Origin of the sequence: Coleofasciculus sp. E2-BRE-01 (assembly GCF_040221695.1) — a bacterium.
In the GTDB taxonomy this organism is placed as follows: domain Bacteria; phylum Cyanobacteriota; class Cyanobacteriia; order Cyanobacteriales; family Coleofasciculaceae; genus Coleofasciculus.
Map to the genome: position 1 here is coordinate 1 of NZ_JAVKEA010000151.1, position 51,353 is coordinate 51,353.

A 51,353-nucleotide genomic window follows, 5' to 3' on the forward strand; every position below is an offset into this window, starting at 1 on the left:
TGGCGGTGTGGCAACTCGCAGTGACCGCACCCAATTTATCAAACGAATGGTTGAACTTTCCCAAGAGATTGATGTAAAAATTCGCCTGATTTACTATCCTCCCTACCACAGCAAGTACAATCCGATAGAACGCTGTTGGGCTGTCCTAGAAAACTATTGGAATGGTGCAATTTTAGACACAGTGGAAACTGCCATACAATGGGCTGCTAATATGACTTGGAAGGGTATTGCTCCAATTGTGCATCACGTCGAAACCACCTATGAAAAAGGCATCAAAGTCCTGCCCACAGAGTTAGAAGAATACTATCCCTTCTGGCAGCGTTCTGAAACATTACCTAAATGGGATATCACAATTGTCCCTAGTTAACTCTCTCCTTAAGTAGGTGGACACAATTAAAGTTAACGGTCGAGATTAGGGAACAGGGAACACCTCGACTTCGCTCGGTGTGTCACAGGGAACAGGGAACAGTAAGGGTTTGAGGGCGATTTACTTGCACTTAATACAGTACCGTTTTCTTTTGTCCGACTCCTTACAAGGAGAGAGAAAAACTAAAATGAGTTTGCTTATATTATACGCAAATATAGAACATCTATTAGGACAAAGCCACCTACAACTTGCTGATTGTGGCTCACCTATCCATCTCGAGCCAGCCCTGAACTACCTTGTGACAAATTTTATTTTAACTGTTAACGGGTTGATGGGAGCGATCGCGCCCCGGTTTGTTTGTTACTTGGTAGGGTGAGCTGCTCAAGGATTTCTGCCGCGCTGCACTAGACTATACCTGAATGGCATCGCCAGAATGTAGCTAGTGCGGACTAGGTTATAACAAAGGTAGCTAACCCGAATTTTGTATAAGCTTTGGGCAAGAATGCGCGAGTCCCTACACTTATGATTATTAAACCGCCCGACTAGAAATTTTAGAATAAATCCGATTAAATCTTTCATTTGGAACCAGACCGAGGGGATCGGTTGCCAATTCAGCTTTGAGTCGTTTAACCTGATACATATCAATTTCGCCTTTATTTTTAGCCGCAATTTTACCCCGATACTCACACTCGAAAAAATCCTTAACTTGATCAAACGTCGCTTGGGAAATATTAATCGTTCCCGGAATCGCCGATGATTCCATCCGGGATGCTATATTCACCGTATCCCCCCATACATCATAAGTAAACTTCTTCCGCCCAATCACACCCGCAAGTAAGGAACCTGAGTGAATACCAATCCGAATCTGCCAATAGGGTTCATTCCTCTGCCTCTTTTCAATTTGTCGCCAGTGAATAAAAGTCTGGATTTGTAAAGCCGCTAGAACTGTGTCAATAGCATGAGTTGATTTGGCGACGGGAATACCAGAGACTGCCATATAACTATCGCCAATTGTTTTTAATTTTTCCAGGTTATACACTTCACTGACTAAATCAAAAAATGAAAAACAATAATCTAATTCCTGAACTAGCGCTTCAGGTGAGAGTTGTTCAGCAATTTGAGTGAAGTCTTTAAAATCAGTAAATAAAACCGTGGCACAGTCATAATGAACAGGTTTTACTTTTCCCGTTTCCTTTAACTCATGGGCAATCGGTTCAGGAAGAATATTTAATAATAGTTGATCAGATTTACGTCGTTCTCGTTCCAGATTCGAGTAAAGCAGATTCATTTCTGCAAACAGCTTGTTCATTTCCTGAAAACATCTGGCATTGCGAATTGCACTGGCTAATTGCACCGCTAGTAAATAACCAATGCGTAAATCTTCTTGGGAATAGCCAGAGGGATGGCTGGTGGCAAAATTTAGCGAACCGATAACTTGATCATCTCTAGCTAGGGGCAGAATAATTTTAGAGGAGTAGGCAGATAAAAAGGTATCGCTGGAATCCTGGGGATTAAGTTGAGATTGTCCAGTTTTGAGAGCGCGACTAATCGGATTATTCCCGGCGATGGGGCAAGTCTGGCAGGAACTTGGCGAACCAAACAAGGTGACTAAGCGAAACGAGCCATCGTTGTTTTTGAGACAAATGCTGCAATGCTGAAAGTCTAATAACCATTTGGCTTGTTTACTGACAATTTGTAAAATTTCTTCTAAATTTAAGGAACGGTTAATCGCATTGGAAATTTCATTAACGGCGGCAATCCGGGAGGAAAGCGCCTGAATTTGAGTCAGTAATTGTCGGGTGGTTTGCAGAAGTTGTTCCCGATCCTGAGCTTCGATTTGATGATTACTACTGGTAAATAAAGAAAAACTCATCTGACTCATCCCTCATCTGATCATGGGGGAAGCCTCTACTTGTCTACATGTCTTACTTCTCCATTATTATTCATAATCGAGAATTGGGGGAGTTGAAGGATCATCTGTCGATAATTCTTGATGAAGCGTCCCCTACCCTAAGCCAAGTCTGGGTGGAAGTCAGATATTTATAGGGTATCAATTTCCAGAGCGATCGCGTCGGTATATTGATTAATAGCGGTAAATACGTTAGCCGTGGCAATCAGTTCAAAGATTTCTGATTGATCCAATCCCAACTCATGCAGATGTTTATAGTCAGTATCACTGAGTTGCTGGGGTTTCGTCGCGGCTAGCAAGCCAAAGCGAATCACGGCTTTTTCACGTTCCGGTAAGGGACAGTTATCGAAGTCGCTGACTAGCATTTGCAGTACCTGTTCGCTAATTCCCAATGCGGATAAGCTGTGCAGATGAACCTTTAGCGCATAATCGCTACCGTTCGCCTGGGAGATCGCCACACCAATCATTTCCTTAATCGTGCGAGGAATCGTTCCTTTTAAAATAGTGCAGCGAAATTGATGCCAGGTGGCGGCTAAAAATTCGGGGCGAATCGCCATGGATTTAAATAAATTGGGAACCATCCCAAATCCCAATTCGGTGCTAATTTCATCGTAAATATCTTGGACGAGGGGCTGGGTGATCTGATGGGTGTCTTGCAGGGGAAACTGTGCCATAATTGCCTCGAAAATGATTGCGTTTTGGTAATACGATGTATTACGATAGATTGAGTTCTCCTTGCACCGACTTTTAAGTTGGCGAGAGAGGAGATACGCCGGGATAAAATCCAAGCAGCAGAGTTCATGGCGATAACCAATTAACCCTGAACGATGAACAATAACGTCTAGTAGAATGCCCCCAAAGTGGTCGTCAAATTCCAGCGGTTCTCTCGTGCATTGCCGGAATTGACTAAAGTAAGAATAATAAAACCCTAACCATACATATCAGTTCTGGGGTTAATTGTCTACCCAAAAGCTAGCATTGTATAATGATGATTTCACAAACCGAGTATCGCCAACGCCGCGAACAGTTGATGAGTCAGATTGGTCAGGGGACGGCTATCTTCCGCAGCGCCCCGGTTGCGGTGATGCATAATGATGTGGAATATAATTTTCGTCAGGATAGTGATTTCTTTTATCTGACGGGGTTTAATGAAGCTGAAGCCGTGGCGGTGTTAGCGCCGCACCATGCTGAACATCGCTTTGTCCTGTTTGTCCAACCCAAAGATCCAGAGAAGGAAGTTTGGACAGGGTATCGGACGGGGGTTGATGGGGCGAAAGAACGCTACGGTGCGGATGAAGCGTATCCGATTACGGAACTGGATGAGAAGTTACCTCAGTATTTAGAGAAGGCAGATCGGATTTATTATCAATTAGGGCGCGATCGCGACTTTAATCAAACCGTTCTCACCCATTGGCAAAGGTTGATGCGGACGTATCCTAAGCGGGGAACGGGTCCGATGGCGATTGAGTCCACAAATCCGCTTCTCCAGAAAATGCGCTTGGTGAAGAGTTCAACGGAATTGGAGATGATGCGCCAAGCGGCGGCGATTTCCGTAGACGCCCATAATCACGCCCGCAAATTTGCCCAACCGGGATGTTATGAGTACCAAATTCAGGCGGAAATCGAACATATTTTTCGCCAACGGGGGGCGTTGGGTCCAGCCTATCCGTCAATTGTGGCGTCGGGGGTGAATAGTTGTATTTTGCATTATGTGGAAAATACCCGCCAGATGGAAACTGGGGATTTGCTGTTAATTGATGCGGGCTGTGCTTATGAGTATTACAATGCCGATATTACCCGCACGTTTCCGATTGGGGGTAAATTTAGCGGAGATCAACGGATCATCTATGAGTTGGTATTGAAGGCGCAGCAAGACGCGATCGCACAGGTACAATCGGGAAAGCCGTATAATCTATTTCACGATACCGCCGTGCGGGTGTTGGTGGAAGGATTAATGGATTTGGGTTTACTGGCGGGAGATATCGAGGAAATTATTAAGGAGGAGAAATATAAGCCCTTCTATATGCATCGGACTGGACATTGGTTAGGGTTAGATGTGCATGATTCTGGGGTATATAAGAATGGGGAAGAATCTTGGCAAACCTTTGAACCGGGTCAAGTGGTGACGGTGGAACCGGGGTTGTATATTGGCTTAGATATTAAACCGGTGGAAGGTCAACCTGAGATTCCCGATCGCTGGCGCGGGATTGGTGTCAGGATTGAGGATGATGTTTTGGTTACCGAGTCGGGGAATGAGGTGTTAACCGATGGGGTGCCCAAGTTGGCGGAGGAGATGGAAAGCTAGAAGGGTAATTATTTCACCCAAATCCGGGGTGTAGGGGCGGGTTTAGGGGCTTCGATCGCGGTGTTACCAATAACGTTTGTTGCAAAACCCGCCCTTTTCTAAAATCAAAGCAATCAATTCCAAAGTAGCCCTGAACTAAAGTACTCTAAGAGAAGCCGCTCCGCGTCTATGGGCTAAAAGCTTAAACCCGTTAAAACGGGTTCAAAGACTTAGCTAGTAAGCTAAAGCTTACTTGAGCTTTAAGTTCCGGAAATTTATTTCCTGGCTTTCAAGTTGGCAACATGCTATTATTAGGTAGGATTTGGTCGTTTCAATCCCCTTGCGGGGATTTAGTCGGTGGAAGCGTCGGGATTCAGTGAAGCTGATAGGGTCGATATTTTTGGTTTCAGTCCCCTTGCGGGGATTTAGTTGATAGAGCGATCGCAGTGTCTTGGCGAGGTTTATTTTGATCCCCATTGCGGTTACTCGCTCACGTTTTCTGGGCGCACGTCGGTGCGCCCCTACGATTTTAATCCATAAAGTTCCCCTTGCGGGGAAGATGTGAAAGACGACTCAACTGTTGCGAGTCAGCTTACATGAGGCGTGTTTCCATCCCCTTGCGGGGTAAGTTTATCAAGCGATTACCGCTTGCGGAAACTTAACTCCTCTAGCCAAATCAAAGATAACCTTACTGGTTCTAAATGTCAAGTTGGTATCAACTCAAAAAAGCAGTATGAATTCGGGGAGAGTTGTAGATATAACGACTCTCCCCAGTGAGGTAGGATGCTTACCCTGATATCATTCAGATAGGTCTAGTCGTTTTTGTCAGACTCCGGCTTAACTTGCTCCACATCGAAATTGTTGACCAACAAGCCAAGGCGGTTACTCATATCCAAGTTCTGCCAAAGTTGGACACCGTTATTAGCGCCAACGATGAACGCTGAGACAATTGCCGCCAGTATCTGAAATTTCCGCAAATGCTTCCAAGAACAAAAGGATTTTTTAGGTTGGAAATTTGCGGGGTTTTGCGTCTGCTTCGAGTATTTCAGGTTTTCTTCGAACTTATCCGTCAAAACCAACGGGTGTAGATTATTGTCCGGTACGTCATCTTGGAGCGTAAAGTCATGACCATCCGGTGATGGGTGTGCAGATAAATCTAATTCGGCTAAACCTGCTACAGGGTCAGCCACCAATGACTTCGAGTCTTTTTGCATTGTTCGTTACCTATTGTTAAATACGCCAGCTATAAGTTGCTTGCAACAGTTGAGTCGATTTTGAGTGCTTATTCAGACATCTTTCCTCCCGAATATGTATCAATTTTTACCACCTCATGGTTTTGACCATGAGCTTACCTTCTATCATAATCTCAGAGCAATCTCAATGACCACCAACAAAGTTATTTCAACCGACGCATTTAACCTTTTTGAGACTTCCATCCTCCTTGAGAGACACAATCTCAACTTTGACTATTTGCCCTTCAGAGAGCGATTTCGCCTTTTTTGGCTCTTTTTCCGTTAATTTAATTGTTTCCAGAATCGTATATGTTACCTTATTTCCCTTAACGCCTGTAACCGTGGCGTCCAATATTTGACCCACTTTAAAATCATGAGTGTTAACCACCTCAGCAATTTCAGCTTGACGCGCTGACTCGACGACGGGGGCACTAATTTCGCCAACGGGTTCAGTGTTTTGGTAATAACGCATTAGCCGATAAGACCAGCCTAAAATATGTAACATGACTGGGGGATTATCTTGATAGGCTTTTAAGTATTGATTACAAGCATTGTCAATGGCTTGGTAATAGTCAGACGTTCGCTTACTATGTCCAATTTGTCTGCCATTTCTGACCAATGTTTTGAGATAATCAAACAACTTAGTTCCGTCTTGGTTGGCGTAATTGCGAAGATAGGCGATCGCTTTTCCTAGTTCATTGGCGTCTGTATCCTCTTCAACCAGAGTTTTCGCGATCGAGCGGGCAATTTCCCACTCATTTTCGGTTAATTCTTCAGTTACTACCATACAGAAGGGATTGATAAAGTTAACTTAAAAGGCTAAACTGCACTGAGGTAATAATCTGGAAAGAACCTCTCCCCCAGCCCCTCTCCTGCGAGGAGAGGGGAGTTGCATTGGGGGTTGGGGGCTTAGGTTTTCTAATACATTCCTTCCGGCGGTTCTCTATCAGTAGGATATCCCAACACGGCGACTAATTCCTGCAATGGCTGGGATTGCACCAATTCTCGATGCGCCGCCTGAATCGCCTGTTGTATCAACTGTTGCAAGGGTTTTCCAGTGAGGGGTTGGGATTGGGTTTGGTAGGATAAATAGCGATCGCGTATATTATCAACAGGTTCTAAACTCCTTACTTCAACTGTCATTGTCCCCATCCCAATCGGTTTACCGCCACCCACTTTAAGTGCAATCGCATTCAGTTTATCTTGTCCGAGTACAATCAGTAGGGTTCCCAGTTCCCCTTTGGTTAAGTTTCGATAGGGTAATGATGTGCTAAAACCAACGGTTTTCGCCGCTTGTTGTACTGATATTCCCTGCTGTTGCCCTTTATCTACAGCCCGAATTGTGTGATAATAAAACTTGCGCCCAGCGACCTTTCCCTGGTTAAAATAACCTGGGTATTCATCAGGATGAGGACGATAGAGAGATGGCATAAATCCGGGACGAAATTCAGTTGATTCGCATTCAGCATCGCTAAACTGAATTAACCCTTGCCAATTAAGCGCCCCAAATACCCGACAAGCTGGACAAAGTTTAGTTTTATCACGACATTCCTGATAACCTACGGGGATTTGATTCGATTTTGCCTTCGTTTTACACAAACAGCTACGGGTAATCGCTTCATAGGTGGAACGTACCACACCTTTGAGAGAACTACCGGGAATCATTAACTGTCCTGCGCTTCCCTGAATCATGGTTTTAATCAAGGGAATCGACTTTTGTCCCACATCCGTTCCCAGGGCGACAACTCCCGTAGAAACGTGTAATCCGGTTTGAACGGTTAATCTTAGGTGTAACGTTCCATGGACGCGATCGCGATAATATTGATCTTGCCCTTTGGGATGTTGTAATTGCGGTTTGTCTTTCGGTAAAGGAATCAGATGATAGGGTTTAGGGGCAATACTTTGGGATAGCTGAGGACGGGGACGGGGTTTATTATAACTCATCGGCTTGCTGAATAATTACTGACTTAATTAGCCCTGAATTAAAGCCCTGAACTAAAGTACTCGAAGAGAAGCCGCTTCGCGTCTACGGGCTAAAAGCTTAAACCCGTTAAAACGGGTTGACAAGAATCACTGTTTGGCATTTCCACAGTTAAGGCAACAAAATGCACCGTTGCGGTAGGTTGAGCGATAAAATAACGCTGGGCTAGTTTCGGCTGATTTTTCTGGGAGGGCTGATTATTTCTGACATCTAGACTCTTAGGATAAATTAGCGATCGCGGAAATCGGGTTTCATTTGTAGGATACCCATAAGCTGGACGTTGTTCGGTTTTCCAGTAGGATTCTTTCTCAGACTCTCTCAGATCATCTCTGTCTTTTATAATCGATTTAAAGCCGGTAACCTCACCCGTATTCGATAACACAAGTACGCTATAACGGTCATTTTGGCGTTTCCAACGTAACTCGCGATCGCAATTAAACATCTGTCCTTCAGAAGAGGGAAAATCATCCGGTAATTTTTCCACAATTCCACTCACTTGATGACTCCAGCGCAGAAAATAATAACTCGGCGCTGTGGCTTGCTGTTGCACTAATTCTATTAACTCCGTTCCGGTGAGCAAATCTTGACAAACACCAACAAAAGGACTCATGCTGCAACTCCTTCCACTCTCTGACACCAAGCCCGAACCGCCCGCATAAATAAATCCTCAACTTGTTCCTTTCCTTGCCAGTTTAACTCTACCCCAAACCCCAGCGCCATTGATTCCGCCCGCACAGGAGTATCTTGCATATCATTAGCCGGAAAACCATAACGTTCTCGTTCCGTTTCCGCCAAAAACATACCAGCCCCAAAAAGTTGATTATCTTGCCATTCACCGCCACCTCCCAGACTACGAATCCGTTGATCTTCAACAACACAACCCGGATATTGAACAACCGCCTCGTTTAATTTTACCTCCACAATTCCCAAGCCGCGAGACTTAGCAAACCCCAAACCAAACCACCCCTCATCTAAATCCCGCAACACCAAACCAATTAATCCCAATTGGGCTAATGAGAAGTTTTTCAGATGGAGTTTAGTGCGAAATTCACCAGCCGTACAAACTTGATAATTAAATGGTCCCACCGCCACCGAACCAAACACGCGGTCAATCGCCACACCATTCCGTTCTTCCAGTTTCACAGGTTGAGACTCAACCGGATAAGCATCCTCAATTCTCACCCGACTGGCAATTGACGTATTACCAAACATCTGATCGGTAAAAGAGGATAACTTATAAAGTTCAGAAGATGATTTATCTTTGAGATAATCATAGTTATCATTTAACGGGTCATTTGCCCAGAGGCTATTCGGATAATCGGAATTCCGATTATCGCGTCCCACCGTTCTAACAATTCGTTCAGCATGGGCGCGAATTGCCCCTTTTAGAGAACTTCCCGGTAAATAAACCGAACGCCCTCCCTTATGATAAGTTTCCACAAATTCCATATCCGGCTTCGTGGGATCAGCACCTTCCCGCCCTGATTTAATCAGAATCGGGCCACAGGGGATTAAACTAAAATCAATCGTACATTGATTAACCAATCGTTTGTGCATAATCTAAATTGATCTGAAACAACCTATCCTTTAAGCCGCAACTAAAGTATCGAGTTGGGCTTCACAGTGTTGAAAAATAGAGTTGACGGCTGCAAATAGGGAATCGAGTTCCTGAATACTGTAAAACGTAATATTTTTAGTAAATACATTAGCCTCTAACTTGCCAAACTGCCAGAGTTCACCATTAGACACAATCCCAAATACAGTAATCTGAGGATGTTGATTCAGACGTTGAGCCGCCACCATTTCGGCTGCACACTGACCCCACCCTTCCTTAAACTTATCTTGTTTTGCCTCAACTAGCAAAAAATAGGGTTGGTCAAAAACCACCTTTCCTAGGGGAGAGCGTTTGGCTAAAATATACTCCGGAAATCCCGAAAGGTTTTCATCGTAATTCAGGGATTCATGACTCCATAAAATAAACTTACTCGAATAACATTTCCAAATTTGTTTCAGCACCGGATAAATAAGATTCTCACAAATAGCAAACTCCGAATTATTCACCACCCCTTCCCGCATCACCATCTGGAGATCTTCCCGAAAATAGTCCGGAATATCAAAAGGAGATTCAACAATAAAATTCGCCTCAGTATAACTAATCTGAAACTCCTGGATAACATCCGCAATACTTTTGTACTTACTAAATGACATAATCACCTCACATCATTGCGTTCGTAGTTGCGCTTTAGCGCCCTAAACGTCACATCACCCACCCCAATTGTAATTCATACGTAGGGTGCGTTAGCGGAGCGTAACGCACCGTTGAACAAGGGCGGGTTTTGTTGTTCAATTATCGGTAACCAGCCAGATGGAATCCCTAAACCCGCCCCTACAATGAATTGATACATCATCACCTCGTATTCACCTCAGCATTCTGATTCTCCCGATTCTCCAAATAACCAATCAAAGATTGTACCCACTGGTCTTTATACCCTTTACCATCCTCATAAGCTGAACCCTCATTATTAACCATTTTCTTAAGATAATTCAGCAACTTATCCGCATCAACCTCATCCCGATTACTTTCATCCCTAGCATCAAACCAATCCATCCTCTCAATCTCTAATTTAACCACACCCAAACCCCGTGAACGCCCTCCCCCTAGTGGAATTTGTTCCGTCTCAAATTGATGTAAACCAATCATTAATAATCCCAACTCCCAATCCTCAGCATTTTCCACCACCGCCTTAAACGCAAAAGGAGTTCCGGCTGGAACCACTTGGAAATCATACAATTTCCCATCAGCAGCGGTTTCCGTATCCCTATCAATCGCCACCCCATCCCGTTCTTGATATTGACCAAACCAATAATTTGACAGTACCATCAAATCTCGAACTTGAAACTTACTCGCCAGCCAAGGCGAACCAAATAGGTGAGAAATTAAGTCAGTCTGGTTTAAAATAGCCTCAGTCAGCGCCGTATCTGTGGGATATTGATCTTTGAGTTGCTTCATTTCCTGAGCCGTAATCGCCCACTCCTCCTCCACCGCCGGATTAGCGACCAAAGTCCGCTCCCCGCCCAGGATACCACGCAGGAAGCTTTCCAAGCGCGATCGCAACGCCCCCTTAAAACTAGCGCCCGGTATCAACGGTTTACCCAAAGCATCTTTAATCACCGGTAAATCCGAACCAATCGGTTCCGTGGAACGCCCTGCACTAATTCGTAGTGCAGTTATCGTCATCAACTTCCCGCTAATTTCCAAACGATTCTTAAAACAATCAAACACAACATTATCTCCCAGTTTGTTCGTAGTTGCGCTGTCTTCGCCATAAACCTCCGCCTCCCCACCACCAACCCTGACTCTAACTTTTCACAGGAAATCTATAAACCAGCATCGGGGCGGGTTTAGTCACATCCGGATGCAACCGAAAAGATAATAGTGAAACCCGCCCCTACACAATCGTTGCGCCACATACCGTAAAAACTCAAACCCTGACTAACTCAGACTCAACCAACTAAACACATCTTGAACCGATAACCGTACCTCCCCCAAAGAACTAAGCACATACAAACTCTCTTGATTTTGCTTAATTTCCGGCTTAAGCTTAATAAGCTTGGTGGGCAATGCCCACCCTACTTAATCTACGAAATCCATACGCATGAAAGGAGAATAAGAACGTCGTTCAGTCTCAGGATTGACTGTAATTTTACTAGCATAATTTGCACCTTCTTGATCCTCACGGATTGCTCTCCACACCAACAGACGCCAACCTTCCACAGAGACCAAATAACGGTCGGTGGTTCTCCCAGGTTTGAGCCAGCGTAATCCATTCCCAACATTAATATGTTCTTTTTGATCAAAAGTCTCCTTAGAAGCCGCTACTCGCGACAGAAAGCGAAATGGATCACAGTTATCAAGTTGTCTAATATTCTCAAAACAATCTTTAATCGCTTTTTGAGAAAGAAAGGGAACCAAAACAGAAGGTCTACGTATCTCATCAAGGAATAAGATACCGATAGCAGACAGACTAACTTGTCCATCAATAAATTCAAAGAGCGACTTCAACCTTTCTCTTTCATCATAAGAGATATTCTTTTCCCATTCGGCTTGAGTAATAGCTGTTTTGTCTTCAATTTTTTCAAATAAACCTTTATGAGCTTCAAATGACGAACGGATGAATTCTACCGGAAGTGGCGGTAATTCTAGAAATTTAGTGGACTGCTCAAAAATGTAATCACACTTAACTCCTTTTAACATCCCGACTAAAACGGTGTAAGGAACCAGTGCTTTATATCCTCCAGTTGGATTCAGGATAATATTACTTGCCCCATAGTCATCAATTTCCTTGATAATATGTCGGACAAATTCAACAACCCCCCTTGTCCGGAATAGTTCAGCATCTAAAACTTGCAAGCCTTGAACTTGTTTTATTTGTACATCTAAATTAGTCCAGTAATGATGCAAATATTTTTTAACCGCAATCGCACAACAATACCCATCCTCTGTACTTGAAGCCAGCAGAATTATTCTATCCCTATCCGTGATACCAATCCGAACCAGAGAATGAATCTCAGCAGATAATTCATTTTTTAAACTTTCTCCCTCTGGACGGATATAGCGGAAAGTCGAAAATATGCTTTCAGCAGCATCTTCTATACTGGATTGCTGTTTAACCCAATTTGTCAAATCTCGTGGTTTAACTCCTGAAACTTTTCTTGCAGCGCTGATACCCACAGAACATATAACTGTTTTAACCATTTGTCTCAAACTATCTGATTCAATCGATGCACAACTAGAGTAGTTTGTCTTGTCTTTGAGTTACTTCCAGACTATTTACTATATAAGCATAACTGTATACCTCCTGATTATTGGTTCAGTAAAACATACTTGAAGCTGAGTGGCATCCAATTATCAATCTAAACCCTCTTTTAAATACTTGAGATGACGAGAACCATACCCCAAATAACGACGAATTAATTCTAACCAAATTTTCTTTACCTCACCTTGAGAGGCTTCAGCAATACTCTGAGCAATTTTTTTAATATTACCATCGATATCTTGAATAATTTTCTCAGCTAGCGAACCTTTCCCTCTCCCCCATTTTTTATCTCGACCGACTTGATAGCGAATAAAATTCTTGATCACTTCCGCACTATCCGTCGTATCAGCAACACGGACTAAATTACGAAATTGAGACTCTTCTAAATTGCCATACTTAGTCGTATCTAACGCCGCTTGAATCCAGAGGACTAAATCATCCTCGGCTTGGCGAATTCCTTTTTGTACCTGAAGTTCAACTTGTTGTGCTTGTAGATTCATACAGCCTCCTCCCAAACTATAGTATGAAAATCATTACAAACTTGCACTTGACCAAACCCTTCGCAGGTGCGATCGCCTACTCCTTTCAACTCTAACCTTTCTAACGCCGCCATCCAATCTTTCTCCTTCTCTTTGATTGTACTAAATAAATAAACGCTACCTTTATTCGTGATTAACTCCACATCCTTCATCAATCCCCAAGCCGAATTCCAGCCCGAACAATAGTCATAGCTGCTATAAGCAACCTGCAAATCGACTGGGCAGTCTCTTAACTGAACAAACTCTTTTAGCATATCTTCAGAAATCACCATAGTGCGTTGCCAGTTTTCGGTTAAAATCGCATCAGATTGCAAATCTAATGTAAAGTAAGTCCGATTCTCTAGTGGACGATTGCCAAAGAGATTTCCCCACTCAAGCCAACGATTCTGGATAGCATGATTAAACCGATAAATACGGGATTCCAAGGTTTGCTTAACTGAACTCACCGTTCCCTGAATCTCCACTTTACCTAAGCCTCGCGACATGACACCACCTAGGCGGAAATTTCTGGAGTTGAGATTGATAAATTGAGTCAGTTGATCAGCCAGGTTATCATCTTCAACTAGAATCGAACTGCGGTAAACAACGGGTTGCTGATTCTGAGTTTCATTCAGAACCTCAATGCTATATAAAACTTGTTCTTCTGCTGTTGCCCGACGCCGATTAATGCCCACACGAGTTAGCAGGCGCTTAGAGACGGAATGAGTTTGATAGTGTTGCTCATTCTTTTGGCTGTAAAACCCACTATAGGGTTCAACTCGTCCACCATCTTGGGGACATATTGGATCATAAGGATACCCATAGCTTTCCGCACAGAAACGATCAATTAGAGTATCAAAAACGCCGTAACCTTTCGGCTTAAATCCAGGATTGGTTTTAGAACTTAAGGCAGTGGCAGGTAACACATTAACCTCTGCATCGCTATTTGTAGGGGCGGGATAGGCATTATGGAAAATTGTCGCATTTTCCCGCAAAAATACGTCCTTAAAATCATTATCAGTTTTCGTTAAATCAGGATTATCTAGATGAGACTGTTGAATCATCTGGGAAGCAATCGCCCCCCGAATTACCGAACCGGGAATATAGTCTCCCGCTTCACTCACTGAACCTCCTGGTTTTTTCCGCCCAATGGCTAGAGGTGACAAGGCGGTAATGGTTAGTTGAATCTGTTTCATTGTCCACCTCCTGGTAACAGGGTTTGCCAATCCTTTTCCTCTACTGACACCCCCTTAATTTCCCACGTCAGCCATCCCAATCCTGTGGATTTAGAACCCCCCAAGGCGTTGATATGGTGTAATCCGGCTAAAATTAAGGCTTTGGTATAAGAAGGATAATTAGGCTGCAGGTGAATGTCGCCAGTAAACTTAAGCTGAACATTAGCGGGTGAGGTTTCTAGGAAGTAGAGTTTTTTCTCTTCGGCGGTATGACGACGGCGGTTAATCGTCACGCCCGGGCGGAGAACCTCTGGCGGGAGATTGTCCGGTTTTTCTTGGCAAATTAAGTCATCAAAGATGACTCGTGACGGTAAGGTGGGATTGCCAAATATCTGACAAATTAAACAATGATATCGGTTATCTCCTGGTACTCGATAATCCTCGTCTCGTTGAAAACGCCTCGCCTCCTCTTCAGGAAAACCCGCACGTTGGGGACACATCGTTTGAGGATTAGGGGCTTGACAAATTGCCCACCCTAACCCCCGTGCTAATTTCTCACATTCATGGCGCAAACGCCCTTTAAGTTGAGATGCAGGAATCAAAAGTTTGTTGTCCGCAGTACGCACAATTGGCTTATCGGCGAGAGAACCGGAAGAACCTCCTGCACCCACACATAAAGCGGTATGAATGACAGCCGTTAGGGAGATTGTTTCGACTGGATTAGATAGTAATTCTTGTAGATAAATCATGAGTTACTAATCATTGTTGTTGTCTGAGAGGCTGATTCGGGTTGCACTTCAATGAATGGATAGAGTTCTATGAGTTCTCGCCAAATAGTATAATAAGTTGATTTTTTGAGTAAACTTAAGAGACTATACTGTAACCGAAATAGTTCAGGTGTAAACGTTTCCAATAAAATTAGCACAATAAGATTGGCAATCATGCTATCGCGATCAAACATCCACGGGGCTAAGTTGCCATCGTTGGTTATCGCTTTACACCACGCTTCTTCAAAGTAGTCTTTCAAGAGTTTTTGTTGTTCCGGTTGTAATCGCACCCGGAAATATCGATAATTTAGCATCGTTGTAGATTTACCTCGCTCTAACAAACTGCGGATTTGATAAAGTTGCGATCGCGGAAATTCTGACTGCTTTAGTTTCTCCCCGGTTTCTATCAATCCGCCGAGTTCATGTAAGGTGTAGGGGGCGCCATAGAGTTTCAGGGTTGGTTTACTTTTGTCTTGTTCCTGCTTGGTTAAACCCTCTTGGCGAAAGGATTCAATATTTGAGGAAATCATGGTGACTGATTTTAGAGTGAGAAAGTCAACGGTTCCGCCATGATAGCCATAGTCTTTTTTTAACTGCTTTGCCTTCTTCTTGGCTGACTTAAGTAATTGATTGGTCAAATTCTCGGCATAATAAATGGGCGTTTGATAAGCCGTAATGAGAACCCCCGTTGACATACTCAGTTTACATCGTGAAGGGGTGACAGATATCTTCCCTTGGTATCTGTGACAGTCTTGAGAACGTGAGATTATTTCTGAATCAGTAATTCCATAGTCGTCTCGCCCTTGTATCTTTTCGCCTTCCAGAAGAATTCGCTCAAACTCCTCGCCAATGGTTTTAGCAATTGCCAGTGCTTTATCGGCTGGCACAATTAACATGACATCATCCCCACCAATTGTGAGGATTTCAAACGGATAAATAATCGCGCCATTCCGATGTTGGTTTTCTCCAGTTAAACCATTTAATTGATGAGGGTTAAGATGCTGTCCCAGGGCGTGGTACACTGATTCTTCTGTGGCGGTAAAGATATCTCGGCTAAATCGGCGACAATCTTGGGGGGTTTTGAGTTCTTTCTGAATATAACCTCCTATGTTATTGCCATCAGCATAAATATAGCCGACAAAGCCATTTCCTGCATTGCCAATTTCGGTGAGCGATCGCGCTTCGCCAATTTTCTGTTTGGCGATGTCTTGATAATAGCGATCTCGATAGTGACTTTTTTCGATAAAACGCCTAAATTTAACCACCCAGCTTTCCAGATACCCTGAATTCCATAATGTCTTAACTTGACCAAGTTGCCATTTCCAATCCGAATTTTTTGTCCACCATTTCTGACTGCGACTCCCTTCTCCTTTCGTTCGTTGTCCAACAATACGCTTACGGGCTAAAGCATCAGAAAACCAAGGTTCATCCGGAAGACGACTCCCAGGGGCAATAGCTAGGCGATGTTCGACGTCATCCCGCAATAAATAAGGATGGGTTTCAAACATAGGCGGATAGCGACGGCTGGGGCGTTGGCTATCAGGTATGTTATTCCCGTTACGTCGCTGCTGAAATAAAGCCGCCAGTTTCCCGGTTATTTCGTTAAAGTTCTTGCGATTTTTAAATAACTCTTTCCAGTCTTGACCGTTTTTTACTTGACCAAAGTAGGCGGTTGCGAGCGGATTTGTTTGCCGTTTCTTATCCTGTAAATACCAGTCTAACCATTTGGTTTGTTCAATCGGATGGTCAAGTAATCCAAATCGCAGTTCCAGCAATCTGAAACTTTCTCCTACCGCACAAGAATTAGCGGTCAAGGTTTCTTCTGTATAGCGTTTTTCAATTAAATTAACCAAATCCGGGACAAAGGCTGTCGGGCAAAAGGCTAAAATGTTACCCCCGGTTGAGTAAATCACTAACTCAGGAATCAGTGCGTCCCATAACGAGTGTAGTGTTTTATCTTTGTGTTGTAACTCTCGCCTAACCTTTTGGCAATATTGTCTGGCTCGGTAACATTCGGGAAAGTCCTCTGGCAATTCTTCACATTTGAAAAACGCAGGTAAATCTATTAAATTAATTCGATCTAGTAATGCTGATGCACCCCGAATTTCAGGGAGTTTGGCTGATTCAAATACATAGCCTTTAATCTTTGTTGCACCGCCATAGACTAAACCGATTCGGGTGGTTTGCTCCCATAAATTGGCATAGTTATCCTGAAGATCAGTAATTTTATCGGGAAAATAGTCTTGGGAAATCTCTTGTAGTTGCCGCACCGTTTGTAGTAAGCCCTTTAGTGCTTCTGTATCCGGAACATCTTTCCCTTGACGCAGCGCTTCTCGCATTTGCTGCAAGATACTCAAATCAAACTGCGGTTCACGCCCCTCGCCCCAAGCGAGACACCAGGCGATTCCAATGGTTAGGAGGGGTAGAGAATGGGTCATAATTCAGCCTGCGTTTAAGAACTATAGCCCTGAACTAAAGTTCAGGCTCAAAGCTAAAACCCGTTAAAACGGGTTCAAAGCCTTGTATCTAGTAATCTTTAGTTTACTTGAGCTTAAAGATAAGAAATTGATGTCCTGGCGTCCAAATCAACAGCATTCCGCCTAAGCCCTAAGTCAGCAACATTCGGCTTAAGTCAGTGACATTCAGTTTGAAGTCTATTTTAATGGACAGCCAGTCCTTTGAACTTGGGGCGGATGTTTGAGCCTCAATACCGGATGATCTCCCTCGCTAGATGGCTGGATTACCGAGACAGTGCGGCGGGTAATTCCACGGGAAATACTTCACCCACGGAGACATCGTGAGTGTGAGTCGCGACGACGACAACGCCTAAACGGGGGTCATAACATCCTACCCAAGCGGCGGGATGACATTCGTGAACTAGGTAACTGTACAGCCAAATCGGACCTTTTCCTTCGATGACGATACCTTGGTTGAAGGGTATTCCTTCTGGTAGTTTGATTCCTTTAATGTCTGGGGGGGAAATAATGCCGTCATCTGTTGTAATCTGGAAATGCAGGTGTTGATAGGGTAAACCGGTTTGGGTTTGATGGGGAAGCAGTTGAAGTTGAATCGCGTTCATGGTTTTTGCTGTTCTGTGAGTACGAGGCTAATGTAGCAGCTTCCAGGAAAGACCCTTTTCCGACGACCGGAAGGGTTTGGCATTTAAGGGGGTTTGCTTGTATTATTATCGAATAACGACAGAACCTGGAAAATTGCATAGCGAAATACGGTAAATTAGCTTATCTACACAGGTCACGCGATCGCTGAAAGCCTCATTTTTCCGTTGAGGTGTGTCGATGGCGGTCTAGGTAAGGGTTTTGGACGATGAAAACCGGAGATTTTTGTCAATAAGCGTTGAGTAATTGACACTGAAAAAAGGTGTGTAGATTTGGCGTCTGAAACTCTCTCCCTGTAAGGTTTCCTGAGCGAACTCTTGACAAACTCACTTCCCCGAAAGGGGATGGAAACAACAGAAATTAGACGCAGCTTACAGGATATTATCCAGTTCAATAAGTTAGCTTGGCAGGGTATTTTTGAGCAGGGAGAAAATAGCTGATGTCACAAACCAATTGGATTCGTGTCTTAGAGGCTAATAAATTCATGCGATCGCGCCAAGAGGTGATCGCCTTTGAAACGGCGTTAGCTGAACTAGCAAAGCATCCTCAAACCGAGGATTTACCCACCTTACATCTCATTTTCGATGATCGCTGTGAACAGCCAGAGGTCATGTTTAGTCTGCTTCATTGTCTAGAATCCTTTGATTTACAGCAACAGCTTCAAGCATTTATAACTGTGGCGCCTCAGTTAATCGGGTTGGCTCAAGATTGGGCGAGAATCATCCATACTCGGATTTTGAATGATGATTCGGCTTGTCGGTTGTATCGAGAGTTGTTACATTCGGTTAACTCACAACATCCAAATTTTATCCGTCAATTGCTTGAAGACAGCGCTACTCGTCATTTAACCGATCTGAATTCGCCAGGGGAGTTAATGAAACAGGTTTGAGATAACTAAGTCTACCCTATATAAGTAGGTTGGTGGAAATAAACTCAATCATGTTAACTTATGTAAACAACCATCAAACCCTTACAAATGACGAATGACAAATGACGAATGACGATCTCCACCGTTAACTTTAATTGTCCCCACCTACTTATATTAGGAGCAACCCCTTAAAAATCCGGCATTCACCCCATCATGGCACCCCGCAAACGCAGCCAAACCCAACCCCCTCCATCCCGCCATCCCTGGACACCGGATACAGAATTAGTCGGACTTGTCTTAGAATTAACCGCCAACGCCCCAGACTCCCTCTATACTCAATACACCGTCCGACTCCACGCCTGGTTCTTAGATCAAGTTCGCCAAACCAACCCCGAACTCTCCGCCTATCTCCATGATGGTCAATCCGAGAAACCCTTCACCCTCTCCCGCTTAGACGGAGACTTCCTCACCTCTGGAAAAACCCTCAAACTCAAACCCGATACAACCTACCGTTGGTACATCACCGCCCTTTACCAACCCCTAACCCAATGGCTAGCCGAATGGGTTCATCACCTGCCAGATATGATTAAGTTACGCGGTGCGGTGCTAAACATTAGCCGTTGTCACATCGCTTTAGCACCAACCACTTATCCTAACTTATTCACCCCAACCCCCACCCTACCCCAATCCCTAAGCCTCAGCTTCCTTACCCCCACCAGCTTTCGCCGCAAGGGACACCATTTCCCTTTACCAGTTCCCACGAATCTCTTCCACAGCTATTTGCGGCGATGGAATGATTTTTCCGATCGCCCCTTTAACCAAACCGCCTTTTTAGACTGGGTAGAGGAAAATGTAGTGATTCAGCGTCACCGTTTAGAATCGATGAAAGTCGCAGCCGGAAAGAAAGGAGTCGTCACTGGATTCACAGGTGCGATCGCGTTAGGACTGGACTCAGGTGCAACCCAACACCCAGAATTTAGCCAATTATTCCATACCTTAGCCCAATTTGCGCCCTACTGCGGCACCGGACACAAAACCCCCTTTGGTTTAGGACAAACTCGCCTAGGCTGGTTATCCCCCGAAACCACCGCCCTCCCGTCGATGGAAACCCTATTAGCCGAACGCATCAGCGAATTAACCCAACAATTTCTCGCCCAACGCCAGCGCCAAGGGGGAAATCGGGCGCAAGACATCGCCGAAACCTGGGCAACCATCTTAGCACGACGAGAAATGGGCGAATCCTTACAGGCGATCGCAGATGATCTAGAGATGCGTTACCAAACCGTCAAAACTTACGCCAAATTAGCCCGTCGTGCCATCTTGAACAATGACAGATAACAAGTATTTTTGTCGGGGCGGGTTTAGCCACAATTGTAGGGGCGGATTTAGGGAACCAATTTCGCTATTCACCGATAACGGAAAAACAAAACCCCCCCTCCTCACCAATAACGGAACAACAAAACCCGCCCTCCCCACCGATAACGGAAAAACAAAACCCGCCCTCCTCACCGATAAATGAACTCTGCACTTCCGCCCCCCACACCCGACACCCGACACCCGACACCCGACACCCGACACCCGACACCCGACACCCTACACCCTACACCCTACACCCTGCCTACCTTTGACTTAGCTTGTCACCCCTTGCCCCTCAAACCTTTCCGATGTTGTGAGTTTCGCCAAAAAAACGGGAATCCTGAATCTAAGAAGGACAAAAGACAAAGCATGAGATTCCCCGAATGTTACAAAAACTATCTACACCAACAATCGAATACGGACAATCCCTACTGGGGCTACATCTAATCAGTCTCCTGATTGGATACACCGTAGCTGGTTGGTTATTATCCCTTTATCAAGCCCCGGCGCTAATTTGGCTAGGAACCCAAGCCGTCACCGTACACTTAGCTTGGCGAGGCAAAAGCGCGATCGCATTAGCCATCACTTGGGTGGTTGGCGTTGTCTGGATCGGCACCCTAGCCAGGGCGTACCCCCCCAGCCTACGTTTCAATTTTCAACTGTTAGTCATTGCCTTATTTTTTATCTGGCTTTTAGGCATAATTCTAGCCTTTGGTGTAGCCTTTGCCAAACAACCGATCCAAGCCACCGGATTGAAAAACACTCAAGCCTTTTGGTTTTTAGTCACCCTAGCTTTTAGTGGCTTAGCCGTCGGTCGAATTTTGGACATGATGGTTATACGTTAATCGTTGATCGAGCAACAAGCAGAAAACCAAATGATTATTACGGCTACCTTTTTGTATCAGCGATTCAATGTATCCTAACCTGAATGATACTGACTGAAGAGAAATGTCACTGACTGGTATGCTGGTGGGCAGTGCCCACCCTACAGGATATCCGGCTTGTAGTAAAACTTTTAGCCCTCTATTCTGTTGGGTTGAGCGAAGTCGAAACCCAATCTACAACCTCAAACGCCAGGAAATAACATTCCGAAACCTCAATCTAAAAAACCGGGTAATCGTTTTAACCCGTTTTAACGGGTTTAAGCTTTAAGCCAGAACTTTAGTTCTTGGCTCAATTATCACATTAATCAAGGAGACAATAACGTAAAAACTTCAACCTTTCCGGGACAATCTCAGCCAAAAACCCCCAACTATGCCGATAACCTCAAGCTAAAAAAACGAGTAACCGTTTTAACCCGTTTTAACGGGTTTAAGCTTTAAGCCAGAACTTTAGTTCTTGGCTCAAGTATCAAATCAATCAAGGAGACAATAACGTGAAAACTTCAACCTTACCGGGACAATCTCAGCCCAAAATCCCCAACTACGCCGATCGCACGCCCCAGTATTACATCGACAAAATGGAGCCAGAACTCCGAGCAAGTTTCAATCCCCAACAGCTTCAGGCAATATTTAATCTGTTAGATGAGGCAATTCCCAAGCCATCACCCAAGATTGTCGATTTAAGATTTTTAGTCGATTTAATCGTCACCCGCTTCTATGTCGTGTTATTAGTCGGTAAAGATAGGCGACGAAAACCCCGGCGTTACATCCCCAAAGGCGTAGCTAAAGTTGGCAATGTGATCGCGGCAATTATCCTACTGTTAGGCGCAAACCTGCTACTAAGCGCCAGTTTATTCCTATTCGCGTACTTACTCAAATCCTTAGTCGGCATCGATTTCTTTTCCGGCGATCGTCATCTTCCCGATATAATTAAAAGCATTTTCCAGTAAGCTTTAACGGTGCAAGGTGTGCATTATTGGTGGGTTACAGCGGATATCCCATTAAATGGTTATTTCCTCGATTTAATTCCGCCTAACCCACCCTACTGGCGCTCCCTGTCTTCTGCTCTGGGTTTTAATAATTCAAATTTAAACACCTGCCGAAAATAATTCACGATCACAAAAAACAAAAACCCTAACGATAGAAGCAGTTCAGCAAACTCTTGATCTCTGGAAATAACAAATTCTAACCCATCGGTATATTCAAGAATGACATAAATAACCAACGCCAAACTAAAAAATATCGCCAAAAACCAACTAGGGGTTAAATAAGTGAGATAGTGATAACCCCCTTGCTGATTTTGTCGATGCGAACGATACCAGAAAATAATCCCTAACAAACAGATAAAACTAATCCCGATAATTCCTTCCCCCCAATAATCCTGAAACCAGACCAAATTATGAATCGTGAATTCTCCTTGAACATTGTAGGCTTCAAAGAAAGGGGGGAGTTCCCAGCCAAATAATCGTTGACCCCAACTGACCTCTTCTAAGGCGACAAAAATAAAAAAGGCACTATACAGATAGTACCCCCAGCCCAAAACCTTTTGACGCAGCCGGAAAAAATAACGACCAATCGGTATCGAAAATCCACCCGCCAGGAAATAAGCGATAACCGTGCCATATTCAATAAATCCTCCCTCATCCAGAATCATCCGATAGGAACGGCTGTCACCGAGGCGAAATTTGAGCAGTAGCAGAATAATCGTGGCGAATATCGGGAAAACTAAGAGAAACCGCTTCATTGTTTCTCGCCCGGAAAACAGGGAAAAATACACCAGCCTTTTAATCCCTTGGCTTTTCCCCAAAAGGAACAACAATATACCTAAAATTAAGGCACTGATATTACTCAAATTCCACGTCCAGCCCGGATAAGACTCTAAAAACGGAGAGATTTTAGCCAGTTGTGCAATGGCGGCACCGATACCAAACAGCATAAACATGATGCTGATGACTCGACTAAAAATAGTGATCCGCCCTTCCAGCGCTTTGGTTTTGGGATAGAGGGTCATCCTTGATGTTTCGCCAGTAAACGTTGATTGCTTTTCAAAGATTAACGTTTACACTATCACAGTTGTGCCAAGTAACCGTTACTATTGCTATGTATAATAGTTAGGCGGTTCAGGGGCAATGCATGGATTGAATTCATCCTCCTCCACACAAGCAGAACGGTTTCGGCAGCTTCAGAGTCAGTTGCGCGATCGCTGGTCTAGTATTGATCTGTTTGACCAGGACGATCGCGACATATTGGTGGTGCCGTCTGTTACTGTGGATCAGCGGGAACTGGCGAAGATTCCCGGTTTCCTGCATTATGAGGAACGGCTGTTATTTTCCCTGATTCGCTTACGCAATCCCCGCACCCGCCTGATTTATGTGACGGCGGTACCGCTATCGCCGATAGTCATTGATTATTATTTGCAACTTTTACCCGGCATTCCCTTTTCTCACGCTCGTGAGCGTTTGATGCTCCTCTCCACCTATGACGCCTCACTCAAACCCCTCAGCCAAAAAATATTAGAACGTCCCCGCTTAATGGCGCGAATTCGTCAGGCGTTGCGTCCGCACAAGTCGTATATGGTCTGTTATAATTCCACTCAGTTTGAGCGAGAATTATCAGTAAAACTCAATCTACCGCTTCTTGCACCTGACCCCGATTTACTTTACTGGGGAACCAAGAGTGGGAGTCGGGAAATTTTTAAAGTTAGTGGTATCCCCCATCCCGATGGTTGCGAAACGCTGTGGACGGTGGACGAGTTGGTAGAAGCGGCGGCTGTGTTGTGGGAACATCATCCTGATTTAAAGCGGATGGTGATTAAACTCAATGAAGGCTTTTCTGGGGAAGGGAATGCGATTCTGGATTTGAGAAAAATCCCCGACGCTGCACCGGGAAAAGCGTCCCATGATCAACGGGTTGCCGCTATCCACGAAGATTTAGAGCATTTAGGCTTTCAGGCAAGTAATGAAACCTGGACTCAGTTTTCCAGTCGCATCCCCGAATTAGGCGCGATTGTCGAGGTCTTTATTGAAGGAGAGAATAAGCGATCGCCTAGTGTGCAAGGGTATATTACCCCGAATGGTGACGTGAAGATACTCTCCACCCATGATCAAATCTTAGGGGGTCCAGACGGTCAGATTTATCTAGGATGTCGATTTCCCGCCGATGCAGCCTATCGCTTACCCTTACAACAGATGGGAATTAAAGTGGGAGAAGCGTTGGCAGAAAAAGGGGCGATTGAACGGTATGGCGTGGATTTTGTCGCCGTTCACCAGCCGGAGAAGGGGGAGACTGTCTGGGATTTACAGGCGATCGAAATTAACTTACGCAAAGGGGGAACCACCCATCCGTTTATGTCGCTGCGGTATTTAACCAATGGTCATTATGACGCCTCAACGGGTTTATTTCACAGCCAGCAAGGTCGTCAGAAATATTACATCGCTACGGATAATTTACAACGGGATCATTACCGAGGCTTAATGCCTAATGATCTGATGGATATTATCACCCATTATCGCCTACATTTTGATAGCAGTACCCGGACGGGGAATGTGTTTCATCTGATGGGTGCCCTCTCAGAGTTTGGCAAACTGGGATTAACCTGTATTGGTGATTCCCCTCCCGAAGCGGAGGCATTTTATAACCAGGTGATGCAAGTATTGGATCACGAAACTACAGGGATTGATAATGACCAGTTTTCTTATCCCTGTGAGCCGATTTCCTGGTTCTCTAAGTGATATCGAATCCGCTTGATTGCACACAGATGCGGCTTTCCCGTAGTTAGGATGATAATAAAAATGAGCTATCTCCTAGGGTTTGATTAATGACGACTACATCAGTTTCCAGATATGTCACTCGTAATCCAGACATTTTAAACGGTGAACCGATTATTATCGGGACGCGCATATCGGTGCGAGTCATTGTCGGCTTATGGCGATTGGGTACTCCTCCTGAAGAAATTCCGGCTCAGTATCCCCAGCTTACCCTGGCTCAAGTCTTTGATGCCCTGAGTTTCTATTTAGATAACCAGGCTGAAATCAATGAGTATATTGAGCGAAATCGAATCCCAGACGATCTGATTCATCCCGCAGTTCGCAAAGCCTTAGAAGCGGAATGAAAATCTTTGCGTCACTCTACACAGATGAGGATATTGCTAATTTGGTTGTCACTCTTCTCAGAGCTAGAGGTTTGGATGTCCTAACAACTCTTGATGCTGGGATGGCGAGTTGCTCTGATCAGCAACAATTGGCTTATGCTGCTGCACAAGAGCGATGTCTATTGACTCACAATCGAGTGGATTATGAAAGATTGCACCTGAGCTACATCGAAATCGGACAACAGCATTCAGGCATCATTGTCACACCTCAAAATAATGCTTATGAGATTGCTAAACGAGTCGGTATCATTCTGAATACTCTGACAGCCGATGAGGTTTTTAACCAGCTTTTGTATGTGTAACAATTACCAGAAATTTTGCACAGATGACGCTCGATAGCCAATAGGATAGGATGCTGACTTTGATTAGGTTAGTTTGGCGTGCCAATACAGCACGGTAGAGATCCCCCCAAACCCCCCTTAAAAAGGGGGGCTTACTTTGGGGTTCATGTTAACGAGAGTAGGTTGGGTTGATGTCCTGTCCCCAACAAGCACGGGTTAGCTTTTGGATATTATCTGCTATCCCTAAAAACAGCAAAAGCTCGATCAGGATAAAACCAACCCCTCAACCAAAGGTTGTACCGTTCCACCCCCACATACTACCCTTGGCATCAGCGAACTCAATATAAATTCGCTTAATCGGGACACCCAGCTTTTCACTAATCACCTGGCAAAAGTCTTGACTCATTGCCTGGGTTTGGGCTGGATTCATCGTGCCAATATTTTTGACTTCCATGTAGCAGGTTGGCTCAACAGTACCGCCAAATGTCATGGATACACCATCTTCAAATGCTGTCATCACATAGGATTCAGGTTTCCCTACATGCTGGGCTAGCTTACCGGAAAGGGTTTTGAGCAACCCTTCCACTAGGGTAGGTTCTGGATTACTGACAGATGATTGAACTTTAATCAGAGGCATAGGCTTATTTTTTCAACTTCATTAGAACTGAGATCTTGCAGCACTGGTCATAAATCCCCAGTTACCCGGTGGTTGGTAAGAGCAACACATGATCATAGAAGGGTGTTTAGGTTTATAACTCTTGCCCACTCTACGTCAAATCAGCTTACCCTTAACTGTTGCCAGAGCTGAGTTAGAACCATTTGGGATATGGGACAATTGGCGTTCAGTCTCTAGCCACCATATTGCCAACCAGTGCTTTCGAGTAAAAGCAGTTCTCCTGCCCGGTGGATACCTGCGGCAATCACTTCCCCCACATAAACACTGTGATCTCCCTTTTCCACCGAATCGACTACTTTACATTCGATGTAACCGAGGGAGTCAGAAATGATTGGACAGCCTGTCGCTTCTCCTTCATAAAATTCCACATCCGCGAACTTATTCCCAACCCGGCTTTGGGGTTTAAAGAATTTCGCCGCCATGTCTTTTTGTCCATTTTCTAGGAAGCTGATGCTGAACACACCATTTTTTTTCAGCATTTCGTGAGAACCTGTCTCTCTCTTAATACAATTAACCACCAGTGGCGGTTCAAACGAAGACTGCATCAGCCAACTTACGGTGAAACCGTTTAAGTTATCATCATCTTTGACGCCGCAGATATACAGACCATGCGGAATCTTACGCAGCATCGTTTTTTTCGCTTGTTCGTCTAGCAAGGCATCCTCTCCCTAGTTGCACAGATATGGCATTCAGTTTACCAAGAGGTCAGGGGTTTTGGGTGCAGGGGAGAGTTTTGAGCCTTCGCAACCCTAGAGGGAACATGGTTTGTAGGGGCGGGTTTTACTACTATCGTTTCTTTTTGACCCCGATGTGACTAAACCCGCCCTGAGTGAGTGTTAAATTAACTTCCCCAGCTTTCAGACATTCCACCGAAAGCCCCTCTGCTCCCAGACGCGCCATGGCACGTCTCTACATTGCTTCCCCAGCTCCCCCGCTCCTCCAACAGACAAGCTAATGAGAACGCCAGGTTTTGCGAACTCGACCTAAAATCCTTTTGCGTGAGAAATTCCGCTTAAACTTCTTAAATTCACCCGCATCTAACCAGACACCGTGACACTGGGGGCATTTTTCATACCAGATACTATATCGATCAATATCAATCATGCGAAACATCGTCGCGCCACAGCGAGGACAATACACATCGTCGTCCACTTGATCAAATTGATGTCCCGTTTCTGGATCTCCAATATCCAAACTCTCGGAGTCTTTAATCCGCTTGAGTTTTTCAGCTTCCAGAGAATCAAACCAAATTCCTTTGCAGTTACAGCAGCGATCAATTTCTATGCCACCATGAGTGATAGACTTTAAGCTGGCACCACATTTAGGACAAACGCTTGGCTTCATAATTGACTAAGGAACAGGGAACAGGCAATACAATCACTATACTCGCAGGGTTAATGATCGGAATTTTAACGCCATCGTTAGCCTGTTGGGTTTCGCTTACGCTCTACCCAACCTACCACCCTATTGGGGCGGGTTTAGTCAAGTTAGGGGTGTCTCCCTCTGCTTCCCCTGCTCCCCCAGCTCCCCCAGCTTCCCCTGCTCCCCCAGCTCCCCCAGCTCCCCCAGCTCCCCCAGCTTCCCTATCTCCCCCAACTTCCCCAGCTCCCCCAGCTCCCCCAGCTTCCCTATCTCCCCCAACTTCCCCAGCTTTCCTATCTCCCCTCGCGGCGAAAGAGGTGGGAGTGTTCTGGATGGTAAAGGCGGGAACGTGTTCCTACTTTGGTATCTTGGCTAGATATTGTCTCTGGTAAAGACCAGGGTGTTTTTAAGGCGGGACTAATAATATAAAGTGTTGTCCGAATTAGATTTTCCTGGTGAGTGAGTGCTGCCATTTGCTCTAGAGGGACAAGCCACATTTTTTCATCGGACCAACTAATCCGGAAACAGACAGCAACCGGGGTATTGGCTGGATAATGTTGCATCAGTTTGGCTTGGGCGGCGTCTATATGACGAGCGCTGAGATAAAGACAAAGACTGGCTTGATGCGCGGCTAGGGATGCTAATTCTTCTGACTCAGGTACGGCTGAGGCTCGACCACTAATGCGCGTCAGGATAATGGTTTGTACCACGTCCGGCACAGTGAGTTCAACTCCTAGTTTAGCTGCCGCCGCTTGGTAAGCACTAATACCAGGAATCACTTCAAAGGGAATTTCCGCCTCGGTAAGGGCTTGCATTTGCTCGTGAATGGCGCTGTATAGACTCAGATCACCCGAATGCAGACGAACGACGGATTTTTGCGATCGCACTCGTTCAATCATCAGGGGTAAGATGTCTTCTAGGGTTTTATTCCCAGTTCTGATAATTTCTGCATCCGGACGGGTTTCCTGCAAAATTTGTGATGGCACTAAGGAGTCGGCAAATAAAATAACATCTGCTTTTTGCAGCATTTTCAACGCTTTAACGGTTAATAACTCCGGATCTCCAGGTCCAGCACCAATAATGTAGACGGCTGGGGCTAGGGAAGGGAGAGGGTTTTGAAGTTGAGTAGAGTCAGAACTTTGATACATATAAATTTCCGGATTAGGTTCATAGGGATAAGAAGAAAGAAATGGTAGATGCACCCTGATTTAGTCCTAGAGATTTTTTCTCTGGGACTTTTGTTATTTTTAGGCGACTTTTCCGGATCAGCTTCATAGGGATAAGAAGAAAGAAATGGTAGATGCACCCTGATTTAGTCCTAGAGATTTTTTCTCTGGGGCTTTTGTTATTTTTAGGCGACTTTTCCGGATTAGGTTCATAGAGATAAGAAGAAAGAAATGGTAGATGCACCCTGGTTCAGTCCTAGAGATTTTTTCTCTGGGACTTTTGTTATTTTTAGGCGATTAGTCCGGATCAGGTTCATAGAGATAAGAAGAAAGAAATGGTAGATGCACCCTGGTTCAGTCCTAGAGATTTTTTCTCTGGGGCTTTTGTTATTTTAGACGGCTTTTCCGGATTAGGTTCATAGGGATAGGAAGGAAGAAATGGTAGATGCACCCTGGTTCAGTCCTAGAGATTTTTTCTCTGGGGCTTTTGTTATTTTTAGACGACTTTTCCGGATTAGGTTCATAGGGATAAGAAAAAAGAAATGGTAGATGCACCCTGGTTAAGTCCTAGAGATTTTTTCTCTGGGGCTTTTGTTATTCTCCACCTCACGGTATCTTGGAGTTTGTGAAGAGTGCAGCAGATCTCAGTTTAAACTTGTAGATGGTATTCTAGCGTTAAATTGACACCAATGAACCTTGTACTACTCAGATACTGCATCCCATTGCTGATTTTCTGGTGGTACAACATCCGGGAGAGGACGACGGAACCAGTAGAGCCATGCTAAACCTGCCAATCCCAAGAGAATTGACACTAAACTGACAATTTGAGCAATGCGTAAAGGTCCTACCATCAGGCTATCCGTTCGTAATCCTTCAATCCAAATGCGACCTGCACTATAACCCACCAGATAAATTAGTGCCAATGTGCCAACTTTCAGGTGCGGTTTTCGTTTCAAATCCCGAAAGAATAAGGTGATCAGTATCGCAAAAATCAATAAATTCCACAGCGACTCATAAAGAAACGTGGGATGGAAATATTGATAATTTATGTACCCTGGAGGGCGCTGTTGGGGAGGAATATACAGTTTCCACGGTAAATTTGTGGGACTGCCAAAGGCTTCTGAATTAAAGAAATTACCCCAACGTCCAATAGCTTGCCCCAAAATCAGCGAAGGAACAACCAAATCGGCTAATAACCAAACCGATAGTTTCTGAATCCGGGCAAAAATGATCGTGGCGACAAGTCCACCCAAAATAGCACCGTGAATCGCGATACCCCCTTTCCAAATCGCAATAATATCTTCCGGGCGTTGGGCGTATTGTTCCCATTCAAACAAGACATAGTAAAGTCTGGCACAGGGAATTGCCCCAATCACCAGCCAGATTGCTAAATCTGCGATCGCGTTTGGATCAACGTTACGGCGTTTGGCTAAATATTGGGATAGACTGACTCCAATTAATACGGCTGACGCAATGAGTAAACCGTACCACCGGATCGTCAGTGGTCCTAGCTTCACCAGAATCGGTCCTGGAGAGGCAAATTGAAACGCCAGGATCAGGGAAGGTATGGCTTGCAGCATTTGGGTATAGCGGAGAGTGAATTAAAAATGGTCAATGTATTCGCGTGAGTTCCCAGGCTCAACTTTACCATCCCATTGTTCCGGGTTCACCCTTGAATGGTCCAACAATATCCTTGGTGATCCATCCCCCGTAGAAGTCCCCTGGCTGAGATTGGACTAATTCATCATCGACATAGCAGGCGTCCATTTTACTGGCGTAAAAGCTAACGTGATCTTTAATCGAAGCAAACTCTGGAGTTGGTTCAGGATAATACCAGGCGGCATTAGCAGCCCGCTTGTCACCTACCACAACGTCGGCATATCCAGCCATTCCCTTCCATTCACAAAAACTTTTACGCCCTGTCTTCGCTAAATGTTCCAGCTTGATGTCTTCCGGTGGGATGTAATAGCAGGGAGGATGGCTGGTTTCCAATACCCGTTTTGCCCGTCGGGTATCTGCGATCGCGATCCCGTTAAAGATGATCCGAATATGCTTGGTTGTCTCCTCTAGGCGAGGAGGACGTGGGTAATCCCAGACAGATTCTTGACCCGGTTCAGGAGTAATACGATTGGGTTTCACGGTTTAGCTGTTTTCTCTAATGAGACGGCAGATTAGATGCTGTAGGTCTATGTATGTGTTGATAATGTTACCAGTTTCTCAAAAATTTTTCTAATCAATGCTCAACCTCATCAATTCTGAGCGGTTTTATACTCACTCACTCAATTAATCGACCCCTGGTGTTAAAAATAGGTTAATTGATCAAATACTCAAGCAAATCTTAACCTTTTCCTTATCCGTCATATCCCCAATTAAACGCTGTAAAGGAGGAGGAAGTTCTTTGATCAGAGTTGGTACAGCAAAAATCTGCTCTTGTTCTAAACGTTCTGGATTTTCGTGGATGTCGATAATTTCCAGTTCATAACGTCCTTTTAGGTGTTCTTCACAGATACTTTTTATATTTTTAACCGCTTGGATCGATTTGAAACTATTTTGAGCAACATACAAACGAAAAATATAAGTTTGTACCTCCAGGTTAGCAAAAGAATCTAAACTGGCTTGAGAGTCTTCGAGTAACTCCGACGAATTGTCATTATTTTTATCGAAATCATTCATAACGATGTTGTTTTGCCTCCCTATAACACTAATCTAGTCATTGTACCGTGACTTCCTCGAAAACTGATCTGCCAAAAGATTCAATTCTTTTGATTATGTATTATGTATTGCTTATTAATTCTTATTCTCACATCTCCTCTAGGGAATCAGAATCACGTATCTGCGCCCTTAGTCGGCGATCCTGGATCAGTGTTTTCTCCCGCAACTTCTCTTGCTGAATCATTTGCTCGATTTCTTCTTTTTGAGTTTCAAATTCAGCTTGCAATGCTTGAATCTTAACTTCCATAATCTGACGTTTGCGTTCGATTTCATGTTGCTTACGTTCAATAGCTTGTCGGCGAACTAATGCCTCTGCCTTTTCTTGTGATTCTTGGATGGTTCGTGCGGTTCCCGCCATTACACCACCGACTCCCCGATACACATCAACCAATTGCACTCCCGTATCGGTCAACCGAAATTCACGGACTTGATGAGAATGTTTCATCCCGCGAGATTTCAGGACAAACAGTAAACGATTGCGTTCGCCGCTACTTTCGTCATCCCGCAACAGCAACCATGTATCCATTAACGAGGAAATACCTAAATCCGTCTGTTCCTGGGGATTGCCACCTAAGTTTAAATGAGTCAAAACCGTGGTAATTTGATGCGTTTTAAAGAAATCAACGAGACGCATCATAAAGGATTTGACTTGCATATAGTTGCCGATATCTGTCAGATTCGATATCGGATCGATGATCACAACGGTGGGTTTAAACTCATTAACAAAATGATGAATTTTGACTAAATGCATCTCTAACCCATAAAAGGTTGGACGCATGGCTTGAATCTTCAACAAACCTTTTTGTACAGATGGTTCTAAATCGATGCCAATTGATCGCATATTGCGGATGATCTGGCTAGCCGATTCCTCGAAGGCAAAATAGAGACATCGTTCTCCCCGCAAGCAATTTGCCTCAGCGAAATGGGCACACAGCGAACTCTTACCTGTTCCCGCCGTACCAGAAATAAGAACACTACTTCCACGAAAATAGCCTGCACCTCCCAGCATGGTATCCAAGCGCTCAACGCCTGTAGATATCCGCTCATTGGATACCTGGTAATCTAATCCCACAGAGGTGAGGGGTAATACAGAAATTCCGTCGTCTTCAATCAGGAATGGATATTCGTTTGTACCGTGTCTAGAACCGCGATACTTGACAATATGTAACCGTCGTGTTGCTAGTTCATTGATGATCCGTTGATTGAGGAAGATGACACAATCCGAAACGTATTCTTCTAAACCCTGACGAGTGAGCGTATTTTGACCACTTTCACCCGTAATAATCGCCGTCACGCCCTTTTCCTTCAGCCAAAGAAACAATCGCCGCAATTCAGAACGCACGATCGCATTATTTTGCAATCCGGCAAATAAAACCTCTAGGGTGTCTAAGACAACCCGCTTGGCGTTAATTGAGTCAATGGCATAACCGAGACGAATAAATAAGGCTTCGAGATCATATTCGCCTGTTTCCTGGATCTGAGTGCGATCAATATGCACATAATGAATCCCCAGTTTCTTTTGATCGGCTAATGCTGTTAAATCCCAACCGAAGGAGGCGACATTCTGCGTCAGTTCCTCTGGCGACTCTTCAAAAGACATGAAAACACCTGGTTCCTGATACTCCGTGGCACCATGTACCAGAAATTCCATTGCCATCAGTGTCTTACCGCAGCCAGCTTGACCGCATAGTAATGTAGGACGCCCTTGAGGTAATCCACCATTGGTAATTTCGTCAAGTCCCTGGATGCCAGTTGGACATTTATTCAGCTTGGTTTGGTGTGTCTTTGTCATTTGTCATCCGTCATTTGTCTTATGTCCTTGGGAAGGGTTTGAGGAATATTTACAGGACTTAATAGAGTTTGGTTTATCTCCATTAACATACTTAGAGAGAATTGAGCGATTTTTTGATTAGAGCAATAATTGAATCAATCGATTCTCTAGGCTTATGCGTTATTCATTTTATTTTATCCCTACGGTTTCCTACCCCAACTCTTACGGAGGCGGTAGAATTAGATCTAGACCCGACTGCCTCAATCTCACCTCTATTCCCGCTAATCGTCTTGACAAAAGCAACAATCTGTGAAAATAAAGAATCATCAGACTTATGGCTTACTCCGTCACCCCGTCCTCCCATTCCCCTGTCTCGCCAGAAAATAGTCAGTTAGATGGAAGTAAAACACCGCTATTAGGGGCAAGTTTGGCTGAGTTAACCCAATGGGTACAACAGCAAGGACAACCTGCCTATCGGGGACGCCAGCTTCATAACTGGATTTATCAAAAAGGGGCGCGATCGCTAAGTGAGATTTCAGTCTTTTCCAAGTCATGGCGGCAAGCCTTAGTTGATGTCCCCATTGGTCGTTCTACTCTACATTATCGCTCTCAGGCTCCCGATCGCACGGTCAAATATTTGCTGCGGTTGGCAGATGGCAATATTATCGAAACCGTCGGGATTCCCACTGCTAATCGGTTAACGGTTTGCGTTTCCTCCCAAGTCGGTTGTCCCATGGCGTGTGACTTTTGTGCGACGGGGAAAGGCGGATTTACCCGGAATCTCCAACCTCATGAGATTGTTGATCAAGTTTTGACGGTTCAGGAGGATTTTGGGCAACGGGTGAGTAATGTTGTATTTATGGGCATGGGAGAACCTTTACTGAATTTAGAGGGGGTTCTCGCGGCTGTGCGTTCCCTCAATCAAGATATTGGCATCGGTATGCGATCGCTGACGATCTCCACCGTAGGCATTCGCGATCGCATTCGTCAACTGGCAGAACACAAACTGCAATTGACATTTGCTGTCAGTCTCCACGCTTCTAATCAGCACCTGCGCGAACAACTGATTCCCAGTGCTAAACGCTATCCGTTAGCTGATTTATTACAGGAATGTCGGGATTATGTCAAGATAACCGGGCGTCGAGTCACCTTTGAATATATTCTATTGGCAGGACTCAATGACCAACCCGAACATGGAATAGAATTAGCTCAACACCTACGCGGATTTCAGAGTCACGTTAATTTGATTCCCTACAATCCGATTAGCGAAGTGGATTATCAGCGTCCTAGTCCCCGGCGAATTCAAGCCTTTGTTGAGGCATTAGAACAGCATAACATTGCCGTCAGTGTGCGTCGTTCTCGCGGTTTAGAAAAAGACGCCGCCTGTGGACAATTAAGGGCTTCAACAGTTTGATAAAAGAAAGGCAGAAGGCAGAGGGTAGAGGGCAGAAGAAAAGGAGAAAGGTTGCCAGGTAAAAGGAAATGAGTGCAAGTAAATTTGCCTCGATAGATCAAAACCCATACAAAATAGCGAGCGAGACGCTCGCACTACATACAACAACTGTTCCCTGTTCCCTGTTAAGCAGTTCCCTATCCTCACCACAAGACTTATTCAACAACCTCTATAAAAACATGCAAACAGTAGAAAGCTGCCAATCGATTCTGAACGCAGGGAAAACGACAACCGAAAGCGCTTTACAATTATTTGACGCTCTCGAACCCGTGGATTTAGACTTTATGATGGGTCGTTGGCAAGGCGGGGGACTTCATACTGATCACTATCTGGATGGCTTCTTAGAAACATTGAATTGGTATGGGAAAGAATTTGTTGATCCTGAGACAGTTCACCCATTGTTATTTTTAGATAGCCAGGGAAAAATTTTTAAGGTTGCGCCCAATCCCACAGCAATTAACGTACTTTTTAATTTGCCAATTCTCAAAAATGACTCTCTGAAACCTTGGCTAAGGTTGACGAATTCCTTGCTACAACCCTTTGTGAACACAGAAGAAAGCCAAGCCCGACTCCGAATGATGGACTATCGCGGAAAAGTCAGTGCCACGATGATCTATGATCATTTGCCAATTAATGACTCATTTCGCCAAGTAGATGAGAATACTGTGTTAGGAATTATGGATTTGAAACACTCACCCCAACCGTTCTTTTTTGTTCTCAAACGTAGGTTTTAAGCTGTGTCTATTTACTCCTCGACATTTCCCCCTCATCCCCTAACCCCTTCTCCCTCCGTGGGGAGAAGGGGAACCAGATGCTCTTGCTCCCCTCTCCCCGGGCGTGGGAGAGGGGCTGGGGGAGAGGGGTTGAGCTTAAGTTGACACCAATGACAGACGTGCACCCGATTCAATGGTAAAATCTGTTCCACCATTTTAGCTGTGCCACGCCAGTAGATTCTTACTTTTCACGGGATCGGGAAAACCTCTCTTCTACAAGGAGAGAGACTTTGAATTCTCCCCCAGCTTCCCCTGCTCCCAGACGTGCCATGGCACGTCTCTACATTGGCTTCCCCAGCTTCCCCCGCTCCCCCCGCTCCCCCTCACCACAGCACTTATTCAGCAACCCCTAACTAGGATTCGTTGCTAATTTGAATCCCAGGGCTTTTTTCTTCATCGTCTGGAAAATATTGTAGAAGCCATTAGCACGAGAGGGAGTCAAGCTGACATTTAACCCGGTTTCTTGGATAAACTCTGGGGACACGTTCACAATGTCCTCTGGGGGGAGTCCATTCAACCCTTCAATCAGCAGCGCCACTAGCCCTTTGACTAACTGGGCATCTGAATCCCCTTGATACCATACCTTTCCATCTTCTAGGTTGGCAGTGATGTAAACCTGGGAGACGCAGCCTTGGACTTTATTTTCTGGTGTTTTGTCCGCTTCTGGCATATCCTGAAGCTTCTTGGCATACCAGAGAAGCTGTTCATACCGTTGTTTAGGATTCGTCCGTCGCTTAAATCGCTGCACAATTTTGGCGAGGGAATCGGGTAGAGGGGTTGAGGTTGATGACATACCCAGTATTCAAGACCTACTGTTCACATTTATCCTAACAAGACTTATGCCATTCTACTCATGCAACCCAGAAAACGGAAGTCAATCCTTAGTCCGGGCGGGTTTAGTTACATCTGGGTGAGGTCAAAAACGATAGTAGTGAAACCTGCCCCTACTTGGTTAGGGCGGGTTTTGTACAAACGTTATCATCAATAGCGACAAGAGATTCCCTAAACCTGCCCCTACGCACTCAACACTGTTGGCTAATCGAGTTTCCGTTATTCTAGATCACTTAACCGCGAGTGGTATTCCAAAGCAAATTGTGGACAATCTCTACTGGCTGGATCAGATTCAACCGTCACAACGTTCCCTGGTGGGAGAGAAAGCCTTTGGCTTAAGTCAACTTGAGCAACAAGGGTATCCAGTTATTCCCGGCTTTGTGATTCCAGCGATCGCGTTTTGGCAAGTCATCGCTGATTTAAGTCAATCAGAACCGTTGTTAGCCGATTTACCCCAGTCCTCGTTGTATGTGAATGTTGATAATCCCCGTCAGTTGCAACAGGTTGCTCAACATATTCGCCAAGTGATTACCTCTGCCACTGTATCAGACGGTTGGCGATCGCAGATTCTGGATGCAGCCGCAACTCTAGACGCTCCCGCCCTGATTTTACAGCCCTCTGTGTCATTTCCTGAGGTGCGATCGCTCCTGCCGATGTCTACTCATCCGGTTAACCACGAGGATTGGGCAGAATCTATGCCGATTCCAGAACTTTTGGCATCTCATTATTGCCGCAAACAGCCGGATGCTCTGATCCAGACTTTAAAGCAGGTGTGGGCAGAATTGTTTCGAGCCAAAAGCTTATTTTACTGGCAACGGGTTGGCATGGGACTAGATCAGATTAATTTAGCGGTTCTGGTACAACCGATCTATGACACTTTAGCCTCTGGCGTTCTCCAGGCGAAATCTGATTTCTGTCAGATCCAAGCCACCTGGGGACTAGGGATAGCGATTACTCAGGGTAAAGTCTTACCGGATACCTATCAAATCGCGATTCCCACCCATCAACTTTTGCTAAGTCAACGAGGAAATAAAACCCTCGCCTATCGGCTGAACCCGGAACCGACAGGAAATGCCGTGCAAGCTTATCCCCTCAGCCAAGGAGAACAGCAGCAGTTTGTTTTGGACGATAAGGCTTGGCAACAGATTATGGCGTTATCCAGAAAACTGCAAACCCAATTCAATCCCCCCTTTTCTTTTGACTGGACTCTTTGTAAAATTCCCAACACGACAGAACCTCAGCTATACGTGACTCAATTTCGCCCTCAGTCGGCTTCTTCTGCTGAATCATTCCCATCCCAACCTCAGTCACTGCGAGGATTATCGGCGGCGTCTGGACAAGTAACAGCCGTGGCGCAAGTAATGATTGGGGAGGAGCAAAATTGGCAGGCTATCCCCCCAGATCGAATTTTAGTGACTCAAACGATTGCTCCCGATTGGCTACCTATATTAAGACAAGCCGCCGGGGTGGTGACGGAACAGGGGGGAATGACGTCTCATGCGGCAATTGTGGCGAGGGAATTGGGGATTCCGGCGGTGGTTAATGTCCCTGGGATTACCCAATTGGTACAAACGGGGGAGGTACTGTTGGTGGATGGCGATCGCGGCGAAATTCAACGTTTAGCTAGGGATGCTAAACAGCTTGGAGAAGCTGTAGATGTCGCTGTTGAGAAGCGGGAAACCCTTGCCGATGCCCCATCACCGAGGCAGTATAACCGATTTCCGATCGCGACTCAATTGTTGGTGAATCTCAGCCAAACCCAATCTCTGGAACGAATTCAGGATTTACCCATTGATGGGATTGGCTTATTGCGATCGGAATTGATGATTTTGGACGTATTGGATAATCAACCCCCCCAGGAATGGTTGCGACAGGGGCGGAAACAGGAGTTAATCACCCGGCTTGCCCAATTGATCATGCAGTTTGCGGCGGCGTTGATGCCACGACCTGTATTTTATCGTTCCCTGGATTGGGGTGAAGCGGAATTGATCCATGGGGATACGTCGAATGTGAACGGTTCAACCTTATCGGTGGTGAATGCGATGTTGGGGCGGCGGGGGACTTATCGCTATTTACATGATCCGACGAGTTTTGATTTAGAACTGGCGGCGTTACATCAACTTTATGCTCAGGGGTATAGTAATGTTCAGTTCATGTTGCCGTTTGTGCGGACGGTTGAAGAGTTTGCCTTTTGTCGCCGTCGGGTGGAACAAGCGGGATTAATGGATAATCCTCATTTTCAACTTTGGATTATGGCAGAAGTGCCATCGATACTGTTTTTACTGCCGGATTATGTGAAAGCGGGGGTGCAGGGAATCTCGATTGGTACGAATGATCTGACGCAATTGTTATTAGCCGCCGATCGCAATTTGGGGGAGTTAGGTTCAACGTTAGATGGACGCCATCCCGCCGTCATGGGCGCGATTAAGCAATTGATCGATATGGCAAAGGAGGCGGGGATTCCTTGTGCAATATGTGGTCAAGCCCCAGCCCAGTATCCGGAAGTAGTAGAATCCTTGGTGAAATGGGGGATTCAGTCTATTTCTGTGGATGTGAATGATGTAGAAGCGACTTATCATGCGATCGCTCGCGCAGAACAACGGTTACTTTTAGAGGCTGCACGGCGCTCATTAGAAGGGTGAGAATTCAATTGGATAAGATATGAGATGGTTATTGTCCAGATTAAATGATCAACAGGTTAGGGAAGCCATTCCCTCGGTTCACCCAGGTTGGTTGTTAGCCTGGGGGCAATTTGGCGCTGAACCCCCTGATTGTACGTTCTTGATTCCCAACCAGTTAGCGGTAACTCAGATTCAACCCGCTTTTAGTCCTCAAGGAGACTATGGGGTGGTGGGGGATATTTGGTTAAGTAATTCTGCCAGATTATTGCAACAGGTGGGAATTGAACCTGGGGATTGGCGGGGAACCGATCAAGGGTTGGTGGCGCTGTTGTGGGAACGCTGGGGACAAGATTGTTTAGAGTACCTAGAAGGGGTATTTGGACTAGCGATTTGGCATCAACCGAGTCAGACGTTGTGGTTGGTGCGCGATCGCGTCGGCGGTCGGACGTTATATTATACGATTGTGGGTTCCTCTTGCTGGATTGCGCCTCGGTTGAGAACCCTGCGTCCCCACCATTCAGCCGACTTGGATTTAGTGGCGTTGCGGGATTATTTATGTTGTGCTTTTGTGCCTGGAGAACGCACGCTTTGGCAACAGGTGCGGGAATTGCGCCCGGGTACGGTGTTGCAGTTACCTGATGGACAGCCAGAACCTTACTGGCAACCGCAAGAGCAAATTACCCATCCTCAGCAAAGTTTATCATGGCATTCTCAGCAGTTGCGATCGCGCCTCGATCAGGTGGTTCAGAATTACTTACCTACCAATGAATCCGTGGGGGTTTATTTATCAGGGGGATTGGATTCCAGTTGCATCACCGCACTCACGGCTAAATTTCATTCCCATCCCGTTCATACCTACTCGATTCATTTTGGCGCAGATTGTCCCAATGAATTAGAATTTTCCAAGTTAGTTGCCCACCATTGCCAAACCCAGCATCACATCTTAGAAATTACCCCAGAACAGATGTGGCAGCAATTACCGATAACCATGGCACAGTTGGATGATCCGATTGGTGATCCGTTAACGGTTCCCAATTATTTGTTAGCGCAACTGGCAAAGGAAACGGTTAAAGTTATTCTTAATGGAGAAGGGGGAGATCCCTGTTTTGGTGGACCGAAAAATCAGCCAATGTTACTCAAGCAGTTATATGGTTCTCCGGAAAATAATCCTAATTTAGTAGCGGCTTATTTGAACTCCTTTAAAAAATGCGCTCCAGATTTACCGAGGTTGTTTCAAGCTGAAATATGGGACACGGTTAAAGCTGTGCCATCTGTCTTTGAGACGGATTTGTTTTCCTCGGCGCAGTATCTGAATCGGTTAATGGGACTGAATATTAAATTTAAAGGCGCGGATCATATTTTAACCAAGGTGAATAATCTGACTCGTGCCGCTGGATTAGATGGGCGTTCTCCCTTATTTGACCAGCGAATTGTGCAAATGGCAATGGAAATTCCGCCGGAATATAAACTGGCAGGAAATCAGGAGAAAGCCGTTCTCAAGCAAGCGGTTGCTGATCTCTTACCTAGGGAAATTATTCAGCGTCCCAAAAGCGGTATGATGGTTCCAGTGCAGTTTTGGTTTCGCTACTATTGGCAACGACAAACCAAGGCATTGTTGTTGTCTAAAAAATCCGCGATCGCGCCTTATTTAAATCAGTCAGTAATTCGCGATTGGATTGAGTATCGTGGAGATACCTGGAGGCGGTATGGGGTTAAGCTTTGGTTACTTATAAGTTTGGAATATTGGCTCCAGGGTAATTAATACCAAACCGGGTTAGCCACCCCCGTTATAACTCAGTCCGCGTAGGCGGATTTTGTTTGTGTAGCTGCGGTTGAAACCGCCCAGCTTCTTTTAACCAAAACTGTCAGATGCAACCAAATAAACATCACTACTACTACTCTCACTCTCAACATCTATAAATACTGAATCTCTCCCCCCTGTGCTAATTCGACTCCGGTTAATTCCTTGAGTTACTATCTGTAATAGTCGTTGCGGTGTAAAGGATTGCAACTCGACAAAATTACCGGATTCTAACCACTCTAATTCCTCAGCCAATAACTCTCGCCGTACCTCTACCCCTAATTGTCTCACCTGTTCTGCTGATTCTGGGGAGGATTGAATAAAAAGATTGCGACTATTTAAGACATGACGCGGAAGTAATCCTAAATCATAAATCGTGACGGTACTATCAGCAAACCAATTGGGATTCGTTTGCAGTTGATGAATCAGAGTAATCCCGTGAGGACTGGCATTATGCAGGGCGTAAACCTTTAATTCTGGGTTGCGTCTAAGCATATCTAGTACCGTTGAAAAAATGCCTTGGGGATACCCGGTAATACTTAATACGGCACAGTTATTTTCAAAGTGAAAATTATTGGCAATCAACAGTTGAGCAATTGTGGCACTATTACAGACGACAACTCGGTCAAAACTATAGGCGGTGATATCTGGATTAATGGATGTGGGTAAACGTTCCTGATTCGGAGGAGGTAATAGTGGCTCAACTGTACCATTAATTTCTTGCCAACGTTCTAACCAAGTTTGGAATTGACTGGGTGTAATCGAAAAAGTTTGGGACAATGTGCTTTGACGACGCAACTGGCGAATTCCTAAATAGAACGATACCATACCGACAATAATGGTTATCGCGAATTGGAAAAAAATCAGCCAATCACTTCCACTACCCCCTACAGGAGAGAGGAAAAGGGATAAAATTCCATAGGCGAGGAGAAATCCACCAATAACTTGTAAAAATCGGGCATTGCGATTACGGATTTTTCGAGGCGTATTGGCAGAATTGCTTATTCTGTAACAGGCAAAAATTAATAGCGGAATCCCGATGTAAGGGACAATAAAACTTAAAATTAAGGCGAAAATTTGCAGAGCAAGATTATTAACTTTGCGTTTAAGTCGCTTATTGATGAGATAGTATAATTGTTTGGGGGTAAAGCATAGAGTACCGTTGACTGAGAGATCCGAGATGGCTTTGGCAAAAAATGGATCAGTGATTTTGGTTTGACCCATAGTTGTGGGTTCAAAGACAAAGGGATGTCCACAGTTTTTGCAGCGTCCTTGATTGGCGGTGCGGTCTTTGAGATTATTGTCTGTTTGGCATTGAATACATTTCATAAATTGGCTATTCTAAAGTTAGAATTATGCATCCTTTCTTGCTAGATTGTATGAAATTATATTAAACCTCTCTAGTAAATTAATCCTCTACGTCTGCAGATGCTACGGAAAGGTGTAATTCTCCTCCTCCTTTTTTTAAGCTGAAATCAACGATTAATAATTTATATTCAGCAAAGTACTTCTTCTTTCGAGCCATTAGTTCCTCTAATAATTCCTTAAGTGTTTGTTTCTCATCTGGCACGTCCTCAAATATACTCCTATCATTCATTGATTCAACAATTTGATCCATGTCGAAATCGTTTAAAAAGGTAAGATTCCATGCAGCTATAGCCAGCTTAAATAAGGTATGATGGGATTCTAAATCACTTGCCATTGCTCTATAGGGTTCAATAAACTGCCACAAGACAACAGACATTTTTATTTCCCCTTTCGGCTCAATCAAAATCTTTTCACAATTTTGAGCTAAAGGATTTTCCTTTAAATTTTTATGAAGCCGCTCTAGGTTTTTGTACTTTAAAGTTTTATTTTTACTTTGTTTCAGTAATTCTTTAAACCCTTTTGCTTTTTTAGCCATTTTTTTGATCCTTATACTTGAAATTCATTTTTAATTCTAAGAGTATTGTATCAACTGACTTCAACTAGCCAACAATGGTACTTGTAACTGTTAATGCTAATCCAGGTTGACCCAACCTCCCCAAAAATATTATCACCAAGCGCTAGATTGGTGAAGTAAATACCTGATTATTTAACAAAACACTATAATCTTCCCGTTTTCTGATTAATCGATGAGTCCCCTGTTCGACTAAAACCTCAGCCGGACGCGGACGGTGTAAGAAATGGGACGACATGGCGTATCCGTAAGCACCGCTATCGAGAATCGCGATAACATCTCCATTCTTTAACGCGGGGAGTTGGCAATTGCGTCCCAAGTAATCCCGTGAATAAGTTGTATTTCCACAGACATCGGTGGGATACTGTTCACCCTGGGTATCGGTAAAACTGACAATTTTTCGATAGCCTCCATGCACCGATGGAACGGATAGATTCGCCACGGTGGTATCAACGCCGACGATTTGTTTGCCGTTTTGCCACTTAACTGAAACGACTTTTGCCAACAAGGACGCACATCCTGCGATCGCGGCACGTCCAGGTTCTATAATTAAATCTATAGGTCTGCCAATTGTCTCTAGTTTCTGAGTTATCGCCTGACCAAATCCTTGCCAATCAAAGGCGACGCCATTCCCCTGATAAGGATAGCCAAATCCACCGCCAAAGTCTAAATAGTTCCAATCCGGTAATTGTTGACCAATCTCGCATAAGGAATCAATCACTTGGGTAAAGGCTTTGGTTGAATTGGTTCCGGTTCCGCGATAGAAATGGATACCATTGAGGTGTAATCCGGCTGATTGGGTAATTTTCAGCGCATCGGGGAATTCTTCAGGTTGAACTCCAATGCGGCTATCCCCAGTTAATTCGGGTACATTTAAGCGTAATCCTAAGTTTAATCGGGGTAATTTAGAATTTAAGGCGTGATAGACTTGACAGCATAAATCTAATTGGGAAATACTATCTAAATTTAAAGTCGTAATTCCCCAGTGGAGAACTTGCTCCATTTCTGGATAATTTAAATTACTGCCGCTATAAACAATGTTATCTGGGGCAAATCCCGCCTTTAATCCTAAATAGATATCTCCGGGAGTATTGGCGTGAAGTCCCCACCCCTCTTGCTGGAAGATTTGCAGCAAAGCGACATTACCATTCGTCACACTCGCAAACTGGAACTGAGTGCGCGGATAGGGGACAGCGTAAGAGATATAACGAATTGTATCCCGTATGCGATCGCCTTGATACACGTAGAGGGGTGAACCGTAGATATCCAGTAATTCTTGGTCATTTGTCATTGGTCATTGGTTATTGGTCATATCGGTGTTTGTAGGGGCGACCCGCCTGCATCAATGAACAACTCTTTTCCTATCAATTTTGTCGGGTCGCCCTTGGTTCTGATGTGAGGGCGCAATCCAAAACCCCCTCATCCCCTAACCCCTTCTCCCACCCCCATCGTTCCCCCCTTTTAGATCCCCCTCCCGTCCCCCTTAAAAAGGGGGAAGCCAGCGGATGCTTCGCTTTTGTTGCACGGGAGAAGGGGAACCGCACTCTCTTGCTCCCCTCTTGCTCCCCTCTCCCAAGCTTGGGAGAGGGGCTGGGGGTGAGGGAGAAAAACTGGGAAGCATCCCTACATTTAGGTGTACCATTAGCACTGAGAAACCACTATAGTTCACAACCCGAATAATTTTGTAATCAACGGCTGCAATTTATTCCACGCTTCAAACAACGTCGCCGCCGTAGGTAATCCGACAATAATTCCTTTCAACATCGTTGTGGCTCGTTTCGCCGTTTTCTGATTCCCCTTTTCCTGGGGATTTTTCCCCGCTTCGGCTAACGTTTTTACCTGTTCTAACGCCTCCGCCTTATCCTCCTCATCTAAATTCGATTCCGCTTCAATTGCGGCTTGCAGTTGCGCCAGCAGTTCTTTGATTCCTGGTTTATCGGGTTCAGGAGACTCAGGTAACTGGTTAAGCGAATTGCTAACACTACCGCTAATTTCACCCAGGTTCATTACCCCTGGGTTACTGACATCACCGCCGCCAACAGCACCGACGCTACCACCAGCCGATACTTGGATTTCGCTGTTTTCAGACATCGTATCTCCTTGATTATTATAATTATGAGCAGAAATACTCGGACGCTTAATTGCTGCTTCCACTAAACCTGTCAGCATCTTAACCTGTCCATCTTTCTCCGCTAAAAGTTGTTGTAGCGCCGCCGGGGACAAGGCTTGCAATTCATTATAAGTAGTGAAATAGTCGTGATGCAGTTCAGAACGGTTTGCTTGAGGTGACGTTTCCGCACGAATTAACACTTTATCGCGATGCTTCCCCCGTTTCTCAATCGAAATAATATCCAGTTCAGCGTCAGGATGGGTTTCGGTAAGCTGTTGGAACGCCATGGCAATTAAACGCGGGTCATCCACTTGGTTGTGATAAAGGTCAAGGGTTTGTACCATGGGAGCAATGAAGTCGGCAAATTCGCCATCTTCAAAGTTTTTGTTCCAATCATCCGGTTTGCGGTGGGGATTGGGGTCAAGGTTATCGACTAGGCGCATGAAGACATACTCACATTGAATACCATTGAGTTGGGTTTCTGGAGTGATACCCCAATCTTCAATACAAGCGCCGGTTAATGTGGCTCCAGTTAAATCCGTGTAGTCGAGTTGGGTTTGGACGAGTTTAGCTCTGGATAAATTAGTATCTTGTAAGCTGGCTTGGCTTAAATCAGCACCGATAAAACTAGCATCGGCTAAGTTTGCGACTTGTAAGTTGACACCGCGCAGATTTTTGCGGTCAAAGTTCTGAGCTTGTCCCTTTCGGGTAATGAGTAGTTGTCGCACCTGAGCATCTTTAATATAAGTGATGCCAGGACGAACGCGATCGAGTTTTTGGGTTTTATGGAAGCAAGTACGGATAAGAGTAGCTTGTCTCAAATCGGTACTTTTGAGTGTGGCAGATGTAAAATTAGCATCGGTTAAGTCAGCATGGCGAAAGCTTGTCCCGCCTGTAGCAGCAAAGGCAATAGCTACTCCTCGAATCCAAGCCTCTCTTTCATCTCCCTTGATGGCTCGCCAGCCAATGTAAGCGCTGAAGAGCGTGAAAACGACAGCGACAGCGACAGCGACAGCGATAGCTCCAGCGATAGCGAAAGCTCCAGCGAAAGCTCCAGCGACAGCGACAGCGACAGCGATAGCGACAGCGACAGCGATAGCGACAGCTCCAGCGACAGCGACAGCTCCAGCGACAGCGACAGCGACAGCGACAGCGATAGCGACAGCTCCAGCGACAGCGATTAAACCTTTACGGAGGATGACAACAAACAAGATTGCCAGGATTATCAAACTTACCCAGCCCATAATCATGCTCTCGGTATTACCACTATCAAAAATCAACGAGGTTAAAGCAGCAACGATTATTGACAAAAATCCTGATATCCCTGCGAGTATCCATGAACTGATAACCAATACTATTGCCCAACGCCTTTGTAATCCCGCCTTAGCGCCGCTAAAGTTCGCCCCCGTCAACTTAGCCTTAGTAAAATTTGCCCCTCGGATATCCGCTTCACTAAAATCTGCCCCAGAGAGGTCTTTTCCTTTAAAGGATTGACCCCTCAAGTTTTCACCACTGAAATCGCGTCTTCCAGCAGCGTATCGCTTCAAAACTTCACTGGCTTTCATTTTTCAGGGAACAGGGAACGGGGAACACCTCGACTTCGCTCGGTGTGTCACAGGGAACAGGGAACTAGGCAATTCATAACTCATCCTGCAAATTCCAATACCATCGCCAAAACCGAGACGGTAACCAGAACGGATGTAACCCAGAATACCCAGATACTGCCTCATTTAACACCCTACTACGCCAAACTTGCCACATCAGCAATAACCAGAGAATTTCCCCAATTCGTCGCCCTCGCAAATAGGCGCTAAATTCCCCTTTAATCAGTTGTAACGGCAATTGCGGTTGCCATCGTCCTTCGGCGTCTAAAATACCCGAATTTAACCAATATCCTACCTCAGACCATAACTCATTTAAACACCACGCCGTTAAAGGAACCCCCATGCCCCGTTTTTCCCGCCACACCACCTCTGACGGTAACCAAGATTCCACCGCACGTTTGAGGATATATTTTTCACAAGCACCCCGCAGGTAGAACTCCCCCGGTACCTGAAACGTCCACTCCGATAACGGAATGTCACAAAAGGGCGATCGCACCCACAATCCATGAGAGAATGCTAAGTTAGTCGCCCGTGGGTGGATATTTTGTGCGCCTTTTAACATTAACGTCGCCCGACGCAATCGGTCTAAAAGAGTCGTGGTAAACTTAGCATCTAACGCCTCTGCCAACCATTGTTCCGGTTGTACCGATAACACCTGGTTTATCTGATTCTGAAATACTCGCTCTTCATATCCCCAGAGACGGTGAAACGTTCGTAAATACTGTTGGGTAAACTCTGTATTTCCGTTGGGATGTTCTTGATTATAAACACCAGCCGCAATTAGCGGTTTATTTGTCCATCCAGCAAAAAGTTGGTCGCCTCCTTCCCCATTAAAAATAACGCTTGTCTCTTGACTCGCCGCTTGACACAACAGATATAAAGGAACCGTTACCCCATCCCCAAAGGGTAAATCTAACGCCGTCGCTGTCGCTTGAATCGCTTGCTTAATTCGCCGAGGTGTTGCATCAACTTTAACCAGGGGAATCTTCAGATAGTCAGCAACCTGTTCAGCATAGGGCAATTCCGAGACACCCGCTAACCCAAAATCTAAGGTATAGGCTTTAACCTTTACTCCCGCTTGCACTAATAATGCCGCTATTGTAGATGAATCTAACCCGCCAGACAGAAAAACGCCAACGGGTTCACTGGGCAAATTTTCCAGTTGCCGATGAACGGCATTTTTTAACAGGCTTTGCAGTTGAGATATGGCTTCATCTTCATCGTGAATCAGTACAGAGGCAGATTGCCATTGATAATAACGGTGAGTGCTATGGGTTAAGTCGTGTTCAGAGGTAATTTGCCAGGTTTCTAGGGTTCCAGCCGCTACAGAAAAAATAGTAGATACTGGTGTCAACGGTGTGGGAACATAAGAAAAACAGCTATAGCCATACAATCCATGACTACTCAGCTCTGGTGTTTTAAGCAGCGGTAATAATAGCTGCAACTTAGACGCAAACCAGATAACCTTCCCCTGTTTTGTCCAATAGAGAGGGACACGTCCAAAAGGTTCGCGTCCTAAAATTAGGTGATTATTTTCTACCTTAACCCAAGCATCGGCTGAGTCGTGAAAACCAGAAGCGGATAACGCGGCGATGATACCCTCTTCATTGGTGAAGGAATTAGTCGGATTACTGCCAATATAACCAACACGCCAATTTAACCTACCCTTGACAGGGACTTTGTTGAGGTGATGTTTCAATGGTTTTGATGTTTCTAAACCTGTCGCGACGACGAGAAGTTTGGTTAACATCGCTTCAAGTTTATCGGGTGACTCTATACCCCAGTAGCCGATAAATTGATAGGGATTACTCACAATAATCAAATCTTGAATTAATTTAAGTACAATAGCCCTGAAATACGCACTTTAATATATCGTAGTGGTGTGTCACACCTAAGCAAGATGAATTAGAATTCTATCCAGACACTGTAGGGGTGTAGTGACGTGCGCCCGATTCAATGGTCACATCTATACCCAATCTACCATTCAAGTTACTGGTCTACCCGTGAGCTTTATGGCGAAGACAGCGCAACTACAAACCCTATAGTATAAAATAAAATTTATTAACTCAATTCGCAACCCTCCGATGGATAAAAAAATCAAGAAGAAAAAATTTTCTAGTTTTAACAAAACTCAGGCATTTAAGCAACTTAACCTCATCGACTTAATCCCTTGGCAGATTGAGTTCCAGCCAATTCAACCTAGCGATTTTTTTCAACAACGGTGGGCGAGGTTACAACGTTTTGACTTGGAAAGCTACGAAGAATCCAAAAAGCTTATTATTGATGCCATTTGCGAGGAAGCACTTGAAGGACTGGGGCGGCTAAAAATTTGGAAAGGGGCTAGTTTAGAAGGGGAGACAACAAGCGGTAATGTTGATTATTTAATTGCTGAACGCAAACGCTATTTAGAAATGCCATTTTTATGTATCGTCGAAGCCAAAAAGGATGACTTTGAACAAGGATTGGCTCAATGTTTGGTCGAAATGCAAGCCTGTCAATGGCAAAATCGCCGAATCGGTAAGGATATTGATGTTTTGGGAGTGGTGACGAACGGCGATGGCTGGCGGTTTTATAAGCTGACATCTCAAGGCAGTGTTTATGAGACGTTACTCTATGGAATTGCTCATCTTGAAGAAATTTTAGGCTTGCTTCATTTTGTCTTTAAGTTAAGTGAACAAGCGTTGAGTGATGTTTGAGAAAGTACCTTAATTTTAATGGCACTAAGATCAACATTTTGGGATTAATGAAATCCTGAATGTACCGTAGGGTGGGCATTGCCCACCAGGTTTTAAAAGCGTACAATCCCCCTTAATTTAGAAGAATTAAACCAGTTGTTATTTTGTCGGATATTGGCAACCCAACACGATGATAGGCTCGCATCCATGACTACGAACCGTTAAAATAGTGTAATAGATTTTATCAACAACTCTCATCGTAAAATGACTCAATTACCCCGCCAAACTGACCCCCCACTTCCCCCTTGGCAAACCCTGCCAACGATGTATGATTTACCTAGCGAAAATCCGGAGGAACCTGGTTTGCCTGATGAGTTCCATTTTTTGCAACCGTTGTTACTGTATTTGACGTTTTTACCGACAATTTGGTATCCAGATAGAGTTTTCAGTGCTTGTGATTTGAATCTCTATTATGACCCTACTCATCCAAACTGGTATAAACGTCCTGATTGGTTCGGAGTTGTCGGTGTACCAAGGCTTTATCAGGAACGCGATATGCGTTTGAGTTATGTGTGTTGGCAAGAACGGGTGAATCCATTTATCGTGGTGGAGTTATTGTCTCCAGGTACGGAAGATGAAGATTTGGGTCAAAGGGAAAGCGAATTAAGACACCCGCCGACAAAGTGGCGAGTTTATGAAGAGATTCTGCGGATTCCTTACTATGTAATTTTTAGTCGCTATACTAATGAATGGCAAGCATTTCATCTGGTTGGCGGTCATTACGAATCCGTAGATTTGACTCAAGGCTGTTTACCGATACCGGAGTTGGGATTAAGTTTAGGCGTATGGCAAGGTGATTTTCGCGGGTTTAACCGACTGTGGCTACGGTGGATGACACTGGAGGGAACTTGGATTTCTTTACCCACGGAAGAAACAGAGGTGGCGAGACAAGAAACGGAAGCCGCCAGACAAGAAACAGAAGCCGCCAGACAAGAAACGGAAATGGCGAAACAGGAAACAGAAATGGCGAAACGACGGGTTCAAGAATTAGCCGCACGATTACGAGAGTTAGGTATTGATCCCGATGATTTGGAAAATAGCGAATAGTTCCGATTATTTAACTGTAAATGATTTTTGGTCGAGTGCGCGATCGCCTAATCTCATCCGTACTTGCCAATCCCCCATGGTTGCAGTAGAACCCAAGGTGTGACGACAATAGGTAGACCAAACCTCTCGGTCAATTTTACTGGTTTGATAGCGATTCTGATGCACAATTTGACCATTGGGGTTAATCCAATCACACTGTAAGGAAAGCTTTTGTCCCACAGGTGCGTCTTGTAAGGTAACCCGGTAGACTATCTCTTGGCGATTAAAATCCGATATCGGTTCACACGTCTGCTGATTCGGGGTAATGCAACTTTGAGAGACAGACACTGCCGCGATCGCACGTTGGCGATTTACAATGAATACCGTAGAAGCCGCGATCGCACCCACTATCGCCACTCCTACACCTATCCCAATCCAGCGATTCCGTTTTTGTTGAACCGCTAACGCTTGACGACGACTTAGCTGGATTAGCGCTTCATCCAGCAACTCTGGTGGTAGATTCAATTCCTGCAAAATCTGCTGAATTTCTTGGCGGTCAATTTCAGCCTCGTGGCGTCTGGCTAATTGATCCACCTCAGCAACGAGTTGCGTTAACTGATCTTGAGTAAGTCGTTCATCAGTCACAATTGATTACTTCTAAACCAGAAGCTTGAGACTATCTACTTTCTCTTTAACATAAAACCTCTTTTCCGTCAAGGTTAGCGCTGTGACCCAGACTCCGCGATTCATACTGAGTTGCGCTCAAACGTAGTAGATAGGAAGAGCAGGCAGGGGAAGCAGGGGAAGCAGAGGGAGCTGGGGAAGCAGAAGGAGCTGGGGAAGCAGAAGGAGCTGCTGACTTTTCACGCCATCTAGAAAAATCGATATCAAACCTAACTCCCCAACCCCCCTCGTTCCCCCCTCTTAGATCCTCACAAGGGTAGGTTTTTTACATTGACGGTATAATGGAGGTAAGACTTGGAAGACCTGGAGGGAAAGTGGACAAGGAAGAAGACCAAAAAACCATCAAAACTCATGAAGATCTAATTATTTATCAAAAAGCGTTTGATG

Annotated in this window: 48 protein-coding genes; 15 read left to right on the forward strand and 33 right to left on the reverse strand. The window is 44.9% G+C overall.

Features of this window, described 5'->3' with window-relative positions; translation table 11 throughout:
- Positions 1 to 367, forward strand: a 367-nt coding sequence (locus tag RIG66_RS18695; RefSeq protein ID WP_446380263.1) for an ISAzo13-like element transposase-related protein, incomplete at its 5' end; no start/stop codon positions are given.
- A gap of 529 nt (positions 368 to 896) precedes the next feature.
- Here the strand turns inward: RIG66_RS18695 and RIG66_RS18700 are convergent.
- Positions 897 to 2,240, reverse strand: coding sequence for an adenylate/guanylate cyclase domain-containing protein (locus tag RIG66_RS18700; protein WP_446380264.1), 1,344 nt, complete (start codon positions 2,238 to 2,240; stop codon positions 897 to 899).
- Between the two features lie 167 nt (positions 2,241 to 2,407).
- Entirely contained in the window at positions 2,408 to 2,950 is a 543-nt protein-coding gene (locus RIG66_RS18705; RefSeq protein WP_446380265.1) for a carboxymuconolactone decarboxylase family protein, read from the reverse strand.
- 314 nt (positions 2,951 to 3,264) lie between these two features.
- Here RIG66_RS18705 and RIG66_RS18710 point away from each other — a divergent pair, with 314 nt between their 5' ends.
- On the forward strand, positions 3,265 to 4,581 hold the full coding sequence (locus RIG66_RS18710; RefSeq protein ID WP_446380308.1) for an aminopeptidase P N-terminal domain-containing protein: 1,317 nt from the start codon (positions 3,265 to 3,267) through the stop codon (positions 4,579 to 4,581).
- Between the two features lie 791 nt (positions 4,582 to 5,372).
- Here the strand turns inward: RIG66_RS18710 and RIG66_RS18715 are convergent.
- The 14 genes from RIG66_RS18715 to crn3 form a co-directional block, all read right to left on the reverse strand.
- Positions 5,373 to 5,774 carry a hypothetical protein gene (locus RIG66_RS18715; protein WP_446380266.1) on the reverse strand — a complete coding sequence of 134 codons (402 nt, stop codon included), beginning with the start codon at positions 5,772 to 5,774 and terminating at the stop codon, positions 5,373 to 5,375.
- Positions 5,775 to 5,961: 187 nt separating this feature from the next.
- Positions 5,962 to 6,579, reverse strand: coding sequence for a hypothetical protein (locus tag RIG66_RS18720; protein WP_446380267.1), 618 nt, complete (start codon positions 6,577 to 6,579; stop codon positions 5,962 to 5,964).
- A gap of 131 nt (positions 6,580 to 6,710) precedes the next feature.
- A complete protein-coding gene (locus RIG66_RS18725) occupies positions 6,711 to 7,736 on the reverse strand; it encodes an RAMP superfamily CRISPR-associated protein (RefSeq protein WP_446380268.1) in 1,026 nt (341 codons plus the stop codon).
- Between the two features lie 89 nt (positions 7,737 to 7,825).
- Positions 7,826 to 8,383, reverse strand: coding sequence for a hypothetical protein (locus tag RIG66_RS18730; protein ID WP_446380269.1), 558 nt, complete (start codon positions 8,381 to 8,383; stop codon positions 7,826 to 7,828).
- Positions 8,380 to 9,330, reverse strand: coding sequence for an RAMP superfamily CRISPR-associated protein (locus RIG66_RS18735; RefSeq protein ID WP_446380270.1), 951 nt, complete (start codon positions 9,328 to 9,330; stop codon positions 8,380 to 8,382). Before RIG66_RS18735 ends, RIG66_RS18730 begins: the two co-directional genes overlap by 4 nt.
- A 30-nt stretch (positions 9,331 to 9,360) precedes the next feature.
- On the reverse strand, positions 9,361 to 9,981 hold the full coding sequence (locus RIG66_RS18740; RefSeq protein WP_446380271.1) for a hypothetical protein: 621 nt from the start codon (positions 9,979 to 9,981) through the stop codon (positions 9,361 to 9,363).
- A gap of 74 nt (positions 9,982 to 10,055) precedes the next feature.
- Positions 10,056 to 10,181 (reverse strand): hypothetical protein, encoded by a 126-nt coding sequence (locus RIG66_RS18745; protein WP_446380272.1) that lies wholly within the window; start codon positions 10,179 to 10,181, stop codon positions 10,056 to 10,058.
- A complete protein-coding gene (csx7, locus tag RIG66_RS18750; RefSeq protein ID WP_446380273.1) occupies positions 10,181 to 11,056 on the reverse strand; it encodes a type III CRISPR-associated RAMP protein Csx7 in 876 nt (291 codons plus the stop codon). The genes RIG66_RS18745 and csx7 overlap by 1 nt, the downstream gene beginning before the upstream one ends.
- A gap of 351 nt (positions 11,057 to 11,407) precedes the next feature.
- Entirely contained in the window at positions 11,408 to 12,529 is a 1,122-nt protein-coding gene (locus tag RIG66_RS18755; protein WP_446380274.1) for a putative CRISPR-associated protein, read from the reverse strand.
- 153 nt (positions 12,530 to 12,682) lie between these two features.
- Complete coding sequence (locus RIG66_RS18760; RefSeq protein ID WP_446380275.1) at positions 12,683 to 13,090, reverse strand: hypothetical protein; 408 nt, start codon at positions 13,088 to 13,090, stop codon at positions 12,683 to 12,685.
- Positions 13,087 to 14,304 (reverse strand): type III-D CRISPR-associated RAMP protein Csx10, encoded by a 1,218-nt coding sequence (csx10, locus tag RIG66_RS18765; protein WP_446380276.1) that lies wholly within the window; start codon positions 14,302 to 14,304, stop codon positions 13,087 to 13,089. The genes RIG66_RS18760 and csx10 overlap by 4 nt, the downstream gene beginning before the upstream one ends.
- Positions 14,301 to 15,032, reverse strand: coding sequence for an RAMP superfamily CRISPR-associated protein (locus RIG66_RS18770; protein ID WP_446380277.1), 732 nt, complete (start codon positions 15,030 to 15,032; stop codon positions 14,301 to 14,303). The genes csx10 and RIG66_RS18770 overlap by 4 nt, the downstream gene beginning before the upstream one ends.
- On the reverse strand, positions 15,029 to 17,488 hold the full coding sequence (cas10, locus tag RIG66_RS18775) for a type III-B CRISPR-associated protein Cas10/Cmr2 (protein ID WP_446380278.1): 2,460 nt from the start codon (positions 17,486 to 17,488) through the stop codon (positions 15,029 to 15,031). The genes RIG66_RS18770 and cas10 overlap by 4 nt, the downstream gene beginning before the upstream one ends.
- 302 nt (positions 17,489 to 17,790) lie before the next feature.
- Positions 17,791 to 18,129, reverse strand: a complete 339-nt coding sequence (crn3, locus tag RIG66_RS18780; protein WP_446365286.1) for a CRISPR-associated ring nuclease Crn3/Csx3 — start codon at positions 18,127 to 18,129, stop codon at positions 17,791 to 17,793.
- 476 nt (positions 18,130 to 18,605) lie between these two features.
- Here crn3 and RIG66_RS18785 point away from each other — a divergent pair, with 476 nt between their 5' ends.
- Positions 18,606 to 19,055 (forward strand): Imm30 family immunity protein, encoded by a 450-nt coding sequence (locus RIG66_RS18785; RefSeq protein WP_446380279.1) that lies wholly within the window; start codon positions 18,606 to 18,608, stop codon positions 19,053 to 19,055.
- 192 nt (positions 19,056 to 19,247) lie between these two features.
- On the forward strand, positions 19,248 to 20,372 hold the full coding sequence (gene cas6 / locus RIG66_RS18790) for a CRISPR-associated endoribonuclease Cas6 (RefSeq protein WP_446380280.1): 1,125 nt from the start codon (positions 19,248 to 19,250) through the stop codon (positions 20,370 to 20,372).
- 64 nt (positions 20,373 to 20,436) lie between these two features.
- On the opposite strand, the gene RIG66_RS18795 is transcribed toward cas6, so the two are convergent.
- Complete coding sequence (locus RIG66_RS18795) at positions 20,437 to 20,619, reverse strand: hypothetical protein (protein ID WP_446380281.1); 183 nt, start codon at positions 20,617 to 20,619, stop codon at positions 20,437 to 20,439.
- Positions 20,620 to 20,773: 154 nt separating this feature from the next.
- Here RIG66_RS18795 and RIG66_RS18800 point away from each other — a divergent pair, with 154 nt between their 5' ends.
- A complete protein-coding gene (locus tag RIG66_RS18800) occupies positions 20,774 to 21,235 on the forward strand; it encodes a hypothetical protein (protein WP_446380282.1) in 462 nt (153 codons plus the stop codon).
- A gap of 530 nt (positions 21,236 to 21,765) precedes the next feature.
- Positions 21,766 to 22,221: a hypothetical protein gene (locus RIG66_RS18805; protein ID WP_446380283.1), complete on the forward strand. Its 456-nt coding sequence runs from the start codon at positions 21,766 to 21,768 to the stop codon at positions 22,219 to 22,221.
- Between the two features lie 92 nt (positions 22,222 to 22,313).
- On the opposite strand, the gene RIG66_RS18810 is transcribed toward RIG66_RS18805, so the two are convergent.
- On the reverse strand, positions 22,314 to 23,282 hold the full coding sequence (locus RIG66_RS18810; protein ID WP_446380284.1) for a hypothetical protein: 969 nt from the start codon (positions 23,280 to 23,282) through the stop codon (positions 22,314 to 22,316).
- Positions 23,283 to 23,400: 118 nt separating this feature from the next.
- On the opposite strand from RIG66_RS18810, the gene RIG66_RS18815 reads away from it, so the two are divergent.
- From RIG66_RS18815 to RIG66_RS18825, 3 genes are all read left to right on the forward strand, one after another.
- Positions 23,401 to 25,002 (forward strand): peptide ligase PGM1-related protein, encoded by a 1,602-nt coding sequence (locus tag RIG66_RS18815; RefSeq protein ID WP_446380285.1) that lies wholly within the window; start codon positions 23,401 to 23,403, stop codon positions 25,000 to 25,002.
- An 86-nt stretch (positions 25,003 to 25,088) separates the two neighbouring features.
- Positions 25,089 to 25,382, forward strand: a complete 294-nt coding sequence (locus RIG66_RS18820; protein WP_446380286.1) for a DUF433 domain-containing protein — start codon at positions 25,089 to 25,091, stop codon at positions 25,380 to 25,382.
- Complete coding sequence (locus tag RIG66_RS18825; RefSeq protein ID WP_446380287.1) at positions 25,379 to 25,723, forward strand: DUF5615 family PIN-like protein; 345 nt, start codon at positions 25,379 to 25,381, stop codon at positions 25,721 to 25,723. Before RIG66_RS18820 ends, RIG66_RS18825 begins: the two co-directional genes overlap by 4 nt.
- A gap of 262 nt (positions 25,724 to 25,985) precedes the next feature.
- Here RIG66_RS18825 and RIG66_RS18830 read toward each other — a convergent pair whose 3' ends face one another.
- The 8 genes from RIG66_RS18830 to kaiC form a co-directional block, all read right to left on the reverse strand.
- Positions 25,986 to 26,339 carry a phenylpyruvate tautomerase MIF-related protein gene (locus tag RIG66_RS18830; RefSeq protein ID WP_446380288.1) on the reverse strand — a complete coding sequence of 118 codons (354 nt, stop codon included), beginning with the start codon at positions 26,337 to 26,339 and terminating at the stop codon, positions 25,986 to 25,988.
- Positions 26,340 to 26,551: 212 nt separating this feature from the next.
- Complete coding sequence (locus RIG66_RS18835) at positions 26,552 to 27,034, reverse strand: flavin reductase family protein (RefSeq protein WP_446380289.1); 483 nt, start codon at positions 27,032 to 27,034, stop codon at positions 26,552 to 26,554.
- Positions 27,035 to 27,329: 295 nt separating this feature from the next.
- A complete protein-coding gene (locus tag RIG66_RS18840) occupies positions 27,330 to 27,722 on the reverse strand; it encodes a zf-TFIIB domain-containing protein (RefSeq protein WP_446380290.1) in 393 nt (130 codons plus the stop codon).
- A gap of 311 nt (positions 27,723 to 28,033) precedes the next feature.
- Positions 28,034 to 28,888, reverse strand: a complete 855-nt coding sequence (gene cobM / locus RIG66_RS18845; protein WP_044209659.1) for a precorrin-4 C(11)-methyltransferase — start codon at positions 28,886 to 28,888, stop codon at positions 28,034 to 28,036.
- Positions 28,889 to 29,607: 719 nt separating this feature from the next.
- Positions 29,608 to 30,486, reverse strand: coding sequence for a prolipoprotein diacylglyceryl transferase (gene lgt / locus RIG66_RS18850; RefSeq protein WP_446380291.1), 879 nt, complete (start codon positions 30,484 to 30,486; stop codon positions 29,608 to 29,610).
- Positions 30,487 to 30,550: 64 nt separating this feature from the next.
- Positions 30,551 to 31,045, reverse strand: coding sequence for a DUF427 domain-containing protein (locus RIG66_RS18855; protein WP_446380292.1), 495 nt, complete (start codon positions 31,043 to 31,045; stop codon positions 30,551 to 30,553).
- Between the two features lie 180 nt (positions 31,046 to 31,225).
- Positions 31,226 to 31,579, reverse strand: coding sequence for a circadian clock KaiB family protein (locus RIG66_RS18860; RefSeq protein ID WP_446380293.1), 354 nt, complete (start codon positions 31,577 to 31,579; stop codon positions 31,226 to 31,228).
- Positions 31,580 to 31,706: 127 nt separating this feature from the next.
- A complete protein-coding gene (gene kaiC, locus RIG66_RS18865) occupies positions 31,707 to 33,410 on the reverse strand; it encodes a circadian clock protein KaiC (protein WP_446380294.1) in 1,704 nt (567 codons plus the stop codon).
- A gap of 313 nt (positions 33,411 to 33,723) precedes the next feature.
- Here kaiC and rlmN point away from each other — a divergent pair, with 313 nt between their 5' ends.
- Positions 33,724 to 34,803, forward strand: coding sequence for a 23S rRNA (adenine(2503)-C(2))-methyltransferase RlmN (rlmN, locus tag RIG66_RS18870; RefSeq protein ID WP_446380295.1), 1,080 nt, complete (start codon positions 33,724 to 33,726; stop codon positions 34,801 to 34,803).
- Positions 34,804 to 35,021: 218 nt separating this feature from the next.
- Positions 35,022 to 35,576, forward strand: a complete 555-nt coding sequence (locus RIG66_RS18875; protein WP_446380296.1) for a DUF4334 domain-containing protein — start codon at positions 35,022 to 35,024, stop codon at positions 35,574 to 35,576.
- Positions 35,577 to 35,964: 388 nt separating this feature from the next.
- Here RIG66_RS18875 and RIG66_RS18880 read toward each other — a convergent pair whose 3' ends face one another.
- A complete protein-coding gene (locus RIG66_RS18880) occupies positions 35,965 to 36,408 on the reverse strand; it encodes a SufE family protein (protein WP_446380297.1) in 444 nt (147 codons plus the stop codon).
- 238 nt (positions 36,409 to 36,646) lie between these two features.
- Between RIG66_RS18880 and RIG66_RS18885 the strand changes: the two genes are divergently transcribed.
- Together RIG66_RS18885 and RIG66_RS18890 are read left to right on the forward strand one after the other, a co-directional pair.
- On the forward strand, positions 36,647 to 39,088 hold the full coding sequence (locus RIG66_RS18885) for a putative PEP-binding protein (RefSeq protein ID WP_446380298.1): 2,442 nt from the start codon (positions 36,647 to 36,649) through the stop codon (positions 39,086 to 39,088).
- A 19-nt stretch (positions 39,089 to 39,107) separates the two neighbouring features.
- Entirely contained in the window at positions 39,108 to 40,829 is a 1,722-nt protein-coding gene (locus RIG66_RS18890) for an asparagine synthetase B family protein (protein WP_446380299.1), read from the forward strand.
- Between the two features lie 90 nt (positions 40,830 to 40,919).
- Here the strand turns inward: RIG66_RS18890 and RIG66_RS18895 are convergent, their stop codons facing one another.
- From RIG66_RS18895 to RIG66_RS18915, 5 genes are all read right to left on the reverse strand, one after another.
- Entirely contained in the window at positions 40,920 to 42,197 is a 1,278-nt protein-coding gene (locus RIG66_RS18895) for an MFS transporter permease (protein ID WP_446380300.1), read from the reverse strand.
- A gap of 79 nt (positions 42,198 to 42,276) precedes the next feature.
- Entirely contained in the window at positions 42,277 to 42,771 is a 495-nt protein-coding gene (locus RIG66_RS18900; RefSeq protein ID WP_446380301.1) for a hypothetical protein, read from the reverse strand.
- A 142-nt stretch (positions 42,772 to 42,913) separates the two neighbouring features.
- On the reverse strand, positions 42,914 to 44,098 hold the full coding sequence (locus RIG66_RS18905; RefSeq protein WP_446380302.1) for a diaminopimelate decarboxylase family protein: 1,185 nt from the start codon (positions 44,096 to 44,098) through the stop codon (positions 42,914 to 42,916).
- A gap of 374 nt (positions 44,099 to 44,472) precedes the next feature.
- The gene (locus RIG66_RS18910) at positions 44,473 to 46,482 is read right to left on the reverse strand and encodes a pentapeptide repeat-containing protein (RefSeq protein WP_446380303.1); all 2,010 of its coding nucleotides are present in this window, start codon (positions 46,480 to 46,482) and stop codon (positions 44,473 to 44,475) included.
- 73 nt (positions 46,483 to 46,555) lie between these two features.
- Positions 46,556 to 48,334, reverse strand: coding sequence for an asparagine synthetase B family protein (locus RIG66_RS18915; RefSeq protein WP_446380304.1), 1,779 nt, complete (start codon positions 48,332 to 48,334; stop codon positions 46,556 to 46,558).
- A 271-nt stretch (positions 48,335 to 48,605) separates the two neighbouring features.
- Here RIG66_RS18915 and RIG66_RS18920 point away from each other — a divergent pair, with 271 nt between their 5' ends.
- Both RIG66_RS18920 and RIG66_RS18925 read left to right on the forward strand, forming a co-directional pair.
- On the forward strand, positions 48,606 to 49,217 hold the full coding sequence (locus tag RIG66_RS18920) for a hypothetical protein (RefSeq protein ID WP_446380305.1): 612 nt from the start codon (positions 48,606 to 48,608) through the stop codon (positions 49,215 to 49,217).
- 243 nt (positions 49,218 to 49,460) lie between these two features.
- Positions 49,461 to 50,303: a Uma2 family endonuclease gene (locus RIG66_RS18925; protein ID WP_446380306.1), complete on the forward strand. Its 843-nt coding sequence runs from the start codon at positions 49,461 to 49,463 to the stop codon at positions 50,301 to 50,303.
- A gap of 6 nt (positions 50,304 to 50,309) precedes the next feature.
- On the opposite strand, the gene RIG66_RS18930 is transcribed toward RIG66_RS18925, so the two are convergent.
- Positions 50,310 to 50,927: a DUF3859 domain-containing protein gene (locus RIG66_RS18930; RefSeq protein ID WP_446380307.1), complete on the reverse strand. Its 618-nt coding sequence runs from the start codon at positions 50,925 to 50,927 to the stop codon at positions 50,310 to 50,312.
- Between the last annotated feature and the right edge of the window lie 426 nt (positions 50,928 to 51,353).

Excerpts from the sequence above, each read along its gene's own strand:
- RIG66_RS18700 (WP_446380264.1), bottom strand. The coding sequence starts at position 2,240 with ATGAGTTTTTCTTTATTTACCAGTAGTAATCATCAAATCGAAGCTCAG.
- RIG66_RS18705 (WP_446380265.1), bottom strand. The coding sequence starts at position 2,950 with ATGGCACAGTTTCCCCTGCAAGACACCCATCAGATCACCCAGCCCCTC.
- RIG66_RS18710 (WP_446380308.1), top strand. The coding sequence starts at position 3,265 with ATGATTTCACAAACCGAGTATCGCCAACGCCGCGAACAGTTGATGAGT.
- RIG66_RS18715 (WP_446380266.1), bottom strand. The coding sequence starts at position 5,774 with ATGCAAAAAGACTCGAAGTCATTGGTGGCTGACCCTGTAGCAGGTTTA.
- RIG66_RS18720 (WP_446380267.1), bottom strand. The coding sequence starts at position 6,579 with ATGGTAGTAACTGAAGAATTAACCGAAAATGAGTGGGAAATTGCCCGC.
- RIG66_RS18725 (WP_446380268.1), bottom strand. The coding sequence starts at position 7,736 with ATGAGTTATAATAAACCCCGTCCCCGTCCTCAGCTATCCCAAAGTATT.
- RIG66_RS18730 (WP_446380269.1), bottom strand. The coding sequence starts at position 8,383 with ATGAGTCCTTTTGTTGGTGTTTGTCAAGATTTGCTCACCGGAACGGAG.
- RIG66_RS18735 (WP_446380270.1), bottom strand. The coding sequence starts at position 9,330 with ATGCACAAACGATTGGTTAATCAATGTACGATTGATTTTAGTTTAATC.
- RIG66_RS18740 (WP_446380271.1), bottom strand. The coding sequence starts at position 9,981 with ATGTCATTTAGTAAGTACAAAAGTATTGCGGATGTTATCCAGGAGTTT.
- RIG66_RS18745 (WP_446380272.1), bottom strand. The coding sequence starts at position 10,181 with ATGATGTATCAATTCATTGTAGGGGCGGGTTTAGGGATTCCATCTGGC.
- RIG66_RS18755 (WP_446380274.1), bottom strand. The coding sequence starts at position 12,529 with ATGGTTAAAACAGTTATATGTTCTGTGGGTATCAGCGCTGCAAGAAAA.
- RIG66_RS18760 (WP_446380275.1), bottom strand. The coding sequence starts at position 13,090 with ATGAATCTACAAGCACAACAAGTTGAACTTCAGGTACAAAAAGGAATT.
- csx10 (WP_446380276.1), bottom strand. The coding sequence starts at position 14,304 with ATGAAACAGATTCAACTAACCATTACCGCCTTGTCACCTCTAGCCATT.
- RIG66_RS18770 (WP_446380277.1), bottom strand. The coding sequence starts at position 15,032 with ATGATTTATCTACAAGAATTACTATCTAATCCAGTCGAAACAATCTCC.
- cas10 (WP_446380278.1), bottom strand. The coding sequence starts at position 17,488 with ATGACCCATTCTCTACCCCTCCTAACCATTGGAATCGCCTGGTGTCTC.
- crn3 (WP_446365286.1), bottom strand. The coding sequence starts at position 18,129 with ATGAACGCGATTCAACTTCAACTGCTTCCCCATCAAACCCAAACCGGT.
- RIG66_RS18785 (WP_446380279.1), top strand. The coding sequence starts at position 18,606 with ATGTCACAAACCAATTGGATTCGTGTCTTAGAGGCTAATAAATTCATG.
- cas6 (WP_446380280.1), top strand. The coding sequence starts at position 19,248 with ATGGCACCCCGCAAACGCAGCCAAACCCAACCCCCTCCATCCCGCCAT.
- RIG66_RS18800 (WP_446380282.1), top strand. The coding sequence starts at position 20,774 with ATGTTACAAAAACTATCTACACCAACAATCGAATACGGACAATCCCTA.
- RIG66_RS18810 (WP_446380284.1), bottom strand. The coding sequence starts at position 23,282 with ATGACCCTCTATCCCAAAACCAAAGCGCTGGAAGGGCGGATCACTATT.
- RIG66_RS18815 (WP_446380285.1), top strand. The coding sequence starts at position 23,401 with ATGCATGGATTGAATTCATCCTCCTCCACACAAGCAGAACGGTTTCGG.
- RIG66_RS18820 (WP_446380286.1), top strand. The coding sequence starts at position 25,089 with ATGACGACTACATCAGTTTCCAGATATGTCACTCGTAATCCAGACATT.
- RIG66_RS18825 (WP_446380287.1), top strand. The coding sequence starts at position 25,379 with ATGAAAATCTTTGCGTCACTCTACACAGATGAGGATATTGCTAATTTG.
- RIG66_RS18830 (WP_446380288.1), bottom strand. The coding sequence starts at position 26,339 with ATGCCTCTGATTAAAGTTCAATCATCTGTCAGTAATCCAGAACCTACC.
- RIG66_RS18840 (WP_446380290.1), bottom strand. The coding sequence starts at position 27,722 with ATGAAGCCAAGCGTTTGTCCTAAATGTGGTGCCAGCTTAAAGTCTATC.
- cobM (WP_044209659.1), bottom strand. The coding sequence starts at position 28,888 with ATGTATCAAAGTTCTGACTCTACTCAACTTCAAAACCCTCTCCCTTCC.
- lgt (WP_446380291.1), bottom strand. The coding sequence starts at position 30,486 with ATGCTGCAAGCCATACCTTCCCTGATCCTGGCGTTTCAATTTGCCTCT.
- RIG66_RS18860 (WP_446380293.1), bottom strand. The coding sequence starts at position 31,579 with ATGAATGATTTCGATAAAAATAATGACAATTCGTCGGAGTTACTCGAA.
- kaiC (WP_446380294.1), bottom strand. The coding sequence starts at position 33,410 with ATGACAAAGACACACCAAACCAAGCTGAATAAATGTCCAACTGGCATC.
- rlmN (WP_446380295.1), top strand. The coding sequence starts at position 33,724 with ATGGCTTACTCCGTCACCCCGTCCTCCCATTCCCCTGTCTCGCCAGAA.
- RIG66_RS18875 (WP_446380296.1), top strand. The coding sequence starts at position 35,022 with ATGCAAACAGTAGAAAGCTGCCAATCGATTCTGAACGCAGGGAAAACG.
- RIG66_RS18880 (WP_446380297.1), bottom strand. The coding sequence starts at position 36,408 with ATGTCATCAACCTCAACCCCTCTACCCGATTCCCTCGCCAAAATTGTG.
- RIG66_RS18890 (WP_446380299.1), top strand. The coding sequence starts at position 39,108 with ATGAGATGGTTATTGTCCAGATTAAATGATCAACAGGTTAGGGAAGCC.
- RIG66_RS18895 (WP_446380300.1), bottom strand. The coding sequence starts at position 42,197 with ATGAAATGTATTCAATGCCAAACAGACAATAATCTCAAAGACCGCACC.
- RIG66_RS18900 (WP_446380301.1), bottom strand. The coding sequence starts at position 42,771 with ATGGCTAAAAAAGCAAAAGGGTTTAAAGAATTACTGAAACAAAGTAAA.
- RIG66_RS18905 (WP_446380302.1), bottom strand. The coding sequence starts at position 44,098 with ATGACAAATGACCAAGAATTACTGGATATCTACGGTTCACCCCTCTAC.
- RIG66_RS18910 (WP_446380303.1), bottom strand. The coding sequence starts at position 46,482 with ATGAAAGCCAGTGAAGTTTTGAAGCGATACGCTGCTGGAAGACGCGAT.
- RIG66_RS18920 (WP_446380305.1), top strand. The coding sequence starts at position 48,606 with ATGGATAAAAAAATCAAGAAGAAAAAATTTTCTAGTTTTAACAAAACT.
- RIG66_RS18925 (WP_446380306.1), top strand. The coding sequence starts at position 49,461 with ATGACTCAATTACCCCGCCAAACTGACCCCCCACTTCCCCCTTGGCAA.